Here is a 49,221-nt window from a genome sequence, read left to right as displayed (position 1 = left end):
CTCTCCATGACACTTCTTAGTCCATCAGTAACTTCGTCGAGAGCTGCAGTCACCAGCGTCACCTAGTGTGTTCGTTTTTTTTTGATCATCGCGCCGGCCCCCACGAAGCCCCCCCCCTCTCTATTCGCCGGCCGCGTCAGATGTGTATAAGAGCCCGCCCCGCGGCCGGCGCCGCGCCCGTCCCGTTCCCGCCGCTCGGCGACCCGTCGACCGAGCACGCGGCGATCGCCGCCGAGTACGCTCACGCGACCGCGCCGCTGCGCAGGCTCGTCGACCGCTGGTCCTCGGAGATCTGCCTCGCCCACGAGGCGGGCGAGCCGGCCCCCGAGTGGCTTCTCGACTCCCTCCTCTCGGTCCCCTCGCTCATGGCGGAGGGTGGGCGCAAGGCGGCCGCCGCCGAGCGCAACGCCATCGGAGCGGTGAGCGCGAAGCTCCTCCTCGGGCACGAGGGCGAGGCCTTCCACGGCGTCATCGTCGAACGGAACGACGCGCGCGGCGACGCCGACCGCGGTCACGTCGTCATCGACGAGCCCGCCGTCCAGGGATCCGTCTTCGCGTCGGACAAGGGCGAGACCCTGCCGCTGGGCGAGCAGACCGCGGTCGTCCTCGCCTCCGCGGACGTCGCCCGGCGAAAGGTCCGATTCAAGTGGAACGGTCCGACCGCCTGACCCGTCCTCGTCGATCTCCGTGGAACGGGCGGTCGTGGCACGCGCGCGCCCGGGTATGAGAGAGTGACCCCGTGCTCTCAGACTCCGTGAAAATGGATCAGACACTGTCGGACCGCGAGATCTTCGAGGACGACCGCCCGCACGACCACTGCGGCGTCTTCGGCGTATGGGCGCCCGGCGAGGACGTCTCGCGCCTCACCTACTTCTCCCTCTACGCGCTCCAGCACCGCGGCCAGCAGTCGGCGGGGATCGCGACCTCGAACGGGGAGCAGATCCTCGTCTACAAGGACCAGGGGCTCGTCAATCAGGTCTTCTCCGAGCAGACGCTCCGCGGGCTCAAGGGGCACGTCGCGCTCGGGCACGTCCGCTACGCGACGACCGGCGCGGACACGTGGCTCAACGCCCAGCCGACGCTCGGGCCGACGAAGACGGGCACGCTCGCCCTCTGCCACAACGGGAATCTCACGAACACGGCGGAGCTGCGCGAGCTCGCCACCTCGATCGCCGATGAGGGCGACGACGTCGAGCGGGGCGCCTCCACCGACACCGCGGTCGTCACGGCCCTCCTCGGGCTCGCCGACCGGATCCCCGGCCCCGTCCCCTTCATCCCGCCCGCCGTCGCCCTCGCCGATCCCATCGCCGAGGGCGATTCCGCATCCGCGGAGCCCCAGACGACGACGGAGGAGCAGCCGGCGCCGCTCATCGGGCCCGCGCTCAAGGTCCTCCCGCGCCTCAAGGGCGCGTTCTCCCTCGTCTTCATGGACGAGAACACGCTCTACGCGGCGCGCGACCCCCACGGCTACCGGCCGCTCGTCCTCGGGCGCCTCTACTCGGGATGGGTCCTCGCCTCCGAGACCGCGGCCCTCGACCTGTGCGGCGCGACCTTCGTCCGCGAGATCGAGCCGGGCGAGCTCGTCGCCATCGACTCGAGCGGCGTCCACTCCCGCCACTTCGCGGTGCGCCGCTCGAACACCTGCGTCTTCGAGTACGTCTACCTCGCCCGCCCGGACACGGTGATCGGCGACCGTCAGATCGTCGCGGCGCGTCGGGAGATGGGCGCGATCCTCGCGGCCGAGTCCCCGGTCGACGCGGACCTCGTCATCCCGACCCCCGAGTCGGGCACGCCCGCCGCGATCGGCTACGCCGAGGCCTCGGGCATCCCCTTCGCCCAGGGCCTCGTGAAGAACGCCTACGTCGGGCGCACCTTCATCCAGCCGACGCAGTCGCTGCGCCAGCTCGGCATCCGCCTCAAGCTCAATCCGCTGCGCGAGGTCATCGAGGGGAAGCGCCTCATCGTCATCGACGACTCGATCGTCCGGGGGAACACGCAGCGCGCCCTCGTGCGGATGCTCCGCGAGGCGGGCGCCGCCGAGGTCCACGTGAAGATCTCCTCGCCACCCGTCGCGTGGCCCTGCTTCTTCGGGATCGACTTCCCGACGAGGGCGGAGCTCATCGCCTCCTCGATGGACGTCGAGGGGGTCCGCGCCTCGATCGGCGCCGATTCCCTCTCCTACCTTTCGATGGAGGGGATGATCCGGGCGACCCGGCAGGGCTCGAGCCTGTGCCTCGGCTGCTTCACGGGCGACTACCCCGAATCGATCCCCAAGGGCACGCCGATCCCCGGTACTCCTGGCGCGACGACATGCTGAGCCCGCACCCGTCCTCCCGCGACACCCGCTCTCTTCCCCTTCGCGACATCCTCACCCCTCCCGCCGAATCAGGAGCAGCCATGAGCGACACCCCCCTCGATTACGCCTCCGCCGGAGTCGACACCGCCGCGGGCGACCGCGCCGTCGAACTCATGAAGGAGGCCGTGTCGCGCACCCACGACGCGACGGTCCTCGGCGCGACGGGCGGCTTCGCCGGCATGGTCGACGCGTCCGCGCTCCTCGGCATGGAGCGGCCCCTGCTCGCGACCTCGACCGACGGCGTCGGCACGAAGATCGCGATCGCGCAGGCGATGGACGTCCACGACACGATCGGGCAGGACCTCGTCGGCATGGTCGTCGACGACATCGTCGTCATCGGTGCGCGCCCCGTCCTCATGACCGACTACATCGCCTGCGGGCACGTCGTCCCGGAGCGGATCGCCGCGATCGTCACCGGCATCGCGCGCGCCTGCGAGGCGACGGGCACGCCCCTCATCGGCGGCGAGACCGCCGAGCACCCCGGCGTCATGGCCCCCGACGACTACGACATCGCGGGCGCGGCGACGGGCGTCGTCGACGCGTCGAAGGTCCTCGGGCCCGAGCGCGTCGCGGACGGCGACGTCCTCATCGCGATGGCGTCCTCCGGCCTCCACTCGAACGGATATTCGCTCGTCCGTTCGGTCGTCGCCCGCACGGGCCTCGCCCTCGACGCGCGGATCGAGGAGTTCGGGCGGACGCTCGGCGAGGAGCTCCTCGAACCGACCCGCCTGTACACGCGCCTGTGCCTCGACCTCGTCGATGCTCTCGGGGCCGGCGAGGGCGCGAGCGGCGTCCACGCGTTCTCGCACGTCACGGGCGGCGGGCTCGGCGCGAACCTCTCGCGCGTCCTCCCCCTCGGCGCGGTCGCCGACGTCGATCGGTCGTCCTGGGCTGTCCCGCCGGTGTTCGACTGGGTGCGCCGCGGCGGCTCGGTGACCTGGGAGGGCATGGAGGACTCGCTCAACCTCGGCGTCGGCATGGTCGGCGTCGTCGGCGCGGACTCCGCCGACGAGGCCCTGCGCCTCGTGAGGGCCGCGGGCGTCGACGCATGGGTGCTCGGAACCGTCGCGAAGGGCGCCGAGCCGGTTCAGCCGTGCGCCGACTTCGAGGGCCGCACGATCTCGGGCACGAAGGGCGTGAACGCGGGCGCGGTCCGCCTGCGCGGACAGTATCGCGTCGGCTGACGCGGGATCGACGAGGCCGGGGCGGGTCGCTCGATCTCAGGGGTCAGTGAGCCTGCGGCTTGGCGGGGACGCCCGCCGCCGGCGGGCTGATCCGCGTGTCGAAGCGCGTGCTCGCGAGTCGTCTGACGGAGAGATCGACGAGTTCGAGGACGAGAGGGGCGAAGTAGATCCTCTGGCCCTTCCGGGAGGTTGATAAGAGGACCCCCGCGCTTTCGAGCATCTGCAATCCCTGATGGGCGGCCTGCGAGGTGACGTTGTGGATCCGGCTCGCCGATCCCGTCGTGAGGACCGGCGTGGAGGGGAGGTCCTCGAGGATCCGGGCCGTCGCCGATGTCGAGCGAAGAGCGCGTTGATGACCCGTCGAGGCGCGCCACTGCGCGAGCTGCTCGTTCCACTTCGCGCGCACTGCGTCAAGGTCCTCGCTCGTACGCTCGGCCTGCTCGGCGGCGACGACGATGGCCCTGGCGAAGAATGCGATCCATTCGGCACGGGCCGCATGGAATGCCTCACCGTTCGGTGCACCGGTGTAGCGGTAGGCCTCGAGGGCGCGCACGTAGTCGTCGCGGAGCGTCGAGAGCACCTGGCTGATCGGAAGGATTGCTCGGGTGGCGAGCCCGCGCCTCATGAGGATGGTGTGGATGAGGGCGCGGCCGACTCGGCCGTTGCCGTCGGCGAAGGGGTGGATCGTCTCGAACTGGGCGTGGACGAGGGCGGCCTGGACGATCGGCGAATGGGCGGCACCGTTCGCGTAGGCGACGAGGTCGTCGAGCAGTGGCCCGAGTCGATCAGGCGCCGGCGGGACGAAGTCCGCCTCGAGCGGGTGGCGTGTTGATCCTCCGATCCAGTTCTGGACGGTGCGCACTCCCTTCACGATCGGATCTCCAGCGACCAGGGCTTCCTGGAGGGAGACGATCTGGTTGAGCGCGATCGTATCCGCCGTGGCGAGTTCGGAGCGGGCGCGTTCGACGACGGTCATGTTGCGTGCGACGAGGTGCGCCTGGTCGCTCGCGCCGAGTGCTCCCTCTCCTTCCGTCGTTTCGAGTTCGGCGAAGGCCACCTGTTTCGTGGCGGGGGCGACGCCTTCGATGCGCGAGGAGGCGATCGCCTCCGACCGGAGCAGGAATCGGGCGATGCCCGCGAGGTCGCGGCTGTCCGTCGAATTCCTCACAGCGCGCTCGGCCTCGGAAACGAGGGCGTCGATGTTCGGAGGGAGGCGCAACGACGTTTCCATGAGGCTGTCGGGGACGTAGGAGCGGTACTCGCCCGATCGTCTCTCGCGGCGCGGCAGTCCTCCGGTGATCGTCGACTCCCAGTACTGGTCGTCCCATCCCGCCATGCCCCCACCTCCCGATGGCTCAACTCTAGAGTCTTATCCTTGATCATCTCTCCTATCTGATCAAGGATAAGGTCTTAAACTTGAGAGTCCGATAGGTCGGGCCAAGGGTAGGAACTACCCTCCTTCGAACTTTCGACACATCGCCCGGACTACCCTGAGGACCATGAGTGCCCGTCCTCCGATCCGCCTGTTCGTCGACACCGCCGAGAGGGAGGCCGCCGAATCCTGGTTGGCCACCGGCATGTTCGCCGGCCTCACGACGAATCCGAAGATCCTCGAGAAGGGCGGGCGGCGCCTCGCCGACATCCCCGAGATCTGGAGGTGGGCGAGGGCCGCGGGCGCCCGCGAGGTCTTCTTCCAGGTGTGGGGCGACACCGCCGAGGAGATGCGCGCCTCGGCGAAGCGGATCCTCGAGGTCGCGCCCGGCGCGACGATCAAGGTCCCCTGCACGCGCGAGGCGATCCGCCTCATCCCCGAGCTCCACGAATCCGGAGTCCGGACCCTGCTCACCGCCGTCTTCTCGGCGAAGCAGGCGCTCATCGCATCCTCGCTCGGCGTCACCTACCTCGCGCCCTACTTCCATCAGATGCAGGCACAGGGCCGCGACGCCCTCGCCGAGGTCGCCCGCATGGTCGACGTCATCCCCCAGGACGGGTCCGGGCCGATGATCCTCGCGGCCTCGTTCCGCTCTCCGCGCGAACTCGTCGACCTCGCGGGCGTCGGCGTCCGCGCCTTCACGGTGTCGCCCGCGACGCTCGACGAGCTCTTCGACGACGAGCTCACCGACGCGACGGTCGCGATGTTCGGGGAGTGCGCGCGGCGGATCTCCTGAAGCGTCGCCGCCGGAAGAGCGGCGCTCCCTTCGGGGCGCCGACTCCGAGCGTCCGCGTCGCGGCCCGCGGCGCTCGCCTCAGTGGCAGGAGTGCTCTGAGGCGAGCCAGGCCCGGGCGGCGGGCAGCGCGTCGTCGGACTCCTCATCGGGAACGAGCGGCGAATCGCCGTATTCCTCGCCCGCGCGGTCCCGGTCGTTCGCGACCGTGATCATCACGAGCGCCTTGTCCGGCATCTCGAAGGCGAGGTTCGCCGAGGCGTAGCCGGCCGTCGACCGCCCGAAGAAGCGGGTGTTCGGCAGACCCTTGAAGGCGATCGCCGCCGCCTCGCCGGACGAGGCCGTGCCCGCGTCGACGAGGACGGCCGTCGGAACGATGTACGTGCCGACGCCCTCGACCTTCGTCGGAGTCCCTCCGCCGGAGACCGCCCCGCCGGACACGGTGACCGGCGTCGAATGGGTGCGCGTCGCGAACTCGAGGGCCGTCCCGTCGGGCAGAAGCGGCGAGAGCCCGGCGACCATCGGCCCCATGTCGCCGCCGCCATTGCCGCGCAGATCGACGATCGCGCCGCACGCACCGGCCCTCAGCGCCGTGTCGAGCCCCTTGCCGAGGGCGTCCGCGTACTTCTGGACGTTCCCCGTGAAGCCGTCGAACTCGGGAACGGTCGCGGTGACGACGCCGCCGGCGACCTTGACCGAGGGGTCCTGCGCGGGTGTGAGCTTCGAGTACCGGGCGCGCTTCTCGGCGTCGACGATCCCCGAGTGCTTCCCGCCCGCGGCCTTGAGAGCGGCGTCGAGGGCGGCGTGGACCTCCGCGGTCGAGCCCGCAGTGCGGGCGACCTCGAGGGCCTTCGCGCGGGCCGCGGCGTACTCCGGGGAATCCGCGTGGAGCGCGCTGCGATCGGCCATCTCGAGGACGGTCGACGCGTAGCGCTCCGGGGAGGGCGGCAGGAGGAAGAGCGGCCGCTGCGCGAGCGCGATCCCGAGCGTCGGCCCGAGCGCCCACGCGCCCGTCAGTCCGGCGACGAGGACGAGGGCGGCGGCTGAGGAGAGGAGGACCTTGAGGGATCTGCGCATGTTACGACCGTATCGACGGACGCGGGCGCGAACCATCGGGGATCGGCCCGAATTCCCCCGGGGATCCGATGGGGGAGTTCCCGGCCTCGTCGATGAGGACCGCGCACGAGGCCGGGGCGGTGAACCCGCGAAGAGGGACCGAATGCGACGAAGGGCCGGAGCGCGCCCGCGGGCGCACCCCGGCCCTCGCCGAAGGTCAGAAGGAAGACGCGAAACCGGGAGGTCCCGGCGTCACTTCTTCGGAGGATCGATCCAGTAGTCCTCGTCCATCTCGGGGGAGTCGTCGTCCTCGTCGTCGTCCGCGTAGTCCGCGTACTTGGAGTAGAGGTCGTCGTCCTCTTCGTCCTGCTCCTCGGCGTCGTCCTCGTACTCCTCGTAGGAGTGCTCAGAGGATGCGAGCTCGCGCTGCAGGGCATCGAGATCGGTATCAGGACTGAAGTACTTCAGCTTGCGAGCGACTTTCGTCTGCTTGGCCTTTTGACGGCCGCGCCCCATGGCGTCGACCCCCTCCGCGTAGTTCGGGTCCGCGCAAGGCGGTTCCCTGGATGATCAGAATGTGTCGTGGGACCATCATAGCCACACGACGGGGCCCTCCTCATACGCGGAAGGGCCCGTGTGCCCGGCGTCATGCACGATCCGGAGGCGCCGGATCGGCGGGATCAGGAACGTTCAGCGGCGGCCGCGGACGATCCTCAGGACGACGAGCGCGGCGACGGCCGCGACTCCGGCGGCGACGTAGCCGACCCTCTTGAGGGCCTCGGAGTCCCCGTCTTTCGCGTCCTGGACGGTCTGCGCGGCGAGGGCCTTGAACTCGGTCGCCTTCGTCTTCGCGGACTCCTTCGCCTGCCCGACGAGGTAGTCGGGCTGAACGCGCCCGAAGAGCTCGTCGACGGTGGCCGTCATCCGGGCGCGGGTCTCGGCGAGTTCGGCGAGGATCTGCTCCTCGGTGCGGTCGCTCGGCGTGCTCTGCTCGCTCACTTGCCCAGGCCTTTCTTCAGCGCGTTGATATCTCGGGTGAGCCCTTCCTTCGGGTCGGGCTTGTGGGCCTGGCTCTTCTTCAGCAGCGCGGCGCCGACTGCGGCGAGGATCGCGACGATGAGGAGGAGGATGCCCGTCGTGATGAGGGCGGCGGCCCAGGCGGGCAGCGCCGCGGCGATCGCGACCTCGATGGTGTGAAAGACCCAGCCGACAAGGTAGAGCGCGAGGACGCCGGCGACCGCGAGGAGCGCGCCCCCGACGCCGGCCTTTTTGAAGAAGTTCTTCGCCTTCACCTTGTTGAGCTCGATCTCGCCGTTGACGAGGGTCGTCACCTGCGAGGAGAGGGTCGCGAACAGCTCGCCCATGGTCGCGGGGCGCTTCGGTTCGTCGAAGGCGCGCGCCGTCGCCTGCGCGGCGGTCTCGGCGGGCCCGAGCGGCTCGATCGGTGTCGTCATCGCAGGCACTCGCTTCCTGAATCGACGGTCGCGGCCCGGCCGCGATGGGGTCTCCAGTTTCTCACGATCGCGGGGTTTCCGCAGTCCCCGGGGATCGGCCCCTAGTCCTCGGGGACGATCGGGCCGGGGAGATCCTCGAGGATCCTCCGGGCGCGATCGATGACCTCGGCCTGCTCGGGCGTCGGGGACGCAGGAGGCGACGACTCCTCCGGCAGGGGAGCGGTGCGCGCGTCCGACGCCGTGAAGACCGCGTCGGGATCGTGCGCCGGATGGGCGGGCCCCGAGCGGGCGAGGAGGCGGATCGCCTGCGTGATCGGGTCCGGATCATCGCCGCGCCGGGGAAGGGGGCGCTCGGCGGAGGGGCCGGTCGAGGCGGCCGCCCCGCCCGCGGACGATCGACCTGTCTCGTTCGCGTCGCCCGCGTCGGTCGCAGCGGGGGCGTCAGGGACGTCGGGGCCGGGCCGGGCCGGCTGCGCCTCCTCCGACTCCGGTGCCGCTTCGTGCGCGACCTCCTGCTCCCGCGCCTGCTCGGCCGGCGTCGGAGTCACGGGATGGAAGACGGGGCGGCGCGGGCGGTCCTCCGCCGCCCCCTCAGTGCTCCGATCCTCCGCATCCAGGGGTTTCTCGCCGAGCGCGTCCGGGACGGCCGGCTCGACGGACGATTCGGTTCCGGCCGACTCGTCGGTCGGAGTCCCGGCGAGGCGCGGCGTCTGCGTCTCGGCGAGGGAGACTGCGCCGCGATCGGCGACCGGCTCGTCCGCCTCCGTGCCCGCGTTCACGGCCCCGTCCTCGTCGATCGCGGAGGGCAGAGCGGAGGGGACGGGTCCGAGGATCGTCGCGGGGTCCTCCGCGCCGGTGCCGAGCGCCTCGCGGACCGCGGCCTCGGTCGGGGCGACGAGGTCGGCGCTCACGCGGCCGTCGCGCAGGAGGATCGCCCGGTCGGCGTGCGCGGCGAACTCCGGATCGGCGGTCGAGATGAGGATCGTCGAACCGTGCGAGGCGAGGACGCGCAGGAGATCGACCGAGGCGCGGCGGTCGGGTGCGGGCAGGTGCACGGGATCCTCGACGAGGACGACGTCGCCGCCGCACACGATCGCGCGCGCGAGCAGGAGGCGGAAGCGGTCCGCAGCCGAAAGGCCCGTCACGGGCTCATCGACGAGGGCCGTAAGGCCGGCGGTCGCGATCGCGGAGGCGAACTGGCCGGCGCCCGCGAGGACGCCCGTGAGGGCGAGCGGAAGGACCAGATTCTCCTGGACGGTAAGGGTCGAGTCGAGGGGGGAGGTCTCGTGGACGAGGGCGACGGTGCCGATCCGGTCGCCGCGGCGAGGACCCCTCGAACGGGCGTCGACGCGCCCCCTGATCGGGACCTCGAGGCCGGCGACGAGGCGGAAGAGCGCGCGGGAGCGCACGCCGGTCGGATCGACGATCGCGGTGACGGACCCGGCGCGGAAACCGAGATCGACGCGGTCGAGGACTCGGGCGCCGGTCTCCGGGGCTTCGGCGGAGACGCCCTCGCAGTAGACGCTCACGGAGCCGCCGGGACCCGCGGCCGCGTGGGCCCTGCGGGACCGCCACCAGGGCTTCGGGTCGAGGCTTCCCATCGATGAGGTCATGCCCGCATTGTTCCAGGTCGCCGCCGAGGACTCACGCGAACGCGGCCGGGCGGGGCAGGGTCGCGAGGACGGGGAGGGCCCGCCTCGTTCACAGGAGCGGGTCGGCCGCCCACGCGAGAAGGCCGCCCGCGAAGACGACCGCCCAAGCCGGCGCCTTGTAGAAGCGCAGTGCGGCGAAGGCGAGGAGGGCGAGGGCGACGTCCGCGGGCGTCAGGATCGCCGCCGTCCACACCGGATGGTAGAGAGCGGCGAGGAGGATCCCGACGACGCCCGCATTGATCCCGGCGAGCGCCAGGCGAGCGCGGGGCAGCGCCGCGAGCCGGTCCCACAGGGGGAGGGAGCCGAGGACGAGGAGGAAGCTCGGAAGGAAGATCGCGACCGTCGCGAGCAGGGCTCCGGCCGCTCCCGAAGGGCTCCCCGAGGAGGCGGCGCCGAGGAAGGACGCGAGCGTGAACAGGGGCCCGGGCACAGCCTGCGCGGCGCCGTAGCCGGCGAGGAAGGTCGCGTCGTCGACCCAGCCGGCGGGGACGACCTCGTGCTGGAGGAGCGGGAGGACGACGTGCCCGCCGCCGAAGACGAGCGAGCCCGTCCGGAAGAACGTGTCGGCCATCGCGAGGGGCTGGCCGCCGATCGCGAGGCGCGCCAGCGGCAGACCGATGAGGAGCGCGCCGAAGAGGCCGAGGCTCACGGCGCTGACGAGCGGGATCCGGCGCCGGGTCTCGCTCAGGGTGTTCATGCGGCACCCCCGCTCTCCGTTCGCCTCCGATGGGGCGACCGCCCCGCCCTCGTCGATCGGCCGGGGGAGGAGCAGCCCGATGACCGCGGACGCCCCGATGGCGAGGAACTGGATCCACGCGGCGGGAACGAGGAGGACGAGGGCCGCGGAGACGATCATCAGCGTGAGGCGCGGGACGTCCGGGCAGGCCGAGCGGGCCATCTGCGCGACGGCGTGGGCGACGACCGCGACCGCGACGACGAGAACGCCGTGGATCGCGGTCTCGGGGACCGGGAGCGCGCCCGACGCGAGGCCCGTTCCGACGAGGGCGAGCGCGATCGCCGAGGGGGCGGTGAAGCCGAGCCAGGCGGCGATCGATCCGGGGATGCCGGCCCGTCGATATCCGAGGGCGATCCCCACCTGGCTCGACGCCGGGCCCGGGAGGAACTGGCAGAGGGCGACCGTGTCGAGATAGTCGCGCTCGCTCAACCAGCGGCGCCGCTCGACGCATTCGTCGCGGAAGAACGAGAGGTGAGCGACGGGGCCGCCGAAGGACGTGAGTCCGAGACGGAGGAAGACGAGGAGGACCGTCCACGCGGAGTCGGGGCGGGCGGGGACGGAGGAGGCGGCGCTCGCGGTTCCGTCGGGCACGGGATCGATGGGCTCGGCGGAGGGTGTCGGGCTGGGCATCCTCGCTCGCTACGGGACCGAGGTGAACGGGCGGTGACGGGGCTCCCTCCCCCGTCGACGTCGCGCGTCCCGGGCTGCGAGGTCATGCACTCGGGAGTGATCCGGGCTGTCGGAGATCCCCTCGATGGCCGAAGGTGATGCTCTCGACGGGAGCGGGAGTGGGAGTGGGCGGTTGGGAACGAGGAAGCCCCCGAAGCGAAAGCTTCGGGGGCTTGCTGGTGGCTCCGACCGGCGTCGATCCGGTGACCTTTCGATTTTCAGTCGAACGCTCTACCAACTGAGCTACAGAGCCATGACCCGGACCAACCGGTCTGGTCGGCGACCCCGACGGGACTTGAACCCGCGACCTCCGCCGTGACAGGGCGGCGCGCTAACCAACTGCGCTACGGGGCCTTACAACAGGTAAGACCTATTGAGTTATCTCCGCTTGCGACTCGTCTCGCATCGCGCTGGGAGTGTACCCCCAACGGGATTCGAACCCGTGTCGCCGCCGTGAAAGGGCGGTGTCCTAGGCCGCTAGACGATGGGGGCCCGTTCCGGCCACCGCAGTGGCGTCCGAAGACGAGGAAGAGCATATGCAATAAGTCGACTGGAACGCAAAACGGTTCCCGGTGAGCCCTCTCACAGGCCCCGCCCTCGTGCATCGGAGGACCCCGCGCGGCCCACAGGAAACCCGAAGGGGGCGCCTCTAGGCTGGGGCCATGACACCGATCGACTCCGCCCTGAAGGCGCTCGGATTCGCGTCCGCAACCGCGGATTCGCCGCAATCCGCCGCCGATGCCGCAGTGAGCGACGCCTTCGACATCTTCTCCCTCCTCCTCGGCTCCGTCGTCGGGGTCGTCGTCGGATTCGTCGGCGCGGCGGTCCTGTCCGCCGTGTTCAAGAGGCTTCTGCGGCGCTGGCCCGTGGGCTCCGCCCTCGTCAAGCGGATCCGCACGCCCCTCTACATCACGCTCATGTCGTGGGGCGCGTGGTTCGGACTCGAGTGGATGCTCCAGGGCGCCGACCTCTCCCAGTGGTCGAACGGCGCGCTCGTGTCGTCCGTGACGCACCTCATCCTCATCCTCGCGATCGGCGCGATGACGGGGATCGCCTACGCCGCGGCCTGGGTGTTCGAGGACGCCGCGCGGCTCAGGCAGAGCGCCGACCACGGCCGCGCCCGTCGCTTCGAGACGCAGGCGCAGGTGATCCGCCGCCTCATCCAGGTGATCGTCGTCATCGTCGGGATCGTCGCGATCCTCTCGACCTTCGCGGCGGCCCGTCAGGCGATGGCGACCCTCCTCGCGTCCGCGGGTCTCATCTCCGTCATCGCCGGCCTCGCCGCCCAGCAGACGCTGGGCAATGTCTTCGCGGGGATCCAGCTCGCATTCACGGACGCGATCCGCGTCGGCGACGTCGTCGTCGCGAACCAGAAGGGCGAATCCGGCGCGATCGAGGAGATCACGCTCTCCTACATCGTCGTCCGCCTCTGGGACGAGCGCCGCCTCATCGTCCCCTCCACCTACTTCACGTCGACGAGCTTCGAGAACTGGACGCGCCGCGCCGCCGCCCAGCTCGGCACGGTCGAGGTCCAGCTCGACTGGGCCGCCCCCATGGCGCTCATCCGGCAGAAGGTCGAGCAGATCCTCGCGACGACCGACCTGTGGGACGGGCGCACGTGGAACGTCCAGATGACCGCCTCGGACACCTCGACGGTCACCGTCCGCATCCTCGTGTCCGCGAAGAACTCCGGCTCGCTATGGGATCTGCGCTGCTACATTCGCGAGCACCTCATCGCGTGGATCGTCGCCGAGGAGCCGTGGGTCCGCCCCGCCTCGCGGATCCAGCCGCAGGAGCCGGTCTCGGTCCCGAAGGACACCTCGCGCGCCGAGGTCGCGGCCCTCGCCGCGGAGCTCACCCGCATCGCCGGGGACACGTCCTCTTCGGTCTCCCACGAGGGCGAGGCGAGCGCGCTCGAGGCCGCCGCAGAGGTTCTCTCCGGCGACTCCGCCGACTCCGAGGCCGTCCACGCCGCCCGCATGGTCGCCGCGCGCCGCAAGGCGAAGCGGGCTCGCAGGCGGGCGATGGCCGACCGCATGCGCGACCTCGCCGACGCGCACGCCCCCGAGGCGCCCGGCGCCCCCACCCAGGTGATGACGCGCGGCACGCTCGAGAGGATCGTTGCGGGAGCTTCGGGAATCCCCTCCTTCGGCGGCGCCGCCTCCTCGATCGACGAGGGCGCGGCGGGCGCTTCCTCCGGGGGAGCGAACGGGCCGGCGGCCCCGGCCTCGTCGTCCGCGGAAGGCGCGCCGAGCTCTTCGGCGACCGCCGTGCTGCCGACCGTGACGAGCGGCGGGCGGGGCGAGCGGCTGTACTCGGGGTCGCCGGACGCCGAGGAGCGCTCCGAGATCTTCGCGGGCCCGGGCGAGGAGGCGCTCGCCGAGCGCGAGGCCGTCGCCAAGCGCCGCGAGGCCGAGGCGAAGGGCCGCCAGGAGGACTGAGCGACGACCGGTTGCCGGCCGCCGGTAATGCCGTCGGCGGGGGAAAGGTGATGCTCTCGATGCGCGAACGTGATGCTCTCGACGCCGCAAGGTGATGCTCTCGTGCGGAGTCATGCGTCGTGGCCGGCGAGGTCGTGCGCCGGCCGTCGGCCCCGTCCGAATGGAGTGCTCGAGTAGCGCCTCTGCACCCCTACGGTGGACGATTGCAGCATGACTGAATTCCCGAGCCTCGCCGACGCCTCCTCGCTCACCGACGCGGACTGGCGGCGCATCCTCACCCCGATGCAGTACCACGTCCTCCGCGAGGCCGGGACCGAGCGCCCCTTCACCGGGGAGCTCCTCGACGAGCACCGCGAGGGGAAGTACCGCTGCGCGGCCTGCGGCGCCGAACTCTTCGACGCGACGACGAAGTTCGAGTCCCACTGCGGGTGGCCGAGCTTCTACCAGGCGAAGGACTCGTCGACGACCGAGCTCACCGACACCTCGCACGGCATGGTCCGCACCGAGGTCCGCTGCACGAACTGCGGGTCGCACCTCGGCCACGTCTTCCCCGACGCCCCCGACCAGCCGACGGGGCGCCGCTACTGCATGAACTCCGCCGCGCTCGTCTTCGTCCCCACCGGCGAATGAGCCCGCGGGCGCTCGATCGCGTCCCGGCCCAGGCGCTCATCGTCGTCGACGCCCTCATCCAGTACGTCGGCGCTGCGGTCGCCATCGGGATCTTCTCCCTCGTCGAACCCGCCTCCGTCGCGTGGTGGCGCGTCCTCGTGGGCGCGCTCGTCCTCCTCGCTTGGCGACGCCCGTGGCGCCACCGCTGGACCGCCCGCGAGCTCGGAGCCGCCGCCGTCTTCGGCGCGTTCATCATCCTCATGAACGCGACGTTCTACGAGGCGATCTCGCGTCTGCCGCTCGGCGCCGCCGTGTCCCTCGAATTCCTCGGCCCCGTCCTCGTCGCGGTGCTGCGGGGCCGCGGGTGGGCGCCGCGCGTGGCGGCGGTCCTCGCCTTCGCGGGCGTCGCCTCGATCTCGGGGCTCGGCATCGATCTTTCGGACCCGGAGGTCCGGGTCGGCGTCGTGTGGATCCTCGCGGCGGCGGGAGCGTGGGCGGGCTACATCATCGTCGGCCAGTCGATCGCCTCGAAGCGCTCGGGCGTCACGAACCTCTCGGTCGCCCTCGCCTTCGCCGCCCTGCTGTCCGCGCCGCTCCTCGCCCACGGCGGCATCGCGCCCATCCACTCGTGGGGGCTCGTCGGAGCGCTCGTCGCGGTCGGCGTCCTCTCGACGGCGATCCCCTTCAGCATCGAGGCGGTCGCGATGTCGCGCCTGTCGGCCGCGACCTACGCCCTGTTCGCCGCGCTCATGCCCGCGACCTCGGCGGTCGTCGGGGCGGTGCTCCTGCGCCAGATCCCGACCTTCGGCGAGCTCGCCGGCCTCGTCCTCATCTCGATCGCCGTGTGGATCGCCTCGTCGCCGGTCTTCAACCGCGCCTGAGGGAAGCGGCCGTACGGCCCCATGCCTCGACCGCGCCCGAACCTGCAGAAACGCACACAGTTTTTTCGGGGGTGCTGGGGGCGCCGGCCCGTGACCTGCGCATTCACTGATTCCTGTAAAACTCCGGGCGTCGGAGACGGCGAAACTGTGTGCGTTCTTGCAGGTCGCCGAAAGAGAGGGCCGGAATCGTCTCGTCCGGTCTCAGTTCCTCCGCGTCTCGACGACCCGGCCCGCCTCGAGGCGGACGAGGACGTCGCACTGGGCCGCCTCCTGCTGGTAGTGCGTCGTCACGAGGACGCCCGTGCCCGCGCTCGACGCCCGCCGGATCCGCTTCCACAGGCGCGCCCGACCCAGCGAGTCCATGCCGGACGTCGGCTCGTCGAGGACGAGCAGCTCGGGCGAGTGGCTGAGCGCGCAGTCGACCGCGAGCGTTCGCCGCGCCCCGAGCGGGAGGTCGCCGACGGGAGCGCGGCCGGCGTCGAGCCGGATCCTCTCCTCCGCGGGCACCCCGAACACGTCCTGCGTGAAATCGAGGTTCTCCTGCGTCGCGAGCGTCGGGTAGAGGCCGAGCGCCTGCGACACGTATCCGAGGCGGGCGCGCGACCGGCGCGAGGGGCGCGCCCCGAAGAGCGCGATCTCGCCGGTATCGGGAGCGTCGACGCCGAGGATCAGACGGATGAGCGTCGACTTGCCCGCGCCGTTTCCGCCGACGAGCCCGACGACCTCGCCCGGTCGCACGTCGAGATCGACGCCGTCGAGCGCGCGGAAGTCCCCGAAGGTCTTGACGATCTCGCGGCATGCGATGAGCGCCTCGGGCTCGGCGCGGTGCTTCGGGCGTACGAGGGCGGGGCCGGTGCCCGGGGAGGGGAGCGACCGAGCGGCCTCCCCGGAAGGGACGTCCGGCGTCCTCGAGTCGAGGAGGAACTCGATCGTCGCGAGTTCGAGATCCGGGGTGGCGGGGGCGGCCTCGCCGATCTCGAGGGAGTCGGGCGCGGTGAGGTTGACGGCGCCGGCGGGGGCGGACCAGAGGGAGCCGGGCGCGAGGGCGACGACCTCGGCGGGCTCGCCCTGGGCGAGGATCCGGCCCCCGTCGAGGAGGGGGGCCCGGTCGGCGGCCTCGGCCTCGTCGAGGTAGGTCGTCGCGACGAGGACGGTCGCGCCCTCGTCGGCGGCGCCGCGGATGAGGCGCCCGAGGATCTCGCGCGAGTCCGGGTCGACGCCGGTCGTCGGCTCGTCGAGGAGGAGCAGGGCGGGCCGATGGAGCATCGCCATCGCCGCGCCGAGCTTCTGACGCATGCCGCCCGACAGGCGCGCGCCGATCCGCTTGCGGGCGCGGTCGAGGTCGGCGAGGCCGATGAGCTCGTCGATGCGGGCGCTCGTCTCGGGGCCGCGAAGGCCCTGCGCGTCGGCGACGAAGCGGAGGTTCTCCTCGACCGAGAGGTTCGGCCAGACGCCGGAGGTCGCGGGCTGGAAGCCGACATCGCGCGGGGTGAGGCCCTCGATGCCGAGGAGGGCGCGGCCCCGCCGGTGGGCGAGGGTCGAGAGCAGGGTCGTCTTCCCCGCGCCGTCGCCGCCGACGAGGGCGGTGAAGGTTCCCGGCTCGAAGGAGGCGGTGAAGCCGCGGAGCGCGGGCTCGCCGCCGACGTCGAGGGAGACGTCGCGCAGATCGATGCGGATCCCGGTCGCCTCGCTCATCGGGTCGCACCGCCCGAACGGAGGCTGATCGCCATGCGGGCCGTGGCGGCGCCGAAGATGAGGACCGCGAATCCGCAGAGGATGAGGAACGGGACGGCGACCTGGGAGAGGGTCGCGGCCTTGAGGAAGATCCCGATCGCCGCCTTGAAGAACCACGTGAGCGGGAGGCAGTAGCCGATCCATCGGACGCCGGGCGCCATCGAGTCGAGGGGGAAGATGAAGCCGGACAGGAGGATCTGCGGCATCATCACCATCATTGCGAGCTGGATCGCCTGGCCGGTCGTCTCCGAGACGGTCGAGATGAGGATCCCGAAGCCGAGGACGACGAAGACGAAGACGAAGGCGACGAGGGCGAAGAGCCACCACTGCCCGCGGAACGGCACGTGGAACATCGCGATGCCGAGCCCGGTGATGATCCCCGCGTCGAGGAGCGCGAGGATGAGGTAGGGGACGATCTTCCCGAGGATGATCGACGCCGGGGAGAGGGGCATGACGGCGAGCTGCTCGAGGGTGCCGGCCTCGCGCTCGCGGACCAGGCCGATCGCGGTGACGATCGTGCCGATGAAGGTGAGGATGAGGCCGATGAGGCCGGGCACCGTCACCCAGGAGGTCGTGAGGTCCGGGTTGAAGGCGATCGTGATCGCCTGGTCGGCGTCGAGGGCGTCGAGGTCGATGGCGTTCGTATCGGGGATGGCGAGCGACTGCGCGGAATCGAGGGCGTCGAGGTTCGGGAGGGAGTCGAGGCTCGACAGGTCGGGGAGATTCGCGAGCGCCTGCTGGGGCGCGACGGTGCCGGACTTCACCTGGGCGACGACCTGCTGAAGGGCGGCGAGCTTCTCCTTGAGGTCTGAGAGGGAGGCCTTCGCATCGGCGAGGTTCTCCTGGGCGGTCTCCGCCTGCGCCTTCGTGTCCTCGATCTGGGAGCGCAGGTCGGCGACGCGGGTCTTCACGTCCTCGCTCAGCACCTTCATCCACGTGCCGGAGGCGGACTGGGCCTCGAAGAGCTTCGAGCCGTCGGTCCACAGGTGGGTGCGCGAGACGAGGGGCGTCGAGTCGTCGTCGCTCGTCGCGCGGATGATCGTCGAGTAGTCGCCCTCCTTGAGGAGGGATTCGATCTGGTCGTCGGTGAGATCCTCCGTCGAGGCGGTGAGCTCGAGGTCGTCGACCGCGACCGAGTTGTCCTTGAGCTCCGCGATGACGGCGGTCGCGGCCGGTCCGACGCGAGGGCCTTCGTCGTCTGGACCGTGAAGTTCGCGGCGTAGCCGAAGATCGTGAGGAGGACGATGGGGAGTGCGACGAGGAGCGCGACGGTGCGCCGATCGCGCGCGAGTTCGCGGAACTCCTTGATGATCATGGCCTTCACGGGATCTCCTCCGAAGGGTTTCGCCAATTGACGAAATGAAGATAGCATGGGGAACGACCCGAGTCGAGGAGGAACGATGACCGAACCGTCCGGCGCGTCGAAGCGCGGACCCCGCGCCGATGCGGAGGATCTGCGCGGCGCGATCCTCGACGCCGCGCTCGAGGAGTTCGCCGAGCGGGGATTCCGCGCCGCGACGGTGCGGCGCATCGCCGAGAGGGCGGATGTCGCCCCCCGGCTCATCCACTACTACTTCGGCTCGAAGGCGGGCCTCGCGCGCGAGGCGATGACGCGGGTCTTCGAGGAGTCGCGCCTCCCGGAGATGCTCCTCAGCGCGTCGAGCGAGGGGCGCTCCGTCGGCGAGGAGTACGTCCGCGCGGTCCTCGGGATCGCCGAGGACCCCAGGAGAGGCCCCGCGCTCATCTCACTCATGCGCGCGGTCGGAGCCGATGAGGAGACGCGCGAGGTCGTCGTATCCGCGATCGGCGGGCTCATCGCCCGCGCGGGCGGCGACCTCAGGGAGGCGGGTGTCGCGGGGCTGGGTCTGCCACTCTTCGGCTCCCAGATCCTCGGTCTCGTCTTCCTCAGGAAGATCGTCGCCCTCGGCCCCATCGCCGACGCCGATCCCGATGAGCTCGCCCGGCTCGTCGGCCCGACGCTCGACCGCTACCTCGCGCTCGGGCGCGGGGAGTCCGGGGACGCCTGACTCTCCCACGACGTGCTCTTTCCGCTCCTGGAAACGATCGACGAGGACGGGGCGGAGCGCCCGCTGAAGGGGAGCGGAGATCCCCTCGACGCGCGAAGGTAATGCTCTCGACGAGGAAAGGTGATGCTCTCGGCGGGACTCGCCGAGAGCATCACGTTGGGCCGCCGAGAGCATCACGTTGGGCCGCCGAGAGCATTACCCGAGCGCCCGGCGCCCCGATCCTCACGAGTCGGGGCGCCGGGGGGCTTCACTGGTTCTGCGACTCCTGGGTGGCCGACTCGGTCGGCGCCTGCGCCCCGGCCTCGTACGTCGGGAGGACGGCGGTGGGGGCGGATCCCGCCTGCTGCGGGAAGCCGGCGGGCGCGGGAGTCGCGACGGGCGGCTGGGCGACCGATGCCTGGGCCGCCGGGGCCTGAGCGACCGCGCCCGGCTGGCCGGCCATGAGGGCGGCGCGGGTGCGGGCGTAGGTCTGCTCGTCGATCTCGCCGGACGCGAGGCGCATGTCGAGGACGGTGAGCGGATTGCGCGCGACCGGCAGGACGCGCTTGACGATCCAGACCACGAGGACGATCGCGGCGATGAGCGCCGCGGCCGCGAGGACGATCCAGGCGATCTCGGTGCCGTCGCCGCCCATCGCGACGCCGTGGCCGAAATCGACCGAATTCGACGAGTAGTCCGAGTTCGGGGGGACGTTGTCCATGAGGACTCCTTTGCTTCGGTGAACCTCCCCAGGGTGCTCGCCCTCCTTGCGCGAATGCCGAGTGCGGCCTGTGAATCGCTTATGAAAGGGGGACGAGGCCGGGGCGGTGCGCCGACGCGAGGGAGTCCGGAACCGTGGGCCGATCGGGCGTCAATCGAGGGGGAGCGTCGCCTTCTTCCGGGGCGAGCCGCCTCGGGCGATGACGTAGAACGAGACCCAGGCCATGACGACGCCGACGATCATCACGAGGATCATCGGGAGCGCGGACTCGCCGCCGCCCGAGGTCGCGAGCGGGGACGAGGTCGCCATCGCGAGCGCCTGGACGAGGCCCTGGACGGCGGAGGCCGTGCCCGCGTGCTCGCGCGCCTCGGAGAGGGCGAGGGCGCCGGCGTTGCCGAAGATGAACGCGTTCGCGCTCATGAGGACCGCGAAGCCGACGCAGGTGAGGATCAGCGGGAGCCCGAAGACGAACACCGAGAGCGCGAGGAGGACGACGCCGCTGAGCGAGACGAGCAGGCCGAAGCTGATGAGCGCGCGCGGCTCGAAGCGCCCGATGAGGCGCACGTTGACGAGGGCGAGGAGCGCGGAGAGCAGCGCGTTGCCGGCGAAGACGACGGAGAACGCGATCGGGGAAAGGCCGAGGTGCTCCTGAAGGACGTAGGACGAGTCCGAGACGTAGGCGAACATGCAGAACCCGGAGAACGCGGAGGTGAGCATGAAGCCGACGAAGGGGCGGATCCGCAGGACCTGGCCGATTCCGTGGACGAAGCGCGAGATGCCGCCGCCGTGGCGCTTCTCGGGCGGGAGCGACTCCGGCGCCCACGCCCACGCCGCCGCCGTCATGACGGCCGTGAAACCGGTGAGGAACCAGAAGACCGAGCGCCACGGCCAGTAGGTGACGATGAGGCCGCCGAGCACGGGCGCGAGCATCGGCGCGAGCCCGCCGATCGCCTGGAGGAGCGACATCGTGCGGGCGAGGACGTGGCCGTGGGCGACGTCGACGAGGATCGCGCGCGCTACCGCCGCCGCGGCGCCGCCGCCGAGGCCCTGGAGGACGCGGCCGAGGAAGAGCACCCAGATCGAGGGCGAGAACGCGCAGACGATCGATCCGAGAATCGCGAGGACGCCGCCGACGATCATCGGGACGCGGCGTCCGCGCTGGTCGGAGATCGCGCCGCCGGCGATCTGCCCGGTGCCGAAGCCGATGAAGAACGCGGTGAGCGTGAAGCCGACGAAGGTCGCCGTCGTCGCGAGGTCCTTCGTGATCTCCGGGAACGACGGCGAGTACATGTCCGTCGCGAAGGGCGGGACCGCGTTCTGAAGGGCGATCGTCAGGAGGAGCGTCGCGGTGACGGCGTCCGAGAGGATGCGGTGCTCGCGGGGATGCTCGGATTCGGGATGGGCCATGCCCTCATTGTCGGGCGGCGCCGCGCCGCTCGCCCGCCGCGGTCCGCGATGTGAGGGCGGGAGATCTTTCACGTTGCGCGATCCGTCACGATCGAGGGGGACGAGGGCGGGGCGGCGGCCCGCCCGGGTCGGCGTCGTCAGTTCCGCGCTGGGGTCCGTCGAGCTCGTCGATCGAGCGCGCGAGTTCAGCGTCCCCATCGGAGAAGCCGTGGACGATACCGTGGATGAACATCCCCACCTCCATCGCGACGGGCCCCGCGACGCCGCTGATTGTCGCGAGGATGATGTCGCTGCTGGACACGATGAAGTGTCCGAGATTCGTGTGGGCGAGGCCGAGGAGAGCGGCGATCAGCAGGCGTCCGAACACCCAGGCGTAGAGGCCCCCGACGATGAGTGGGACGACCTTCGTCGTCTTCCAGGCCGCCCGCGCCATGACGAGCGCGTAGTGATTGCCGAAGACCCAGAGGGCCCAGGCGGCGATGAAGAAGATGTTGACTATGAAGCCGCTAGCGGTGAACGACTCTCGCAGATACGCCACAGGTCCGTTCTCATTGGTGAAGGCGAGGACGAGGAGGGTCGCGCTCGACAGGACGCAGAAGATGATGAAGGGGATCCTCAACGAGTGCGGGTTGTGCAGGGCCCGTCGAACATACGCACGATCCGCCTCGTCCGGTGGAACGTACATTCTCTCGCCTCCCAAGAGCGCGCTGTCGCTCCATTAGAGGCCCGCAAGGTGAACGGGCGGTGAATGCTCCTCTCTCCCCACCGGAGTCTTGCGTGTTTGGCGGGGATATTCGGCGGGATTTCCGCCGCCAAACGTCAGGAAAGCCGCCAAACGCGTGTTGAGGGGGAGTGCCCGCGCGAGCTCGCTGCGCATTGACCTGAAAGGGCGGGGGGTGCCCCTATGTGGTGTGTCAAGCGGCTGTTGGCAGGTGTGTTGTCGGGTTGGGGTTGTAGAGGGCTCCGTCTCGGATCATGGCGTGGAGTGTGAGGATGCGTCGGTGGGCGAGGGCGATGAGGGCTTGGTTGTGGCGTTTGCCTTGGGTGATCTTGCGGTCGTAGTAGGCCCTTGAGGTGGGGTCTGAGCGTAGGGATGCGAAGGCGGACAGGAACATTGCTCGTTTGAGTCGTTTGTTGCCTGCGTGGGAAACGTATTCGCCTCGGATGGAGGATCCTGATCTGCGGGTGACTGGTGTGAGGCCTGCGTAGGAGGCCAGGTGGGCTCCGGTTTCGAAGGTGCGCCCGAGGGTCTCGGCGATGAAGACGGCGGCGGTCCTGACCCCGATGCCGGGCATGGAGGTCAGGACCTCGTAAAGAGGGTGGGCCTCCACCAGGGCCTCGACCTTCGCGGCGACGTCCGCTCTCTGGGCGTGCAGGGCTGCGAGCTGGCGCGCCAGGTGCGGGAGCACCACGCCAGCGGCGTCGGTGCCGACGACCACCACGCTCTGGGAGTCCAGGGCGTCGATGATGGCGTTCGCCCAGGTGGTGTGGCGTCTGGCGCCGTGGGCCTCGAGCTTGGCGTCCACGCTGCCTCGTCCGGCCTTGCGCAGGGCGGCGGGGGTGGGCCAGGAGGCGATGACCTCCAGGACGGCGTCGTGCTCGAGCCAGGGCCCCAGGACCTTCTCCAGGGCGGGGTGGATCTGGGTGTACAGGCCCCGGATCCGGTTAGAGATCTGGTTGACCTGACGGGCCAGGTCCAGGTCGAAGCCCGTGAGCATACCCAAGGCCGCGGCGTCCTCGTCCGAGGAGCTGATCGCTCGCAAGGTATGGGGCATGGTGCGGGCCGCCTCGGCGATGACCGCGGCGTCCCTCGCGTCGGTCTTGGCATTGCCCGGAGTCAGGTCGGCGATCCTGCGCATGGACAGGCCCGGCAGGTAGCCCACCGCCAAGCCCTCGTCCTGGGCGACAGCGACGGCCAGGGCGCCGATGGTGGCGGGCTGGTCCACCACCACCAGCACCCGCCCATGGGAGCCGAGACGGTCGTAAAGATCACGCAGGCGGGCCTCGTCGTTAGGGAGAGCCCGATCAAAGAGCTTCTTCCCGTCTCGGGTCAAGGCGGTCGCCCAGTGGTCGGACTTGCCCACGTCGATGCCGATGAACACGTCGATGTCGTCGGTGACCATGTCGTCATCCCGTCCGTCGTAGGGGTGGACGGCCAGCGCCCCTTGAGCTGGTCGCCCCGCACCCACGTTACGAAAGACCTCGACAGTCACGTCTTCGGGGCGTTCCCCTGATCAGCGGTCACCACCAGCCGCGCGGATGGTCGGTGACAACACCCCCGGATCATTGAGTAGACAGGGGCAAGACATCATGCCGACCACCGCTGGCCCAGCCGCCAACACTTCCCCGCCAGCGACCACCAACAAGGTAACGGGTAACCTCCCGGTGATTCCTATCACAATGGAGGTTTCCTCATGACGATCTCACGTTCCATCGCGCTCCTGGCGGCGTCCACGATCCTTGCGTCCACCCTGGCCGCATGCGGTTCGGGGACGGCCTCGTCCTCGTCGAGCCAGGACGTATCGACCTCGGACCCCGCGCAGTCGACGAGCTCGGCGCCCGCAGTGGAATCGAGCTCGGACTCCGGAACGACGACGGCCGCCAGCAACTCGAGTTTCGCCAACGGCGTTCTCGACACGCCGGACGCGACGATCACAATCACGCAGGTGAAGAAGATCGCCGTCGGCGAGCCCGGCAACGAGTACGGCGACGCGCCCGTCATCGCGTTCTGGTACGACGTGACGAACAAGTCGGGCAAGGACATGGACCCGTCGTCACAGTGGCTCTTCTCCATCACCGCGTACCAGGACAACAACCCGAACGCGGAGAACAAGCTGGAAGTTGGAATGCTTCCAGATCAGGCATTCCTCGATACTCAGCTGGAGAAGATCAAGCAGGGAGGGACGGTCTCGAATGCCATGGCCTACGTCCTCACCGACGAGACGACGCCCGTCGACCTCGTTGCCTCGGCGGACTTCGGGATGACGGAGATCGGACGCCAGTCCTACCCGCTGCAGTGACGGCGCGGCGGCCGCCAGTGTGTGGCGGCTTTCCGGGTGTGTGGCGGCGATAATCCCGGCGTTTTGACCCGCCAAACGTCAGGACAGCCGCCAAACGAGTGTTGAGAGGGGGCGGATGGCGGGTGGGGGGTGGGCGCGCGCAGCCGCATCGATGCAGGTGGTAGGCCCAGAGGGACTCGAACCCTCAACCCACGGATTAAAAGTCCGCTGCTCTACCATTGAGCTATAGGCCCGCGCGGTTCCCCGCGCATCGGCGATGGACCCGCCGGATCGACCGGCCGGATCAACCGAACACTCGTCATTGTAGAAGGACGGCGCCCCCATGGCCGAACCGCGCACCCCCCGACGCCCCGCGATCCTCTCGCCCGCGCTGGCCGAGTCGATCGTCGGCGACGAGGACCCTGCGGCCGCCTCCGGCATCGCCCACTCGAGCGCCTGGGCGCTCATGGGGGTCGGCGACGAGGAGTTCGACGCCGCCGCGATCGCCCGCCTCCGCGAGCTCGTGCGCGCGCAGGGCCCGGACGTCGTCGCCCACCTCTGGTCGCGCAGCCCCTAATTCACGCTGCCGGGCGCCCTCTGGCGCCTCCATCTCCTCGTCGAATGGTGCCGGCGCGACCCCGCCCTCGTCGATCGACGGTACGAGGCCGGGGCACGGGCGCCGATCGTCCCCGGCCTCGAGCACCCCCTCGAGGTACGGCCGCTCGAGTCGATCCTCGACGAGGTCGAGGCGCTGCTCCGCGGGGACCTCACGGACGACGACCTCGAGCACGTCCTCGCGCAGGCCTCGATCGCGATGCGCCTGCTCGCGGCGGGGGAGGGCGGCGACGGCTCGTGGATCACCGACCCGCGCGACCCGCTCGCCCACGCGGTGACGACGCGGGCGAGGGCGCTCCTGCGCACCGCCGAGGAGCTCGACCTCGCGGCCCGCGAGGCCGCGGTCGGAGGGCTCGAGTAGGCGCCGAGTTCGCGCGCCCGGGGCGAAGAGTGGGCGGAGTCCCGTCGCTGCTCCCCCTCGATGGGCTGCCCCACCCTCGAGAATCCCCTCGAGTCGGCGCCCCGCCGCGCCCTCGTCGATCGCGAACCCGGTGGCGACGGACCGCGGCCGGGAACCGTGCGAAGAATTCGCCGAGGTGACACCATTAGCGGGTACGCGCGCGGCGCCCCCGCGCGCCTGAGGACCCCGCCCCCTGGGACCCCGTTCACGACCGGAAAGGGACCCCGCATGTCCGACCGTCAGCAGTTCTCCGCCCCCGACGCCTCCTGGCCCGGCCCCGCGCCGGAGATCCCCGAGGAGGCGTACGCCGACGCGCCCGAAGCCGCCGCCGTCGAAGGGGCGCGCGCCGACGAGATGTTCGTCCGCGCCGACGACGCCGCGCTCGTCGGCGTCGAGCACGAGGACTCCGAGTACGAGGACGAGGCCGCGACCGTGCGCCCGACCGTCCCGGCGCTGCAGACCGAGGTCGACCTCTCCGCTCCGCTCGGCGAGGACGAGCCCCTCCCGAAGGGCCGCTTCGCGGACCGCGAGATCTCGTGGATGGCCTTCAACCAGCGCGTCCTCGAGCAGTCCGAGGACGTCGAGCTGCCGCTCCTCGAGCGCGCGTGGTTCTCCGCGATCTTCTCCTCGAACCTCGACGAGTTCTACATGGTCCGCGTCGCCGGCCTCAAGCGCCGCATCGCCGCCGGCATCGCCCGGAAGACCGCGTCCGGCCTCGAGCCGCGCCAGGTCCTCGAGGGGATCCAGGCGCGCACACGCGAACTCACCGCCCGCCAGGCCGAGGACTTCCAGACGGAGATCCTCCCGGCGCTCGACGCCTCCGGCATCCACCTGCGGCGATGGGACGACCTCGACGATCGGGCGCGCACCGAACTCACCCGGTACTTCCGCCGCCAGATCTTCCCGGTCCTCACGCCCCTCGCCGTCGACCCCTCGCACCCCTTCCCCTACATCTCGGGCCTCTCCCTCAACCTCGCGGTCGTCGTCCGCAACCCCCTGTCGGGCAAGCTCCACTTCGCGCGCGTCAAGGTCCCCCAGTCGCTCCCGCGCCTCATCAACGTCGACACCGCGGGCCGTGGCGGTGCGCCCGAGGACTACGTCGCCTCAGAATCCGGCGCCACCTTCATCACCCTCGAGGACGTCGTCCGCGCCCACCTCGAGCACCTCTTCCCCGGGGTCGAGATCGTCGAGGCCCACGGCTTCCGCGTCACCCGCAACGAGGACCTCGAGGTCGAGGAGGACGACGCGGAGAACCTCCTCACCGCGATGGAAGAGGAGCTCCTCCGCCGCAAGTTCGGACCCGTCGTCCGGCTCGAAGTCGAGGAGACCATCTCGAAGTTCGTCCTCGACTTCCTCATCGAGAAGCTCGAGATCTCCGAGGCCGACGTCATCTCCGTCCCCGCGCCGCTCGACCTCACGCTGTGCAACGAGCTCCACGACCTCGACCTCGCCGACCTCAAGTACCCGAAGTACGTGCCGGTGACCGCGGCGGGCCTCGCGGAGTTCGAGTCGGCGCGCGCCGGCGACATCTTCGCCCAGATCCGCAGCCACGACGTCCTCCTCCACCACCCCTACGACTCCTTCGCGACCTCGGTCCAGGCGTTCATCACGCAGGCGGCGCGCGACCCGCACGTCCTCGCGATGAAGCAGACCCTCTACCGGACCTCCGGCGACTCGCCGATCGTCTCGGCCCTCATCGAGGCCGCCCAGTCCGGCAAGCAGGTCGTCGCGATCGTCGAGATCAAGGCCCGTTTCGACGAAGAGGCCAACATCGGCTGGGCCCGCAAGCTCGAGCGCGCCGGCGTCCACGTCGTCTACGGCATGGTCGGCCTCAAGACCCACTGCAAGCTCTCCCTCGTCGTCCGCCAGGAGGCCGACGGGCTGCGGCGCTACTGCCATGTCGGCACCGGAAACTACCACCCGAAGACGGCGCGCGGCTACGAGGACCTCGGCCTCCTCACCTGCGACCGCGAGGTCGCCCAGGACCTCACGCGCCTCTTCAACCAGCTCTCCGGCTACGCGCCCCGCTCGACCTTCCACCGCCTCCTCGTCGCGCCGCTCTCGATCCGCGACGGCCTCATCGAGCGGATCAACGGCCAGATCGCCCGGAAGAAGGCGGGCGAGGACGCGTGGATCGGCATCAAGGTGAACTCCGCCGTCGACGAGGCCGTCATCGACGCCCTCTACCGCGCTTCGCAGGCGGGCGTCCAGGTCGACGTCCTCGTCCGCGGCATCTGCGCTCTGCGCGGGGGCGTGCCCGGTCTGTCGGAGAACATCCGCGTCCGGTCGATCCTCGGCCGCTACCTCGAGCACTCGCGGATCTACGCCTTCGGCCCGAAGGGCGAGGAGGAGGTGTGGATCGGCTCGGCCGACCTCATGCACCGCAACCTCGATCGCCGCGTCGAGGCCCTCGTCCGCATCGCCGACCCCGAGCAGATCGCCTACCTCGCCGACCTCGTCCGCCGCGGCGTCTCCCCGAAGACGGCGTCGTGGGCGATGAAGAAGAACGGCGACTGGAAGCGCCAGCAGTACGCGAAGGACGGGTCGCTCCTGCGCGACGTCCAGACCGAGCTCATGGAGGAGGCCTCCTCGAGGGTCATCGGCCGCTGACGGTCGTTGAAAGTCGTCGACGCCCGCTCGAGCGTCAAATGGGGGAGGGCCCCGGCGATGTCCGCCGGGGCCCTCCCTTTCGTCCGTCTGCTCGTCCGCTCCGTCGTCAGTTCGACGGGGAGCCCGGGTTCGCGGGGTCCTGGGGTTCGGCGGACGGAGCTGTCGGAACCTCGGTCGCCGTCGCGTCGACGGCCGAGTCGGGGCGCAGATCGGTCCGTTCGATCTCGACCGTGATCTTCGCGAGCGGCGCGCCGACGGCTCCGGCCGCGGCGAGCACGACGGCGGCCACAGGATTCGCGATCACCGCGACGGCGCCGACCGCGGCGCCGAGGTTGACGGGGATCGACGCGAGCTTGCGCCCGCGCTCGTCGCGCAGGACGATGCGGCGCACCGAACCATCCTTGACGAGCTTCTTCACGACGTCGACGAGCTCGGAGCCCGTGACCTTCAACTTCTCGGTGTACTCGCTGGCATCGGCCATCGTCGGCTCCTTCCTGTCATCGCCCTCCCAACGGGGGCGAGCGACTCCACGCTAATCGCGGCCCGCTCCTCCTTCAATCGGTGGAACCCCGGATCCGCCGTCGGCGGGGGCCGAGTCATGCTCTCGGCGGGGGCCGGGTAATGCGGCTCTTCGCGGTGGGGGGGAGTCGGGGGAGGTGGCGGCCTGGAGCCTCCCGGTGCCAGGGCACTTCTAGGCGCGTGTGACGGCTTTCCTTATGTTCCGCAGCGATACGAGGCGCAGGGATTCTGTCGCAAACGGCGCCAAACGTCGCGAAAGTCGCCGAACGCTCCGAAAGAAGCCCACGGGCGCGCGCCGAGGCGGCGATGCAGGTTGTGCGGGCCGCCGATTCCGGGCGCGGGGCGACTTGGATCGCACATTCGACGCCCCTCCCGCCCACGGGCGCGCGCCGAGACGGCGATGCAGGTCATGCGGGCCGCCGATTCCGGAGGCGGGGCGACTTGGATCGCACATTCGACGCCCCTCCCCACCCACCAACCACGCCGAGACGGCGATGCAGGTCATGCGGGCCGCCGATTCCGGAGGCCGGGCGACTTGGATCGCACATTCGACGCCCCTCCCCACCCACCAACCACGCCGAGACGGCGATGCAGGTCATGTGGGGCGTCGGCAACCTAACTGCGAAGAGTCGGTAATGCTCTCGGCGGATCGACGAGGGCGGGGCGACACGCCCCACGCAGCCGTGCGACTCGGGCGGCGAAGTCGTGAGATTCGGTGTCCACGAAGTTGTGAGTTTCGGTGTCCACGATGTGCCGAGTTCTCACATCGCCGCGTCAACGTGATGCTCTCGGCGGGAAGAAGGGGCGGCGAAGTCATGCATCGTCGGCTGCGAGGTCACGCGCCCGCATCCCCTCGACGGAGCAAGGTGATGCTCTCGGCGCGCGAAAGTAATGCTCTCGGTGGGGAGAGGGGACGGCGCGTTCGCCGCGCGACCGGTACCCTTGAGGGGTGCCCCGTCTCATCCGCCCAGCTCCCATCCCCTCGCGCCTCGTCCGCGCGGCGGGGGCCCTGGTCTGGCGATTCACGGATCCCGATCGCGTCGCCGTCCCCGGCGAGCCGATCGATCCGAAGGGCATCGAAGTCCTCGTCGTCCACCGCCCCCGCTACCGGGACTGGTCGTGGCCGAAGGGCAAGGCCGAGGCGAACGAGCCGATCGTCGCCGCCGCCGTCCGCGAAGTGGAAGAGGAGACCGGCGTCGCCGTCGTCCTCGGCGCGCCCCTGACGACGCAGCGCTACCGCCTCGGCTCCGGCCAGACGAAGGAGGTCCGCTACTGGGTCGGGACCCCGACGCCCGCGGACCCACAGGCCCCCGGCGCCGCCGCCGAGCGCTCGCGCCGCCCCGTCCTCCCCGCCCCCCAGTCCGAGATCGACCAGAAGCGCTGGCTCTCGCCCGATCGCGCCGACCAGATGCTCACGCGCCGCGGCGACCGCCGGCTCCTCTCCGAGGTCGTCGGACGCGCTCGTTCGGGCACCCTCGTCACCTCGACGATCTCACTGGTCCGCCATGCGAAGGCCGTCTCCCGCTCGACGTGGACCGGCGGCGAGGAGACGCGCCCCCTCACCCGGATCGGCGCGCGCCAGGCGATCGACGTCATCGACCTCCTCTCGGCCTTCGGAGTCGAGGAGGCCCTCACCTCCCCCTGGACCCGCTGCCGCGAGACCCTCGCCCCCTGGGCGGGCATCGGCGGCGGATCGGTGACCGACCGCCCCGAACTCACCGAATGGGCCGTCGAACAGGACCCCGCGGCCGCCGCCCGACTCATCGCCGACCTCGTCGAGCGCCCCGCCCCGCCCCTCGCGGTGTGCGTCCACCGGCCGACGATCCCGGCCCTCCTCGAGCCGCTGCGGGCCGTCGCGCCCTCGTCGCTCTCGCGCTCCTTCCCCCAGCAGTCCCCGTGGCTGGGAACCGCCGAACTCCTCATCGCGCACGTCGCGAGGGGCGAGGGCGGCGTATCGCTCCTCTCCCTCGAGCGCCACGGGACGCGGACGAAGGACGTCCTCGGCGTCTGATCGGACGCCTTCGGCCGCGGTCGCGCCGGCGCGCCGCCCCGACCTCGTCGATCCGGCGACCGGAGGAGAGGGGCGGCGGTGAACTTTCCGGAAAGTTGTTATCGGGTCGAAACAATGTCGTTGACCTGCGCGAATAGGCGGAATCTGTGGTTTCGGTGAGCGGAATCACGTACCTGTTCACCGTCCGTTCACCATCGGCGGGGAAGGCCGTCACCTGAGATCCCTAGTTTCAGCGGCAGCCGGGGTCGTTCCGGCCACGATGATTCGCCGCCGATACGGGCGGCAGAACGGAAGAAACCCATCATGTCGACCCGCCTCGTCCGCTTCGGCGCCCTCGCCGGCGCCGCCGCCCTCATGACCACCCTCGCCGCGTGCGGCTCCAACGGCTCCTCCGACTCCACCGAGTCCTCCGCCGCGATGTCGAGCTCGACCGAGTCGTCCTCCTCCGCCGAGGCCCTCTCCGGCAACCTCGCCGGCGCCGGCGCCTCCTCGCAGGAGGCCGCCATGGAGGCCTGGAAGGCCGGCTTCTCCGCCGTCCAGCCCGACGTCGCCGTCTCCTACGACGCGGTCGGCTCCGGCGCGGGCATCACTCAGTTCAACGACGGCCAGGTCCTCTGGGCCGGCTCCGACGCCCCGCTCGAGGGCGACGAGATGACGGCCGCCGAGGCCCGCTGCGGCGCCCCCGCCTGGGACCTCCCGGTCTACATCTCCCCGGTCGCCGTCATCTTCAACCTCGACGGCATCTCCTCGCTCAACCTCACCGCCTCGACGATCGCGAAGATCTTCTCCGGCGCGATCACCAACTGGAACGACGCGGAGATCGCCGCGTCCAACCCGGGCGTCACCCTCCCCGACCTCGCGATCACGCCCGTCCACCGCTCCGACAAGTCCGGCACGACCGAGAACTTCACCGACTACCTCCACGAGGCCGCCGGTGACGTCTGGACCTACGACGCAGGCAAGGAATGGCCGATCGAGGGCGGCGAGTCCGGCGACAAGACCGCCGGCGTCGTCCAGGCCGTCACCGACGGCAAGGGCGCGATCGGCTACGCCGACGCCTCCCAGGCGGGCTCGCTCGGCACCGCGGCCCTCGCCGCCGCCGACGGCACCTTCGTCTCCTTCTCCAACGAGACCGCCGCGGCCGCCGCCGACAACGCGACCGCCGTCGAGGGGCGCGAGGCGAACGACATCGCCCTCAAGGTCAACCGCGTCCCCGAGACGAACAACGCCTACCCGCTCGTCCTCGTCTCCTACTCGATCGTCTGCTCGACCTACGCCGACGCCAACGAGGCCGCCCTCGTCAAGGCCTTCGTCGGCTACCAGGTCTCGCAGGAGGGCCAGCAGATGGCCGCCGACAACGCCGGCTCGGCCCCGCTCTCGGCCGACATGACCGCCAAGGTCCAGGCCGCGCTCGACGCGATCAAGTGATCCCCCGGTCCCGCCGGGCCGCAGGGCCCGGCGGGACCGCACCGCTTCCTTCCTTCCGCCCCCAAGGGAATTCGCACATGCAGAGCACCGGCAAGACCGGCAACCTGGTCTTCAAGTCCGTGTCCACCGCCGCGGCGGTGATCATCCTCGCGACGCTCGCCGCCGTCGCCGCCTTCCTCATCCTCGAGGCCTGGCCCGCGCTCTCGGACGCCTCCGCGACCTTCAAGGTCCAGGGCGCCGCGAAGCCGGTCTCGATCTGGGCGTTCACCCTCCCGCAGATCTTCGGCACCGTCCTCGCCGCCGCGATCGCCATGGTGATCGCCGTCCCGGTGTCCGTCGGCATCGCCCTCTTCATCAGCCACTACGCGCCGCGCAAGCTCGCGCAGGTCCTCGGCTACCTCGTCGACCTCCTCGCCGCGATCCCCTCGGTCGTCTACGGCCTCTGGGGCGCGATGTGGCTGATCCCCCTCCTCAAGCCGATCTGGCTGTGGCTCGGGAAGTACATGGGCTGGTTCCCGCTCTTCGGCGGCGCCGCCTCTCCGACCGGGCGCGTCATCGCCTCGGCGTCGCTCATCCTCGCGGTGATGATCCTCCCCATCACCACCTCGGTGTCCCGCGAGGTCTTCCTCCAGACCCCGGGCCTCCATGAGGAGGCGGCCCTCGCCCTCGGCGCCACGCGCTGGGAGATGGTCCGCATGGCCGTCCTCCCCTTCGGCCGCTCGGGCGTCGTCTCTGCCTCGATGCTCGGACTCGGGCGCGCGCTCGGCGAGACCATGGCGGTCGTCATGGTCCTCTCCGTCGGCTCCTCCTACTCGTTCCACATCCTCGAGGCGGGCAAGCACTCGACGATCGCCGCGAACATCGCCCTCCAGTTCCCCGAGGCGACCGGCATCAACCGGTCCGCGCTCATCGCGACCGGCCTCGCCCTCTTCGCCATCACCCTCGTCGTCAACTCGATCGCCCGCTGGATCGTGTCGCGCAGGGCCGAGTTCTCAGGAGCCAACTGATGACCACCCCCTCCGCGCGCCAGACCCCCTCCCGCGACCTCTTCGCCTCCGCCGACCCCGGCTGGGACCGCATCCGCGCCCTCAAGGACAAGATCGCCTGGATCGGAGTCTCCTTCGCGTTCCTCCTCGCGATGATCCCCCTCATCTCCCTCATCTGGACGGTCATCGCGAAGGGCTACCTCCGCCTCACGCCCGCCTTCCTCACGACCGACATGGTCGGAGTCTTCGGCGGCCTCGTGAAGGGCGGCATTGCCCACGCGATCGTCGGCACCCTCCTCATCACGGGCCTCGCGACCCTCATCTCCGCCCCGATCGGCGTCTTCACCGCGATCTACCTCGTCGAGTACGGACAGGGAGGGAGGCTCGCGAAGGCGACGACGTTCTTCGTCGACGTCATGACCGGCATCCCCTCGATCGTCGCCGGCCTCTTCTCCGCGGCCCTCTTCACGATCGCCGTCGGATCGGGCTACCGGGCGGGGATCATGGGCGCGATCGCCCTGTCCGTCCTCATGGTCCCGACCGTGGTCCGCTCCTCGGAGGAGATGCTTCGCCTCGTCCCCAACGAACTGCGCGAGGCCTCCTACGCCCTCGGCGTCCCGAAGTGGAAGACGATCGTCAAGGTTGTCCTGCGGACCTCCGCCGCGGGCCTCACGACCCCGATCATGCTCGCGATCGCCCGCGTCATCGGCGAGACCGCCCCCCTCTTCATCACGGTCGGCTTCATCGAGAAGATGAACGCCAACGCCCTCAACGGGCGCATGACGACCCTCCCGGTCTACGTCTACCGCCAGTACTCCCAGGGCGCGGCCACGTGCCGCGCCAGCGCGACGAACTGCGTGACGACGATCAACGAGGAACGGGCCTGGGCGGCCGCCCTCGTCCTCATCCTCCTCGTCATGATCCTCAACGTCATCGCCCGCGTCATCGCCAAGGCGTTCGCCCCCAAGGGCCGCTGACCCCGCCCCCTCGACTCAAGGACCCGATCCCCATGACCAACCTCCTCGACATCCGCCACGAGAAGATCTACTACGGCGACTTCCTCGCCGTCGACGACGTCAACGTCCAGATCCCCGCCCAGTCGATCACCGCCCTCATCGGCCCGTCCGGCTGCGGGAAGTCGACCTTCCTCCGCACCCTCAACCGCATGCACGAGGCGATCGCCGGCGCCCGCGTCGAGGGCGAGGTCCTCCTCGAGGGGCAGGACATCCACGCGAAGGACGTCGACCCCGTCCAGGTCCGCCGCCGCGTCGGCATGGTCTTCCAGCGCCCGAACCCCTTCCCGACGATGTCGATCGCCGAGAACGTCCTCGCGGGCGTCGCACTCAACTCCCGGAAGCTCAAGAAGGCCGACGCCGACGAGCTCGTCGAGGAGTCGCTGCGCGGCGCGAACCTGTGGAACGAGGTGAAGGACCGTCTCGAGAAGCCCGGATCGTCCCTCTCCGGCGGCCAGCAGCAGCGCCTCTGCATCGCCGCGCGATCGCCGTGCGCCCCGAGGTCCTTCTCATGGACGAGCCCTGCTCGGCGCTCGACCCGATCTCCACGATCGCGATCGAGGACCTCATGAACGAGCTCAAGGACGAGTACACGATCGTCATCGTCACCCACAACATGCAGCAGGCCGCGCGCGTCTCCCAGAAGACGGGGTTCTTCAACCTCGAGGCGACCGGCAAGCCCGGAAGGCTCGTCGAGTTCGACGACACGGAGAAGATCTTCTCCCACCCGGCCGAGAAGGCGACGGAGGACTACATCTCCGGCCGCTTCGGCTGACACCCCAGACGTCCCGGGGGGGCGGGACGAAGGAGGGGGCCGGCCCGCCATCGCGGGTCCGGCCCCCCCTCTTGCGCCCGCGCGCCCGGGCCTAGAGCTTCGAGTCCTTCACCGAGGCGGTGAGCTCCTGGGCGTCCATCGCGTGGACGAGGCAGACGATCGTCCGGTCGCCCTCCGACCACGACTGCTCCGTCGGCGTCAGCCACGTGACGTCGAGGCCGGAGGACACGTACGGGGTCCCGACGTAGCCCTCGAAGGAGTCGACGCACCCGGTTTCCGCCTGCTGGGAGAGCGCATCGGCGCCGGGGTAGGAGGCCTTCGCGTCCTTCGGATCCGTCGTCACGAGGGCGGAGACCTCCGCCTCGTGCGAGTCGGTACACTTCGCGCGCTCGATCGTCGCCGCCGAGGACTCCGAGGGGAGCTGCAGGCAGTCGCCGACCTTCAAGTCGAGGACTGAGGTGCTCGTGCAGCCCGCCAGGGCGAGGGGGACGAGGACGAGGGCGGCCGCGCCGAGGACGCGGGCGCCTGGGCGCCGCGGGGACCGAACGGGTTGGCTCATGCGAGGGAGACGAGGAAGTTGACGACCCAGAAGACGAGGGCCGCGACGCCCGCCGCCGCGGGGAGCGTGAGGAACCAGCCGCCGACGATGTTGCCGGCGACGCCCCAGCGGACCGCGGAGAATCGCTTCGTCGCGCCGACGCCGAGGATCGCCGAGGTGATCGTGTGCGTCGTCGAGATCGGCGCGTGGAGGACGAACGCCGAGAGGTAGAGGACGACCGCGGAGACCGACTCGGCGACGAAGCCGCGGGCGGGATCGAGGTCGATGATCTTGCGGCCGAGCGTCCGCATGATCCGCCAGCCGCCCGAGTAGGTGCCGAGCGAGATTGCGGACGCGGCGGCGAGCTTCACCCACAGGGGGATCGTCATGTCGCCGGTCGCGGCGTCGAAGACGTGGTGGGTCTCGCCGTAGCCGCCCGCGACGAGCGCCATGACGATGACGCCCATCGTCTTCTGCGCGTCCTGGAGTCCGTGGCCGAGGGCCATGGCCGCCGCCGAGATCGTCTGGAGGATCCGGAATCTGCGCATCGTCCGGTGATAGGGGAGGTTTTCGAGGACCATCATGAGGAGCCTCATGATGACGTAGCCGAGGACGAAGCCGACGACCGGGGACGCGAACATCGGGATGATGACGTGGTCGAGGATCCCCGTCCACTTCACCGCCGTCGCCGAGGCGAGGCCCGCGCCGACGAGTCCGCCGATGAGGGCGTGCGAGGACGAGGACGGGAGCCCGAACCACCACGTGATGAGGTTCCAGCACACGGCGCCGACGAGGGCGGAGAGCACGATGACGAGCCCCTCGCGCTGCATCGAGACGTCGGTGGAACTCGTGTAGTGGGAGATGTCGATGATCCCCTTGCCGATGGTCTTCGCGACCTCGGTGCCGAGGAGGGCGCCGACGATGTTCATCACGGCGGCCATGAGGAGGGCGACCCTCGGCGTGAGGGCGCGCGTCGACACGGAGGTCGCGATGGCGTTCGCCGCGTCGTGGAAGCCGTTCGTGAAGTCGAAGCCGAGGGCGATGACGATGACGAGGCTGACGAGGATCAGATTGAGATCCACGGTCTCAGGACTCCTTCACCGCGATCGTCTCGATGGCGTTGGCGAGGTCCTCGAACGCGTCGGAGGCCTTCTCCAGCACCTCGACGAGATCCTTGAGCTTGATGATCGTGATCGGGTCGAGGCCCGATTCGAAGAGGGCGGTGAGTGCGCGGCGGTACGTGAGGTCGCCCTCGTTCTCGAGGCGGTTGATCTCGACCCAGTAGTCGCGCAGGTCGAGCGGGGACTTGAGACCCGGGATCGACTGGTTCGTCTGGTCGGAGCAGCGCGCGAGGATGTCGACCTGCTCGGCGAGGAGCGACGCGGTCGGCTCCGGGACGACGCCGATCCCGTACATGACGAAGAGGTCCCCGGCCTCGTCGATGAGGTCCATGCAGTCGTCGAGGTTCGACGCGAGCAGACCGAGGTCCTCGCGGTCGAAGGGGGTGACGAAGGTCTGGTTGATGAGGCGGGCGATGCGGTGGTTGATCTCGTCGCTCGCGTGCTCGACCTCGTGGAGCTGGTCGCGGATCGCGATGCGCTCCTGCGGCGAGGCGCCGAGGATCGAGGCGAGGAGAGTCGTGCCGGAGACGAGGTTCGCGGCCTGCTGAGAGAACAGTTCGAAGAAGGACGGGCCTTCAGCGGCCTTGCGGAATCCCACGGTTTTTCCTCCTGGATGATGAGGTGCGCGGACTGGGCGCGTCTACAGAGTAGGGCACACCCGACACCTATTCGTCACCCTACGGCCACCGGATCGCCACCACCGCCCCCCGTGTGAACTGTTGCACAGATGGTCACGGGACCATTCGCCCGCGCGATGCGTCACATGATCGGGGATGATGGATCACGTAGATCAGGGGCGTGACCTCGTCCCGAAATACCGAGTGCCTCAGGAGGCAAAATGTCCGTGACTGAACAGGACGTGCGCGCTGCCGCTCCGTCCAACGCTCCCGAAGACGTCCTCGCGTGGGTCGCCGAGATCGCGGCGCTGACGACTCCGGACGCCATCGAATTCTCCGATGGCTCGCAGGAGGAATGGGACCGCCTCACCTCCCTCATGGTCGAGAGCGGCATGTTCACCAAGCTCAACGAGGAGAAGCGCCCGAACTGCTTCCTCGCCCGCTCGCTCCCCTCCGACGTCGCGCGCGTCGAGTCCCGCACCTTCATCTGCTCTGAGAAGGAGGAGGACGCCGGCCCGACGAACCACTGGGCCGATCCCGCCGAGATGAAGGCGACCCTCAAGGAGAAGTTCACCGGCGCCATGGCCGGCCGCACGATGTACGTCATCCCCTTCTCCATGGGCCCGCTGGGCGGCCCGATCTCGCAGCTCGGCATCGAGATCACCGACTCGCCCTACGTCGTCTGCAACATGCGCATCATGACCCGCATGGGCTCCAAGGCGATGGACCTCATCGCCGAGGGCAAGCCGTGGGTTCCCGCCGTCCACTCCGTCGGCGCCCCGCTCGCCGAGGGCCAGGCCGACACCGCGTGGCCGTGCAACGAGGAGAAGTACATCACCCACTTCCCGGAGACCAACGAGATCTGGTCCTTCGGCTCGGGCTACGGCGGCAACGCCCTCCTCGGCAAGAAGTGCTTCGCGCTCCGCATCGCCTCGACGATGGCCCGCCGCGACGGCTGGATGGCCGAGCACATGCTCATCCTCCGCCTCACCCGCGAGGAGACCGGCCAGCAGTTCCACGTCACCGCCGCCTTCCCGTCGGCCTGCGGCAAGACCAACCTCGCCATGCTCCAGCCCACGATCCCCGGCTACAAGGTCGAGACCGTCGGCGACGACATCGCGTGGATGCGCCCGGGCCCGGACGGCCGCCTGTACGCGATCAACCCGGAGGCCGGCTTCTTCGGCGTCGCCCCCGGCACCGCGTACACGACGAACCCGATGGCCATGGAGACCATGAAGTCCAACTCCATCTTCACGAACGTCGCCCTCACGGACGACGGCGACGTGTGGTGGGAGGGCATCGACGGCGAGGTCCCGGCTCACCTCATCGACTGGCACGGCAACGACTGGACCCCCGAGTCCGGTGAGAAGGCCGCCCACCCGAACAGCCGCTTCACCGTTCCGGCCTCGCAGTGCCCGATCATCTGCCCCGATTGGGAGGCCCCCCAGGGCGTCCCGGTCGACGCGATCCTCTTCGGCGGCCGCCGCGCCACCAACGTGCCGCTCGTCGCCGAGCAGTACGAGCCCGCCCACGGCGTGTTCATCGGCGCCTCCGTCGCCTCCGAGGTCACCGCGGCCGCGACCGACGTCAAGGCCGGTTCGCTCCGCCACGATCCCTTCGCCATGCTGCCCTTCTGCGGCTACAACATGGCCGACTACTGGGGCCACTGGCTCGAGATGCAGGCCGAGCTCGGCGACAAGTTCCCGAAGGTCTACCAGGTCAACTGGTTCCGCAAGGACGAGAACGGCAAGTTCATGTGGCCGGGCTACGGCGACAACTCGCGCGTCCTCGACTGGATCGTCCGCCGCGCCGCGGGCGAGGTCGAGGCGATCGACGGCGTCACCGGCCGCTACCCGAAGTTCGAGGACTTCAACCTCGACGGCCTCGACATCGACGAGACCGTGTGGGGCAAGCTCTTCGCGATCGATCCCGAGGCCTGGGCCGCGGAGATGGACGACACCGAGGAGTACTTCTCCAAGTTCGGCGACAAGCTCCCCGCCGCGATCACCGAGCAGCTCGCGAAGTTCCGCGAGCGCATCGCCGCCGCCCGCGCCTGATTCCAGGCGCCCAGGCGCATCGCTCAACCGGAGGCCGGACCCCGAGGGGTCCGGCCTCCGGCCGTTGTCGGGCGCCCGCTCCGGTGCCGCCCGGAGCCGATGCTCGGTTTCGCCCCCGGCCGCCGGACCGCGACCGCGGAGGCGCCCCGACGAGGAGAAGCCGCCCGACGGCCGGAAACGCCCGGAGTCGCCGATAGGATGGCGGGGAACCGTCGTCCCGTCAGGAGAACCGCATGGCCGCCTACCTCACCGACGCCGAGCTCACGAGGGCCTCGGCGCTCCTCGCCCGCGTCAAGGGGATCCTCGATTCGAAGATCGTCGGACAGGAGGCCCTCAAGCGGGCCCTCCTCGCCTCCCTCCTCGCGAAGGGGCACGTCCTCATCGAGTCGGTGCCGGGCCTTGCGAAGACGACCGCCGCCCGGACCCTCGCCTCGGCGGTCTCCGGTTCGTTCCGTCGCATCCAGTGCACCCCGGACCTCATGCCGAACGACATCGTCGGCATGGAGATCTGGAACCAGGCGACCGGCGAGATGACGACCCAGCTCGGCCCGGTCCACGCGAACTTCGTCCTCCTCGACGAGATCAACCGCTCCTCGGCGAAGACCCAGTCCGCGATGCTCGAGGCGATGGCGGAGTCGCAGACGACGATCGGCGGCGTCGACCACCCCCTGCCGCGGCCCTTCATGGTGATGGCGACGCAGAACCCGATCGAGGAGGAGGGCACCTACGTCCTTCCCGAGGCGCAGATGGACCGCTTCCTCCTCAAGGAGACGATCACCTACCCGCGCCCCCACGACGAGCTCGAGATCCTCGATCGGATCGATTCGGGGCGGATGGACGCCCCCCTCGAGGGCGAGCCGATCTCCCTCGACGAGCTCTTCGAGCTCCAGGGGCTCGCCTCGCGCGTCTTCGTCCACGAAACCCTCAAGGCGTACATCGTCGATCTCATCAACACGACGAGGGGCGCCGGCCCCCAGCCCCTCCCGGGCTGGTCCTCGCACGTCCGCATCGGCGCCTCCCCGCGCGGCGGCATCGCGCTCATGCGGGTCTCCCAGGCGGTCGCCCTCCTCGAGGGCCGCCACTACGTCGTCCCCGAGGACATCAAGGCCCTCCGTCACGCGGTCCTGCGCCACAGGATCCTGCGGACCTTCGACGCCCTCGCCGACGACGTCTCCGTCGAGGGCCTCGTCGACGCCGTCTTCTCCGCGGTCCCGGTGCCCTGATCGTGCCCGTCCGTCCGCGCGAGCTCGGCGCCCTCTCCGCGAAGGCGCGACTGCCCGTCATGAGGAGGCTGCTCTCCGTCATGGAGGGGCAGCACTCCGGCGTGCGTGCGGGCCGCGGGTGGGAGTTCCTCGACCTCGCCGAGTACCGGCCCGGCGACGACGTCCACGACATCGACTGGGCGGCGACCGCGAAGACGGGCGACCCGATCGTCCGGCGCTTCGAGTCGACCGCGAACCTCGGGATCGTCCTCGTCGTCGACACCGGCCGCTCGATGGGCGCCCTCGCGCCGAGCGGGGAGACGAAGGCGGAGGTCGCCCTCGCCGCGTGCGAGGCGATCGCCTGGCTCGGGGTCGCCCGCGGCGACCGCGTGGGGGCGGTCGCCGGGGACGCCGAGCGGCTCACGACCTCGCCGGCGCGGACGGGGAAGGCGCATGCGGAGACGCTCCTGCGGCGGATCCGCCAGGAGATCTCCCTCGATTCGCCGCGCTCCGATGTGGCGCGCCTCCTCGACCGGGCGCTCGTCGCGACGCGTCGGCGCTCGCTCCTCGTCCTCGTCACCGACTCGGCCCAGCCCGAGCCGGGTTCGCGGTCCGAGCGACTCCTCAAGCGCCTCCTCGCGCAGCATCGGGCGATCGTCGTCGCCGTCGACGACATGGCGCCGACCGATCTGCCCCCGGGCACGCGCGTCGTCGACGTCGACGAGGGGCCGCTGCCCGACTTCCTCCTCACCGACGCGCGCCTCGCCGACCAGGCGAGGGCCGTCGCCGAAGGACGGCGCGCCCGCGTCGCCGCGCTCCTCGACCGTCCGGGACTCATCCCGGTGCGCGTCGCCTCGTCCGCAGAGGTCCCCCGGGCCCTCCTCGCCGCGCTCGAGAGGGGGAGCCGTGTCCGGTGATCTCACGGGCGAACTCGCCGACCCCGTCCTCTACCCGCACTGGATGTGGATCGTCGGCGCGGTTCTCCTCATCGTCGTCGCCTCGTGGATCGCGGCGTCCCTGTGGCGCTGGCGGACGTCCGACGCCGACGCCCCCGAGGGCCTGCGGACGATGAACGAGGAGTTGCGAGGCCGCTACCGCTCCCACCTCGACGCGATCGGCGCGCGCCGCGCGTCTGGCGAGTGGGGGGATCGGGAGGCCCACCTCGCGATCGCGGCGCTCATGCGCTCCCTCGGCACCGAGCGGACCGGCCGCGACCTCGAGTCGGCGACCGCCGCGGAGGCGGCGCGCCTCGCCCCCATGTGGCCCGAACTCGCGGCCCTCCTCGCGGCCTGCGAGGCTCCGTCCTTCGACCCTCAGGCCCCCGCCGATCGTCAGGCGCCGGTTGGTTCTCGGGCGCCCTCCTCCGACCGGGCGCCCGGTCCCTCCTCCACGGATCGGCTCCTCGCCGCCGCGAAGGAGCTGATCGACGCATGAGATTCCCGCTCCTCATCGCTCTCGTCGTCGGCGCCTGCGCCCTCGCCCTCGTCCTCGGATGGAGGGCCGGGGGACGGACCGCGCCCGGCAGCCGCGGATGGGTCGCGAACACCGGCTACCTCAAGGATCTCCCGCAGTTCCGCGCCCTCGTGCGCCGCACCCGCAGGGTCCTCCTCGCCGCGCTCGCGCTCCTCGGACTCGCGGTCGGCGCGACCGCGGTGAGCGCCGGCGCCCCCGTCGATCGGACGATCGCCAACGAGCGGACCGCGTCGCGCGACATCGTCCTCTGCCTCGACGCCTCCGGCTCGATGATCCCCTACGACGGGCGGATCGCCGACGCCTTCTCCCGCATCGTCGAGCACTTCTCCGGCGAGCGCATCAGCCTCCAGCTGTGGAACAACCGGACCGACGTGAAGTTCCCCCTCACCGACGACTACGCCCTCGCGACGCGCATGCTCGACGAGACCGCCTCGGTGATGAGCCGCGGCTACCTCGGTGAGGACTCCGACGGCGTCTACGTCACCCAGGAGCTCCTCGATTACACGGCGGGCACCGTCGACGAGTCGGACGCCTCGTCCTCCCTCGTCGGCGACGGCCTCGCCGCCTGCGTCCTCGGCTTCGACCACGCGGACTCCGAGCGCTCGCGGCTCGTCCTCTACGCGACCGACAACGAGGTGAACGGCCCGCAGATCTACACCCTCGCCCAGGCGATCGACTTCGCGACCTCCCGGGACGTCGCGGTGACGGCCCTCTACCCCGGGGACTCGCAGCTCCTCACCGCCGAGGGCTCCGAGCTCCGCCGGCTCGTCGAAGGGGCGGGCGGCGACTTCTACGACGCCTCCGACCCTGCGAGCGTCGACGGGATCATCGAGAAGATCGAGTCGCTCCAGCGCGTCGAGCTCGCGAAGGACGCGCGCGTCCTCGAGACCGACACCCCGAAGGGCGCGCTCGGATGGGCCGTCGTCGGAGTCCTCGGCCTGCTCGGCCTCCTCGCGATCGGGAGGCTCTGACGTGTTCCTCCGCCCGATCCTCCCCGTCTTCGGCATCGTGCTCGTCCTCCTCGTCGGGCTCGGCCTCGTCGCGCTCGGACTGCGGCGGCGCACCCGGTCGGCGCGCCTCGACGCCGCCCGTCGCGCGCTCCTCGTCGTCGTCCTCGCCCTCATGTGCGCCGGCCCCTCGATCCCCGGGGAGGCCACCGAGGTCCGCACCGCCGCTCAGGCGTGGATCGTCGTCGACCGCACGGGGTCGATGGCCGCGGAGGATTACGAGGGAGGGGCCCCGCGCATCGACGGGGTGAAGAAGGACATCGCCGCGATCCTCGACGAGATGCCCGGCGCCCGCGCGACGATCCTCGTGTGGGACTCCGACCTGCGGACCGTCCTGCCGCTGACGACGGATCGGGGCGCCGTCGACTCCTTCCTCGAGACCTTCGCCCAGGAGCTCTCCGCCTCCTCGGCGGGCTCGAGCCCGAACCGCCCGGCAGCCGGTCTGGCCGAGGCGCTCGCCGCATCGAAGGAGGCCGATCCGCAGGAGGTGCGCGCGCTGTTCGTCCTCACCGACGGGGAGACCTCGAACGAGGGCGCGTGGAGCCCCTACGAGATCGACGATCCGAGCGCCTGGAACCGGGTGGGGACCCTCGTCGACGGGGGAGCGATCATCGGCTACGGGACGGCCGAGGGCGGGCGCATGCGCGTGCGGCGCCTCAACGACGCCCAGTCGGGCGCCCCCGAGGAGTACATCCCCGACGGCTACGGCCCCGACGCGCCCGACGCGATCAGTCGGATCGACGAGGACGCGCTCAGGGGGATCGCCTCGCGCACGGGACTCGAGTACGTCCACTCGCCGGCGGACTCGCGGATCCGCTCCATCGCGGCGTCGATCGACGATTCGGCGGAGCGCGTCGTCGAGGCGCGCGAGGCCGTCGCCGCCGCCCGCTACGTCCTCTGGCCCTTCGCCCTCGTCCTCGGCGCCCTGCTCGCCTGGGAGTCGGCGGTCCTCGCCGGCAGGGCCCGCGCCCTCAGGAGGTCCCGTGCGATCTGACCGCCGCAACGACTCGAGGTTCGAGGACGTCGTCCTCCCCTTCGGCGCGCCCTCGGGCGAGCCGAGATCGCGCGGGCCCCGGCGGCGCTCGACGAAGCCCCTCAAGCGCCTCGCCTACTCCTCGCCGATCCTCGCGCTCCTCGTCGCGGTCGCGGTCGTCCTCATCGGGCTGCCCGTGTGGTCGGCGCACGCCCTCGGCCGCTGGGACGCGGGCGAGAGGGCCGTCGCGGAATCCGAGTACTCGACGCAGGCCGATTGGACGGCCCGGGGGCCCGAGACCTGGGTCGCCCGGTTCAACTTCGGCACCGCGCTGCTCGCCCGCGGCGCGCTCGACGAGGGCGTCGCCCGGCTCCGCGAGGCGCTCGAGACCGTGCCGAGGGCGCTCGACATCGGCGACGGGCGCATCGAGACCTACTCGTACGAGTGCCGCGTGCGGATCAACCTCGCCCTCGGCCTCGAGATGCAGGGGGACGAGGCCGGGGCCGCGGGCGATTGGACGGGGGCCGCCGACCTCTACGACGAATCGGCCGCAACCGTCTCGACGTGCCTGCCGCCCTCGCAGTCGCAGTCGGGGAACCCTCAGCAGTCGGGCTCCGACGAGTCGCAGTCCTCCTCCGACTCCCAGTCCTCCGGATCCGGCTCGGGGTCCGGACGGGGCTCTCAGGGATCCTCCGACCAGGGGCAGCAGGCGGGGGAGAACGCGAATCGCGCCGAGCAGAAGGCCGACGAGGCGCGCCGCAGGGCGGCCGGTTCCGACTCGTCCGGGTCGCAGGAACAGGGCGGTTCCTCGCCCGACGGGGCGGGGAACGACGATTCGGGGAGCGCCGGAGGGTCGGACTCCGCGGACGGCGCGCCCGGGGATTCGGGCGAGGGTGGCGACGCCTCCCCGAACACGGGGAGCTCCGAGGACCCGGGCACGCCCTACGAGGGCGAGAGCGCCGACGAGGCCCGGCGGCGCAACGAACTCGAGCAGCGCTTGCGCTCGGGCGGCTCCGGGGACGAGGGCGCGGCGCCGGGGACGCGATCCGGGGATTCGAACGGGGCGTGGTGAGTCCGGACGGGGCGACCGACGACCGCTTCGCGCGAAGGCTGGACACGGCCCGCGTCCTCGTGCGATAACCGAGGCATCGGGATCGGCCGCGAGGGCCGACGACCCCGGAGAGCGACCCGCGGGGGTCGGTGCGGGGAAGGGGCCGGTGCGGCGAAGGCGCCGCCGGGACGAATGAAGGAGTGCGCGATGGGACGCGTCATCGTCGTCGGTTCGATCAACCAGGACGTCACCGTGCAGGTCGATCGCCACCCGCTGCCGGGGGAGACCCTCCACGGGAGGGGCGTCTCCTACCGGCTCGGCGGAAAGGGCGCGAACCAGGCGGCGGCCGCCGCCCACGGCGGAGCCGAGACGCTCTTCGTCGGCGCCGTCGGCTCCGACGCCGCAGGGGAGGGGCTGCGCGCCGAACTCGGCTCCCACGGCGTCGATCTCTCCCTCCTGCGAACGGCGGACGCGACGAGCGGCGTCGCGTTCATCCAGGTCGCCGCGAGCGGGGAGAACACCATCATCCTCGACGCCGGGGCGAACGGGACCGTCCCCGCGGACGCCCTCGAGGCCGTCGAGGGCCTCGGCCGGGGCGACGTCGTCGTCCTCCAGGGCGAGATCCCCTTCGCCTCGAACGCCGCGACCGTCCGGCTCGCCCGCGCCTCCGGCGCCCGCGTCGTCCTCAACCTCGCGCCCGTCTACGAGATCGCGCCCGAGGTCCTCGCCGACGTCGACGTCCTCGTCGTCAACGAGTACGAGGCCGGGCTCGCGCTCGACCGGCCGGCGCCGACGAGCGTCGAGGAGGCCCTCGAGGCCGCCCGCGCCCTTCGCGAGAAAGGGGTCGGGTCGGTCGTCATCACCCTCGGCAAGGCGGGCGCCGTCCGCGTCGACGCCGAGTCCGAGGCTCACGTCCCCGCGATCGATCTCGGCCCGGTCGTCGATACGACGGGAGCCGGCGACGCCGCCGTCGGCGTCCTCGCCGCCGCCCTGGCGGCCGGTCTCCCCTTCGACGAGGCCGTCGAGGCCGGCATGAGGGCCGGATCGATCGCCGTCCTCTCGCCGGGGGCCGCGGCCTCGTACACGGGGATCGGGGCCGTCGTCCCGCGCTGACGGCAGTGCGCCGCCCCTGAATCGGCGCACCGCCCCGGCCTCGTCGGGGACTTCGGGCCCTGTTCGCGGCGCGACGACGACCGCGCGGGGCGCACGGATGAGCGGGAGGCGCCCGCGAACGTGGACGCGGTTTCGAGACGCGCGCCGGTACGGCTAGGCTGGCCGCGTGAAGGTCCTCCTCGTCGGGAACGGCGGGCGCGAGCACGCGCTCGCCCGCGCACTCCTCAGAACCTCCTCCCCGGCCGACCCGGTCGAGCTCGTCGTGCAGGCGGGCAATCCCGGACTCGAGCCCCTCGGGCACTCCCTCGTCCTCGATCCGACCGACCCCGAGTCGATCGCCCTGCGCGCGAAGGCGCAGAAGGTCGACCTCGTCGTCGTCGGCCCCGAGGCCCCCCTCGTCGCCGGAGTCGCCGACGCCGTCATCGCCGCGGGCATCCCCTGCTTCGGCCCGACGCGCGCCGCCGCCCGGCTCGAGGCGTCGAAGTCCTTCGCCAAGGAGGTCATGGCCCAGGCCGGCGTCGCCACCGCGCGCTCCTTCACCTGCCGGACGCTCGACGAGGTCGACGCCGCGCTCGACGAGCTCGGCGCCCCGCACGTCGTCAAGGACGACGCGCTCGCCGCCGGAAAGGGAGTCGTCGTCACCGAGGATCGCGCCGCCGCCCGCGCGCACGCCGAGGCCTGCCTCGCCCGCGAGAACGGCGCCGTCGTCATCGAGGACTACCTCGACGGCCCCGAGGTCTCCCTCTTCTGCGTCTCCGACGGCCAGACCGTCGTCCCGCTCGTACCCGCGCAGGACTTCAAGCGCGTCGGCAACGGGAACGCCGGGCCGAACACCGGCGGCATGGGCGCCTACTCGCCGCTCCCGCGGCTCGACGACGCGGTCGTCGACGAGGTCGTCCGCACCGTCGCCCAGCCGACCGTCGACGCGATGGCCGAACGCGGCACCCCCTTCGTCGGGCTCCTCTACTGCGGCCTCGCGATGACCTCGAAGGGCGTGCGCGTCGTCGAGTTCAACGTCCGCTTCGGCGACCCCGAGACCCAGGTCGTCCTCGAGCGCCTCGACTCGTCGCTCGCCGACCTCCTCTTCGCCGCCGCGACCGGGAACCTCGCGCGCGTTCCCGCGCCGACGTGGTCGAGCGATGCGGCCGTCACCGTCGTCATGGCCTCGGGCGGATACCCCGGGCCGACCGACACCGGGCACGAGATCACCGGCATCGAGCAGGCCGAGGAGATCGAGGGCGTCCACGTCATCCAGGCCGGAACCTCTTGGAGGATCACCGACGATCCGGCCGACGTCGCCGCCGGATGCTGCGGCTTCGAGCCGACGGAGATCCTCGTCAACGCCGGCGGACGCGTCCTCGACGTCGTCGGACGCGGCGAGGACGTCGCGCAGGCGCGGGAGCGGGCCTACCGGGGCGTCGACGAGATCTCCTTCTACGGGGAGCATCACCGAACGGACATCGCGACCTGGCCCGCAGAGCTGGACGCGAAGAACTGAACTGAAGAGGAGCCGGAGGACGCCATGACCGAACTCGCACTGCCCGGATGGGCGCACGTGTCCTCCGGAAAGGTCCGCGACATCTACGCGCCGGCCGACCAGGAGACGCCCGACCGGCTGCTCCTCGTCACCTCCGACCGGATCAGCGCCTACGACTACATCCTCCCGACGCCGATCCCCGGCAAGGGGAAGGTCCTCAACCAGCTCGCGATCTGGTGGATGGACCGGCTCTCCGACGTCGTGCCGAATCATCTGCTCTCGACCGCCCACGACCCCGCCGACCCGTACTCGGTGCCCGCCGAGGTCGAGGGCCGCGCCGTCGTCGCGAAGGCCCTCGACATGGTCCCCATCGAGTGCGTCGTCCGCGGCTACCTCACCGGCTCCGGCCTCGTCGAGTACGCGGCGAGCCGCACCGTCTGCGACATCCCCCTGCCCGAGGGCCTCGTGGAGGCCTCGCGCCTCGAGACCGCGATCTTCACGCCCGCCGCGAAGGCCGAGCTCGGCGACCACGACGAGAACATCTCCTTCGAGCGGGCCGCCGACATGGTCGGCGCCGAACTCGCCGCGACGCTCCGCGACACCTCGATCGCCCTCTACGAGCGCGCCCGCGAGATCGCCGCCGAGCGCGGCGTCATCATCGCCGACACGAAGTTCGAATTCGGGCTCGACCGGGAGACCGGCGCCCTCGTCCTCGGCGACGAGATCCTCACGCCCGACTCCTCGCGCTTCTGGCCCGCCGACCAGTGGGTCCCCGGGCGCGTCACCCCCAGCTTCGACAAGCAGTACGTCCGCGACTGGCTCACCTCGCCCGCCTCGGGCTGGGACCGGGGCTCCGGGGAGCAGCCGCCCGCCCTCCCCGCGGACGTCGTCGCCGCGACCGCCGACCGCTACGTCGAAGCCTTCCGCCGCCTCACCGGCGCGGAACCGCAGTTGTGAAGCACCACCACCGTCGGGGCGGATCCGCCCCGACCGACGAAGGAGGAACGCCGTGGGGCGAATCATCGTGGAAGTGATGCCGAAGCCGGAGATCCTGGATCCCCAGGGCAAGGCGGTCGGCTCGGCCCTGCCGAGGCTCGGGATCGCGAGCTTCGCCTCGGTCCGCCAGGGGAAGTGCTTCCACCTCACCGTCGACGGCCCGGTCACCGACGAGCTCCTCGCCGACGCCCGCAAGGCCGCCGAGGAGGTCCTCTCCAACCCGATCATCGAGGACGTCGTCCGCGTCGAGGCCCTCCCCGAGACGGAGACCGCGAAGTGACGCGCATCGGAGTCGTCACCTTCCCCGGCACCCTCGACGACCGGGACGCCGCCCGCGCGGTGCGCCTCGCCGGCGCCGAGCCCGTCGCCCTCTGGCACAAGGACGCCGACCTCCACGGCGTCGACGCCGTCGTCATCCCCGGCGGATTCTCCTACGGCGACTACCTTCGCTGCGGCGCCATCGCCGCCGTCGCCCCCGTGATGGGGGAGATCGTCGCCGCCGCGAACAGGGGACTCCCCGTCCTCGGCATCTGCAACGGCTTCCAGGTCCTCTGCGAGGCCCACCTCCTGCCCGGCGCGCTCATCCGCAACGATCACCAGAAGTTCTTCTGCCGCGACCAGCTCCTCCGCGTCGAGAACCCCTCGACCGCGTGGACCTCCTCCTTCGAGGCCGGCGAGCTCCTCACCGTCCCCCTGAAGAACGGCGAGGGCAACTTCCAGGCCTCCCCGGCCGAGCTCGAGAGGCTCGAGGGCGAGGGGCGCGTCGTCTTCCGCTACATCGACGTCAACCCCAACGGCTCGGCGAACGACATCGCCGGCGTCGCCAACGACGCGGGCAACGTCGTCGGCCTCATGCCCCACCCCGAGCACGCGGTCGAGTCCGGCTTCGGACCGCTCGGCGTCGACGAGGCCGGAGCCTTCGCCGGCCACGGCGGCACGCAGGGCCTGAAGATCTTCCAGTCCGTCCTGGCGAGCCTCGTCGGCTGACCCGGCACCGCCCCGCCCTCGTCCGGCGCGGGCGGGGGGGGGGCGGGGGCCGCCGCCCGGGCCCGCCGGGGGGGGGGGGCGGGCGGGGGGGGCCGCCGCGCCGCGTGGGGCGGGCGGGAGGTGGCGGCGGGGGCCCCCCGCCGCGCCCCCGCCGCACCCCCGGCGCGGCCGGGCCGTGTACA

Annotated in this window: 43 protein-coding genes, 4 tRNA genes and 2 pseudogenes; 28 read left to right on the top strand and 21 right to left on the bottom strand. The window is 71.0% G+C overall.

What is annotated here, in order from left to right; translation table 11 throughout:
• The first annotated feature begins 140 nt into the window (after nt 1-140).
• The 3 genes from DY157_RS07295 (at nt 141) to purM (ending at nt 3,540) form a co-directional block, all read left to right on the top strand.
• A complete protein-coding gene (locus DY157_RS07295) occupies nt 141-668 on the top strand; it encodes a ribonuclease R family protein (protein WP_115728017.1) in 528 nt (175 codons plus the stop codon).
• A gap of 92 nt (nt 669-760) precedes the next feature.
• Nucleotides 761-2,317, top strand: a complete 1,557-nt coding sequence (purF, locus tag DY157_RS07290; protein WP_115728016.1) for an amidophosphoribosyltransferase — start codon at nt 761-763, stop codon at nt 2,315-2,317.
• Nucleotides 2,318-2,397: 80 nt separating this feature from the next.
• Entirely contained in the window at nt 2,398-3,540 is a 1,143-nt protein-coding gene (gene purM / locus DY157_RS07285) for a phosphoribosylformylglycinamidine cyclo-ligase (protein ID WP_115728015.1), read from the top strand.
• A 43-nt stretch (nt 3,541-3,583) separates the two neighbouring features.
• On the opposite strand, the gene DY157_RS07280 is transcribed toward purM, so the two are convergent.
• Nucleotides 3,584-4,876, bottom strand: coding sequence for a Fic family protein (locus tag DY157_RS07280; protein ID WP_115728014.1), 1,293 nt, complete (start codon nt 4,874-4,876; stop codon nt 3,584-3,586).
• Between the two features lie 163 nt (nt 4,877-5,039).
• On the opposite strand from DY157_RS07280, the gene DY157_RS07275 reads away from it, so the two are divergent.
• Nucleotides 5,040-5,708, top strand: a complete 669-nt coding sequence (locus tag DY157_RS07275; RefSeq protein ID WP_115728013.1) for a transaldolase family protein — start codon at nt 5,040-5,042, stop codon at nt 5,706-5,708.
• Between the two features lie 78 nt (nt 5,709-5,786).
• On the opposite strand, the gene DY157_RS07270 is transcribed toward DY157_RS07275, so the two are convergent.
• The 9 genes from DY157_RS07270 to DY157_RS07230 all read right to left on the bottom strand — a co-directional run bounded on the left by DY157_RS07270 (nt 5,787) and on the right by DY157_RS07230 (nt 11,764).
• The gene (locus DY157_RS07270) at nt 5,787-6,782 is read right to left on the bottom strand and encodes a S41 family peptidase (protein ID WP_115728012.1); all 996 of its coding nucleotides are present in this window, start codon (nt 6,780-6,782) and stop codon (nt 5,787-5,789) included.
• A gap of 231 nt (nt 6,783-7,013) precedes the next feature.
• The gene (locus DY157_RS07265) at nt 7,014-7,277 is read right to left on the bottom strand and encodes a DUF3073 domain-containing protein (protein WP_115728011.1); all 264 of its coding nucleotides are present in this window, start codon (nt 7,275-7,277) and stop codon (nt 7,014-7,016) included.
• A 174-nt stretch (nt 7,278-7,451) separates the two neighbouring features.
• On the bottom strand, nt 7,452-7,760 hold the full coding sequence (locus DY157_RS07260; RefSeq protein WP_115728010.1) for a DUF3618 domain-containing protein: 309 nt from the start codon (nt 7,758-7,760) through the stop codon (nt 7,452-7,454).
• A complete protein-coding gene (locus tag DY157_RS07255) occupies nt 7,757-8,215 on the bottom strand; it encodes a phage holin family protein (RefSeq protein ID WP_115728009.1) in 459 nt (152 codons plus the stop codon). The genes DY157_RS07260 and DY157_RS07255 overlap by 4 nt, the downstream gene beginning before the upstream one ends.
• 101 nt (nt 8,216-8,316) lie before the next feature.
• Entirely contained in the window at nt 8,317-9,828 is a 1,512-nt protein-coding gene (locus DY157_RS07250; RefSeq protein ID WP_115728008.1) for an ATP-binding cassette domain-containing protein, read from the bottom strand.
• Nucleotides 9,829-9,916: 88 nt separating this feature from the next.
• On the bottom strand, nt 9,917-11,233 hold the full coding sequence (gene chrA / locus DY157_RS07245) for a chromate efflux transporter (RefSeq protein ID WP_115728007.1): 1,317 nt from the start codon (nt 11,231-11,233) through the stop codon (nt 9,917-9,919).
• A gap of 216 nt (nt 11,234-11,449) precedes the next feature.
• A tRNA-Phe gene (locus DY157_RS07240) sits at nt 11,450-11,525 on the bottom strand.
• A 27-nt stretch (nt 11,526-11,552) separates the two neighbouring features.
• Nucleotides 11,553-11,626 (bottom strand) — tRNA-Asp (locus tag DY157_RS07235).
• A 65-nt stretch (nt 11,627-11,691) separates the two neighbouring features.
• Nucleotides 11,692-11,764: transfer RNA gene (locus DY157_RS07230), tRNA-Glu, on the bottom strand.
• A 170-nt stretch (nt 11,765-11,934) separates the two neighbouring features.
• Here DY157_RS07230 and DY157_RS07225 point away from each other — a divergent pair.
• From DY157_RS07225 to DY157_RS07215, 3 genes are all read left to right on the top strand, one after another.
• On the top strand, nt 11,935-13,713 hold the full coding sequence (locus DY157_RS07225; RefSeq protein WP_115728006.1) for a mechanosensitive ion channel family protein: 1,779 nt from the start codon (nt 11,935-11,937) through the stop codon (nt 13,711-13,713).
• Nucleotides 13,714-13,923: 210 nt separating this feature from the next.
• Entirely contained in the window at nt 13,924-14,343 is a 420-nt protein-coding gene (gene msrB / locus DY157_RS07220) for a peptide-methionine (R)-S-oxide reductase MsrB (protein ID WP_115728005.1), read from the top strand.
• A complete protein-coding gene (locus DY157_RS07215; RefSeq protein ID WP_115728004.1) occupies nt 14,340-15,203 on the top strand; it encodes an EamA family transporter in 864 nt (287 codons plus the stop codon). The genes msrB and DY157_RS07215 overlap by 4 nt, the downstream gene beginning before the upstream one ends.
• Before the next feature lie 201 nt (nt 15,204-15,404).
• On the opposite strand, the gene DY157_RS07210 is transcribed toward DY157_RS07215, so the two are convergent.
• On the bottom strand, nt 15,405-16,898 hold the full coding sequence (locus tag DY157_RS07210; RefSeq protein WP_115728003.1) for an ATP-binding cassette domain-containing protein: 1,494 nt from the start codon (nt 16,896-16,898) through the stop codon (nt 15,405-15,407).
• The gene (locus DY157_RS07205) at nt 16,895-18,094 is read right to left on the bottom strand and encodes an ABC transporter permease (RefSeq protein ID WP_115728437.1); all 1,200 of its coding nucleotides are present in this window, start codon (nt 18,092-18,094) and stop codon (nt 16,895-16,897) included. Before DY157_RS07205 ends, DY157_RS07210 begins: the two co-directional genes overlap by 4 nt.
• A gap of 243 nt (nt 18,095-18,337) precedes the next feature.
• On the opposite strand from DY157_RS07205, the gene DY157_RS07195 reads away from it, so the two are divergent.
• Complete coding sequence (locus tag DY157_RS07195) at nt 18,338-18,964, top strand: TetR/AcrR family transcriptional regulator (RefSeq protein ID WP_160159478.1); 627 nt, start codon at nt 18,338-18,340, stop codon at nt 18,962-18,964.
• Between the two features lie 247 nt (nt 18,965-19,211).
• Here the strand turns inward: DY157_RS07195 and DY157_RS07190 are convergent, their stop codons facing one another.
• The 4 genes from DY157_RS07190 to DY157_RS07175 all read right to left on the bottom strand — a co-directional run bounded on the left by DY157_RS07190 (nt 19,212) and on the right by DY157_RS07175 (nt 23,194).
• The gene (locus DY157_RS07190; protein WP_115728001.1) at nt 19,212-19,664 is read right to left on the bottom strand and encodes a hypothetical protein; all 453 of its coding nucleotides are present in this window, start codon (nt 19,662-19,664) and stop codon (nt 19,212-19,214) included.
• A 150-nt stretch (nt 19,665-19,814) separates the two neighbouring features.
• Nucleotides 19,815-21,071, bottom strand: a complete 1,257-nt coding sequence (locus DY157_RS07185; RefSeq protein WP_115728000.1) for a multidrug effflux MFS transporter — start codon at nt 21,069-21,071, stop codon at nt 19,815-19,817.
• Nucleotides 21,072-21,156: 85 nt separating this feature from the next.
• On the bottom strand, nt 21,157-21,756 hold the full coding sequence (locus tag DY157_RS07180) for a hypothetical protein (RefSeq protein ID WP_160159477.1): 600 nt from the start codon (nt 21,754-21,756) through the stop codon (nt 21,157-21,159).
• Between the two features lie 229 nt (nt 21,757-21,985).
• Nucleotides 21,986-23,194: an IS110 family RNA-guided transposase gene (locus DY157_RS07175; RefSeq protein WP_115726802.1), complete on the bottom strand. Its 1,209-nt coding sequence runs from the start codon at nt 23,192-23,194 to the stop codon at nt 21,986-21,988.
• 291 nt (nt 23,195-23,485) lie between these two features.
• Here DY157_RS07175 and DY157_RS07170 point away from each other — a divergent pair, with 291 nt between their 5' ends.
• On the top strand, nt 23,486-24,091 hold the full coding sequence (locus tag DY157_RS07170; protein WP_115727998.1) for a DUF5067 domain-containing protein: 606 nt from the start codon (nt 23,486-23,488) through the stop codon (nt 24,089-24,091).
• A 158-nt stretch (nt 24,092-24,249) separates the two neighbouring features.
• Here DY157_RS07170 and DY157_RS07165 read toward each other — a convergent pair.
• Nucleotides 24,250-24,324: transfer RNA gene (locus DY157_RS07165), tRNA-Lys, on the bottom strand.
• Between the two features lie 89 nt (nt 24,325-24,413).
• On the opposite strand from DY157_RS07165, the pseudogene DY157_RS07160 reads away from it, so the two are divergent.
• A pseudogene (locus DY157_RS07160) lies at nt 24,414-25,046 on the top strand (hypothetical protein).
• 267 nt (nt 25,047-25,313) lie between these two features.
• Nucleotides 25,314-27,695: an RNA degradosome polyphosphate kinase gene (locus DY157_RS07155; RefSeq protein ID WP_115727997.1), complete on the top strand. Its 2,382-nt coding sequence runs from the start codon at nt 25,314-25,316 to the stop codon at nt 27,693-27,695.
• Nucleotides 27,696-27,801: 106 nt separating this feature from the next.
• Here DY157_RS07155 and DY157_RS07150 read toward each other — a convergent pair whose 3' ends face one another.
• The gene (locus tag DY157_RS07150) at nt 27,802-28,176 is read right to left on the bottom strand and encodes a DUF4342 domain-containing protein (RefSeq protein WP_115727996.1); all 375 of its coding nucleotides are present in this window, start codon (nt 28,174-28,176) and stop codon (nt 27,802-27,804) included.
• A gap of 987 nt (nt 28,177-29,163) precedes the next feature.
• Here DY157_RS07150 and DY157_RS07145 point away from each other — a divergent pair.
• From DY157_RS07145 to pstB, 5 genes and pseudogenes are all read left to right on the top strand, one after another.
• Nucleotides 29,164-30,225: an NUDIX hydrolase gene (locus DY157_RS07145; protein ID WP_235827122.1), complete on the top strand. Its 1,062-nt coding sequence runs from the start codon at nt 29,164-29,166 to the stop codon at nt 30,223-30,225.
• A 303-nt stretch (nt 30,226-30,528) separates the two neighbouring features.
• Nucleotides 30,529-31,653, top strand: a complete 1,125-nt coding sequence (pstS, locus tag DY157_RS07140) for a phosphate ABC transporter substrate-binding protein PstS (RefSeq protein ID WP_115727995.1) — start codon at nt 30,529-30,531, stop codon at nt 31,651-31,653.
• A gap of 77 nt (nt 31,654-31,730) precedes the next feature.
• Nucleotides 31,731-32,660, top strand: a complete 930-nt coding sequence (gene pstC / locus DY157_RS07135) for a phosphate ABC transporter permease subunit PstC (RefSeq protein WP_115727994.1) — start codon at nt 31,731-31,733, stop codon at nt 32,658-32,660.
• Nucleotides 32,660-33,616 (top strand): phosphate ABC transporter permease PstA, encoded by a 957-nt coding sequence (gene pstA / locus DY157_RS07130; protein ID WP_115727993.1) that lies wholly within the window; start codon nt 32,660-32,662, stop codon nt 33,614-33,616. Before pstC ends, pstA begins: the two co-directional genes overlap by 1 nt.
• Nucleotides 33,617-33,648: 32 nt before the next feature.
• Nucleotides 33,649-34,427, top strand: a pseudogene (gene pstB / locus DY157_RS07125) (phosphate ABC transporter ATP-binding protein PstB).
• 91 nt (nt 34,428-34,518) lie between these two features.
• Here the strand turns inward: pstB and DY157_RS07120 are convergent.
• From DY157_RS07120 to DY157_RS07110, 3 genes are read right to left on the bottom strand one after another with little or no spacing between them, the layout of a single operon-like run.
• On the bottom strand, nt 34,519-34,986 hold the full coding sequence (locus DY157_RS07120; protein ID WP_115727992.1) for a septum formation family protein: 468 nt from the start codon (nt 34,984-34,986) through the stop codon (nt 34,519-34,521).
• Nucleotides 34,983-36,047, bottom strand: coding sequence for an inorganic phosphate transporter (locus DY157_RS07115; RefSeq protein ID WP_115727991.1), 1,065 nt, complete (start codon nt 36,045-36,047; stop codon nt 34,983-34,985). The genes DY157_RS07120 and DY157_RS07115 overlap by 4 nt, the downstream gene beginning before the upstream one ends.
• A gap of 4 nt (nt 36,048-36,051) precedes the next feature.
• A complete protein-coding gene (locus DY157_RS07110; protein WP_115727990.1) occupies nt 36,052-36,684 on the bottom strand; it encodes a DUF47 domain-containing protein in 633 nt (210 codons plus the stop codon).
• Nucleotides 36,685-36,924: 240 nt separating this feature from the next.
• Between DY157_RS07110 and DY157_RS07105 the strand changes: the two genes are divergently transcribed.
• From DY157_RS07105 to purQ, 12 genes are all read left to right on the top strand, one after another.
• Nucleotides 36,925-38,760 carry a phosphoenolpyruvate carboxykinase (GTP) gene (locus DY157_RS07105; RefSeq protein WP_115727989.1) on the top strand — a complete coding sequence of 612 codons (1,836 nt, stop codon included), beginning with the start codon at nt 36,925-36,927 and terminating at the stop codon, nt 38,758-38,760.
• 233 nt (nt 38,761-38,993) lie between these two features.
• Nucleotides 38,994-39,983, top strand: coding sequence for an AAA family ATPase (locus tag DY157_RS07100; protein ID WP_115727988.1), 990 nt, complete (start codon nt 38,994-38,996; stop codon nt 39,981-39,983).
• 2 nt (nt 39,984-39,985) lie between these two features.
• A complete protein-coding gene (locus DY157_RS07095; RefSeq protein WP_115727987.1) occupies nt 39,986-40,879 on the top strand; it encodes a DUF58 domain-containing protein in 894 nt (297 codons plus the stop codon).
• A complete protein-coding gene (locus DY157_RS07090) occupies nt 40,869-41,396 on the top strand; it encodes a hypothetical protein (protein ID WP_115727986.1) in 528 nt (175 codons plus the stop codon). The genes DY157_RS07095 and DY157_RS07090 overlap by 11 nt, the downstream gene beginning before the upstream one ends.
• On the top strand, nt 41,393-42,406 hold the full coding sequence (locus tag DY157_RS07085; RefSeq protein ID WP_115727985.1) for a vWA domain-containing protein: 1,014 nt from the start codon (nt 41,393-41,395) through the stop codon (nt 42,404-42,406). The genes DY157_RS07090 and DY157_RS07085 overlap by 4 nt, the downstream gene beginning before the upstream one ends.
• 1 nt (nt 42,407) lies before the next feature.
• The gene (locus DY157_RS07080; protein WP_115727984.1) at nt 42,408-43,436 is read left to right on the top strand and encodes a VWA domain-containing protein; all 1,029 of its coding nucleotides are present in this window, start codon (nt 42,408-42,410) and stop codon (nt 43,434-43,436) included.
• A complete protein-coding gene (locus DY157_RS07075) occupies nt 43,426-44,487 on the top strand; it encodes a hypothetical protein (RefSeq protein WP_115727983.1) in 1,062 nt (353 codons plus the stop codon). The genes DY157_RS07080 and DY157_RS07075 overlap by 11 nt, the downstream gene beginning before the upstream one ends.
• A 186-nt stretch (nt 44,488-44,673) precedes the next feature.
• Nucleotides 44,674-45,579 carry a PfkB family carbohydrate kinase gene (locus DY157_RS07070; protein WP_115727982.1) on the top strand — a complete coding sequence of 302 codons (906 nt, stop codon included), beginning with the start codon at nt 44,674-44,676 and terminating at the stop codon, nt 45,577-45,579.
• A 166-nt stretch (nt 45,580-45,745) separates the two neighbouring features.
• The gene (purD, locus tag DY157_RS07065; RefSeq protein WP_115727981.1) at nt 45,746-47,077 is read left to right on the top strand and encodes a phosphoribosylamine--glycine ligase; all 1,332 of its coding nucleotides are present in this window, start codon (nt 45,746-45,748) and stop codon (nt 47,075-47,077) included.
• Nucleotides 47,078-47,101: 24 nt separating this feature from the next.
• A complete protein-coding gene (locus DY157_RS07060) occupies nt 47,102-48,013 on the top strand; it encodes a phosphoribosylaminoimidazolesuccinocarboxamide synthase (protein ID WP_115727980.1) in 912 nt (303 codons plus the stop codon).
• A 52-nt stretch (nt 48,014-48,065) separates the two neighbouring features.
• Complete coding sequence (locus DY157_RS07055; RefSeq protein WP_115727979.1) at nt 48,066-48,332, top strand: phosphoribosylformylglycinamidine synthase subunit PurS; 267 nt, start codon at nt 48,066-48,068, stop codon at nt 48,330-48,332.
• The gene (purQ, locus tag DY157_RS07050; protein WP_115727978.1) at nt 48,329-49,039 is read left to right on the top strand and encodes a phosphoribosylformylglycinamidine synthase subunit PurQ; all 711 of its coding nucleotides are present in this window, start codon (nt 48,329-48,331) and stop codon (nt 49,037-49,039) included. Before DY157_RS07055 ends, purQ begins: the two co-directional genes overlap by 4 nt.
• Nucleotides 49,040-49,221 lie beyond the last annotated feature (182 nt).

Origin of the sequence: Actinomyces culturomici (genome assembly GCF_900499005.1) — a bacterium.
GTDB classification, from domain to species: domain Bacteria; phylum Actinomycetota; class Actinomycetes; order Actinomycetales; family Actinomycetaceae; genus Pauljensenia; species Pauljensenia culturomici.
Note: the sequence above shows the minus strand (reverse complement) of the source record. Positions and strands in the feature narration are given on the sequence as shown.

Bases quoted from the DNA above. Each gene is read 5' to 3' on its own strand.
- DY157_RS07150 (WP_115727996.1), bottom strand. From the start codon at position 28,176: ATGGCCGATGCCAGCGAGTACACCGAGAAGTTGAAGGTCACGGGCTCC.
- DY157_RS07180 (WP_160159477.1), bottom strand. From the start codon at position 21,756: ATGTACGTTCCACCGGACGAGGCGGATCGTGCGTATGTTCGACGGGCC.
- DY157_RS07250 (WP_115728008.1), bottom strand. From the start codon at position 9,828: ATGACCTCATCGATGGGAAGCCTCGACCCGAAGCCCTGGTGGCGGTCC.
- DY157_RS07060 (WP_115727980.1), top strand. From the start codon at position 47,102: ATGACCGAACTCGCACTGCCCGGATGGGCGCACGTGTCCTCCGGAAAG.
- DY157_RS07120 (WP_115727992.1), bottom strand. From the start codon at position 34,986: ATGAGCCAACCCGTTCGGTCCCCGCGGCGCCCAGGCGCCCGCGTCCTC.
- purM (WP_115728015.1), top strand. From the start codon at position 2,398: ATGAGCGACACCCCCCTCGATTACGCCTCCGCCGGAGTCGACACCGCC.
- DY157_RS07280 (WP_115728014.1), bottom strand. From the start codon at position 4,876: ATGGCGGGATGGGACGACCAGTACTGGGAGTCGACGATCACCGGAGGA.
- DY157_RS07295 (WP_115728017.1), top strand. From the start codon at position 141: ATGTGTATAAGAGCCCGCCCCGCGGCCGGCGCCGCGCCCGTCCCGTTC.
- pstC (WP_115727994.1), top strand. From the start codon at position 31,731: ATGCAGAGCACCGGCAAGACCGGCAACCTGGTCTTCAAGTCCGTGTCC.
- DY157_RS07215 (WP_115728004.1), top strand. From the start codon at position 14,340: ATGAGCCCGCGGGCGCTCGATCGCGTCCCGGCCCAGGCGCTCATCGTC.
- DY157_RS07105 (WP_115727989.1), top strand. From the start codon at position 36,925: ATGTCCGTGACTGAACAGGACGTGCGCGCTGCCGCTCCGTCCAACGCT.
- DY157_RS07225 (WP_115728006.1), top strand. From the start codon at position 11,935: ATGACACCGATCGACTCCGCCCTGAAGGCGCTCGGATTCGCGTCCGCA.
- DY157_RS07175 (WP_115726802.1), bottom strand. From the start codon at position 23,194: ATGGTCACCGACGACATCGACGTGTTCATCGGCATCGACGTGGGCAAG.
- msrB (WP_115728005.1), top strand. From the start codon at position 13,924: ATGACTGAATTCCCGAGCCTCGCCGACGCCTCCTCGCTCACCGACGCG.
- DY157_RS07155 (WP_115727997.1), top strand. From the start codon at position 25,314: ATGTCCGACCGTCAGCAGTTCTCCGCCCCCGACGCCTCCTGGCCCGGC.
- DY157_RS07070 (WP_115727982.1), top strand. From the start codon at position 44,674: ATGGGACGCGTCATCGTCGTCGGTTCGATCAACCAGGACGTCACCGTG.
- pstS (WP_115727995.1), top strand. From the start codon at position 30,529: ATGTCGACCCGCCTCGTCCGCTTCGGCGCCCTCGCCGGCGCCGCCGCC.
- DY157_RS07255 (WP_115728009.1), bottom strand. From the start codon at position 8,215: ATGACGACACCGATCGAGCCGCTCGGGCCCGCCGAGACCGCCGCGCAG.
- DY157_RS07275 (WP_115728013.1), top strand. From the start codon at position 5,040: ATGAGTGCCCGTCCTCCGATCCGCCTGTTCGTCGACACCGCCGAGAGG.
- DY157_RS07100 (WP_115727988.1), top strand. From the start codon at position 38,994: ATGGCCGCCTACCTCACCGACGCCGAGCTCACGAGGGCCTCGGCGCTC.
- DY157_RS07270 (WP_115728012.1), bottom strand. From the start codon at position 6,782: ATGCGCAGATCCCTCAAGGTCCTCCTCTCCTCAGCCGCCGCCCTCGTC.
- chrA (WP_115728007.1), bottom strand. From the start codon at position 11,233: ATGCCCAGCCCGACACCCTCCGCCGAGCCCATCGATCCCGTGCCCGAC.
- DY157_RS07170 (WP_115727998.1), top strand. From the start codon at position 23,486: ATGACGATCTCACGTTCCATCGCGCTCCTGGCGGCGTCCACGATCCTT.
- DY157_RS07210 (WP_115728003.1), bottom strand. From the start codon at position 16,898: ATGAGCGAGGCGACCGGGATCCGCATCGATCTGCGCGACGTCTCCCTC.
- DY157_RS07185 (WP_115728000.1), bottom strand. From the start codon at position 21,071: ATGGCCCATCCCGAATCCGAGCATCCCCGCGAGCACCGCATCCTCTCG.
- pstA (WP_115727993.1), top strand. From the start codon at position 32,660: ATGACCACCCCCTCCGCGCGCCAGACCCCCTCCCGCGACCTCTTCGCC.
- purF (WP_115728016.1), top strand. From the start codon at position 761: ATGGATCAGACACTGTCGGACCGCGAGATCTTCGAGGACGACCGCCCG.
- DY157_RS07195 (WP_160159478.1), top strand. From the start codon at position 18,338: ATGACCGAACCGTCCGGCGCGTCGAAGCGCGGACCCCGCGCCGATGCG.
- DY157_RS07085 (WP_115727985.1), top strand. From the start codon at position 41,393: ATGAGATTCCCGCTCCTCATCGCTCTCGTCGTCGGCGCCTGCGCCCTC.
- DY157_RS07265 (WP_115728011.1), bottom strand. From the start codon at position 7,277: ATGGGGCGCGGCCGTCAAAAGGCCAAGCAGACGAAAGTCGCTCGCAAG.
- DY157_RS07190 (WP_115728001.1), bottom strand. From the start codon at position 19,664: ATGGACAACGTCCCCCCGAACTCGGACTACTCGTCGAATTCGGTCGAT.